56 protein-coding genes and 1 riboswitch (1 of these 57 only partly in view) are annotated in these 54,253 nt (G+C 66.5%); of the genes, 16 read left to right on the forward strand and 40 right to left on the reverse strand.

Annotation, left to right across the window (positions count from 1 at the left end; translation table 11 throughout):
* A protein-coding gene (locus BLW05_RS17120) for an acyltransferase domain-containing protein (RefSeq protein WP_093164422.1) crosses the window boundary here: on the forward strand, window positions 1-55 show its 3' portion. Its footprint begins 848 nt before the window's first position; only the last 55 of its 903 coding nucleotides appear in the window; the start codon falls outside the window, past its left edge; its stop codon occupies window positions 53-55.
* Between the two features lie 359 nt (window positions 56-414).
* Here BLW05_RS17120 and BLW05_RS17125 read toward each other — a convergent pair whose 3' ends face one another.
* From BLW05_RS17125 to BLW05_RS17145, 5 genes are all read right to left on the reverse strand, one after another.
* The gene (locus BLW05_RS17125) at window positions 415-2,109 is read right to left on the reverse strand and encodes an MFS transporter (RefSeq protein WP_093164423.1); all 1,695 of its coding nucleotides are present in this window, start codon (window positions 2,107-2,109) and stop codon (window positions 415-417) included.
* Window positions 2,110-2,253: 144 nt separating this feature from the next.
* Entirely contained in the window at window positions 2,254-2,895 is a 642-nt protein-coding gene (locus BLW05_RS17130) for a 2-hydroxychromene-2-carboxylate isomerase (protein WP_093164425.1), read from the reverse strand.
* Window positions 2,892-3,050, reverse strand: a complete 159-nt coding sequence (locus tag BLW05_RS17135) for a DUF1289 domain-containing protein (protein WP_093164583.1) — start codon at window positions 3,048-3,050, stop codon at window positions 2,892-2,894. Before BLW05_RS17135 ends, BLW05_RS17130 begins: the two co-directional genes overlap by 4 nt.
* Before the next feature lie 74 nt (window positions 3,051-3,124).
* The gene (locus BLW05_RS17140; protein ID WP_093164426.1) at window positions 3,125-3,613 is read right to left on the reverse strand and encodes a YbaK/EbsC family protein; all 489 of its coding nucleotides are present in this window, start codon (window positions 3,611-3,613) and stop codon (window positions 3,125-3,127) included.
* 3 nt (window positions 3,614-3,616) lie between these two features.
* On the reverse strand, window positions 3,617-4,537 hold the full coding sequence (locus BLW05_RS17145) for a hydroxymethylglutaryl-CoA lyase (protein ID WP_093164428.1): 921 nt from the start codon (window positions 4,535-4,537) through the stop codon (window positions 3,617-3,619).
* Window positions 4,538-4,682: 145 nt separating this feature from the next.
* Here BLW05_RS17145 and BLW05_RS17150 point away from each other — a divergent pair, with 145 nt between their 5' ends.
* Both BLW05_RS17150 and BLW05_RS17155 read left to right on the forward strand, forming a co-directional pair.
* Window positions 4,683-5,201 (forward strand): type VI secretion system amidase effector protein Tae4, encoded by a 519-nt coding sequence (locus BLW05_RS17150; protein WP_093164429.1) that lies wholly within the window; start codon window positions 4,683-4,685, stop codon window positions 5,199-5,201.
* On the forward strand, window positions 5,198-5,446 hold the full coding sequence (locus tag BLW05_RS17155; RefSeq protein ID WP_143044845.1) for a hypothetical protein: 249 nt from the start codon (window positions 5,198-5,200) through the stop codon (window positions 5,444-5,446). Before BLW05_RS17150 ends, BLW05_RS17155 begins: the two co-directional genes overlap by 4 nt.
* Here BLW05_RS17155 and BLW05_RS17160 read toward each other — a convergent pair.
* The 8 genes from BLW05_RS17160 to BLW05_RS17195 are packed head-to-tail and all read right to left on the reverse strand — an operon-like array spanning window position 5,443 to window position 14,874.
* Entirely contained in the window at window positions 5,443-6,372 is a 930-nt protein-coding gene (locus BLW05_RS17160) for a 2-hydroxyacid dehydrogenase (RefSeq protein WP_093164432.1), read from the reverse strand. The two genes, BLW05_RS17155 and BLW05_RS17160, sit on opposite strands and share 4 nt — an antisense overlap.
* A gap of 24 nt (window positions 6,373-6,396) precedes the next feature.
* On the reverse strand, window positions 6,397-8,391 hold the full coding sequence (locus BLW05_RS17165; RefSeq protein WP_093164434.1) for an acetyl/propionyl/methylcrotonyl-CoA carboxylase subunit alpha: 1,995 nt from the start codon (window positions 8,389-8,391) through the stop codon (window positions 6,397-6,399).
* Window positions 8,384-9,055 carry a DUF4126 domain-containing protein gene (locus tag BLW05_RS17170; RefSeq protein WP_093164436.1) on the reverse strand — a complete coding sequence of 224 codons (672 nt, stop codon included), beginning with the start codon at window positions 9,053-9,055 and terminating at the stop codon, window positions 8,384-8,386. The genes BLW05_RS17165 and BLW05_RS17170 overlap by 8 nt, the downstream gene beginning before the upstream one ends.
* 14 nt (window positions 9,056-9,069) lie before the next feature.
* Window positions 9,070-9,861, reverse strand: coding sequence for an enoyl-CoA hydratase/isomerase family protein (locus tag BLW05_RS17175; RefSeq protein ID WP_093164438.1), 792 nt, complete (start codon window positions 9,859-9,861; stop codon window positions 9,070-9,072).
* On the reverse strand, window positions 9,858-10,373 hold the full coding sequence (locus BLW05_RS17180) for a DinB family protein (protein WP_093164440.1): 516 nt from the start codon (window positions 10,371-10,373) through the stop codon (window positions 9,858-9,860). Before BLW05_RS17180 ends, BLW05_RS17175 begins: the two co-directional genes overlap by 4 nt.
* 10 nt (window positions 10,374-10,383) lie before the next feature.
* A complete protein-coding gene (locus tag BLW05_RS17185; RefSeq protein WP_093164442.1) occupies window positions 10,384-11,985 on the reverse strand; it encodes a carboxyl transferase domain-containing protein in 1,602 nt (533 codons plus the stop codon).
* Window positions 11,982-13,685 (reverse strand): AMP-binding protein, encoded by a 1,704-nt coding sequence (locus tag BLW05_RS17190; protein ID WP_093164444.1) that lies wholly within the window; start codon window positions 13,683-13,685, stop codon window positions 11,982-11,984. The genes BLW05_RS17185 and BLW05_RS17190 overlap by 4 nt, the downstream gene beginning before the upstream one ends.
* Window positions 13,686-13,701: 16 nt before the next feature.
* Complete coding sequence (locus BLW05_RS17195; RefSeq protein WP_093164446.1) at window positions 13,702-14,874, reverse strand: isovaleryl-CoA dehydrogenase; 1,173 nt, start codon at window positions 14,872-14,874, stop codon at window positions 13,702-13,704.
* Between the two features lie 126 nt (window positions 14,875-15,000).
* Here BLW05_RS17195 and BLW05_RS17200 point away from each other — a divergent pair, with 126 nt between their 5' ends.
* Entirely contained in the window at window positions 15,001-16,044 is a 1,044-nt protein-coding gene (locus BLW05_RS17200; protein WP_093164585.1) for an AraC family transcriptional regulator, read from the forward strand.
* A gap of 141 nt (window positions 16,045-16,185) precedes the next feature.
* Window positions 16,186-16,389 (forward strand): hypothetical protein, encoded by a 204-nt coding sequence (locus BLW05_RS17205; RefSeq protein ID WP_093164448.1) that lies wholly within the window; start codon window positions 16,186-16,188, stop codon window positions 16,387-16,389.
* A 39-nt stretch (window positions 16,390-16,428) separates the two neighbouring features.
* Here BLW05_RS17205 and BLW05_RS17210 read toward each other — a convergent pair whose 3' ends face one another.
* The 6 genes from BLW05_RS17210 to BLW05_RS17235 form a co-directional block, all read right to left on the reverse strand.
* A complete protein-coding gene (locus BLW05_RS17210; RefSeq protein ID WP_177142688.1) occupies window positions 16,429-17,799 on the reverse strand; it encodes a patatin-like phospholipase family protein in 1,371 nt (456 codons plus the stop codon).
* A 7-nt stretch (window positions 17,800-17,806) separates the two neighbouring features.
* On the reverse strand, window positions 17,807-18,499 hold the full coding sequence (locus BLW05_RS17215; protein WP_093164450.1) for an HAD family hydrolase: 693 nt from the start codon (window positions 18,497-18,499) through the stop codon (window positions 17,807-17,809).
* Between the two features lie 38 nt (window positions 18,500-18,537).
* Window positions 18,538-20,421 (reverse strand): phosphomethylpyrimidine synthase ThiC, encoded by a 1,884-nt coding sequence (gene thiC / locus BLW05_RS17220; RefSeq protein ID WP_093164452.1) that lies wholly within the window; start codon window positions 20,419-20,421, stop codon window positions 18,538-18,540.
* An 86-nt stretch (window positions 20,422-20,507) separates the two neighbouring features.
* Window positions 20,508-20,614, reverse strand: a riboswitch (TPP riboswitch).
* A 50-nt stretch (window positions 20,615-20,664) separates the two neighbouring features.
* A complete protein-coding gene (locus tag BLW05_RS17225; protein ID WP_093164454.1) occupies window positions 20,665-21,630 on the reverse strand; it encodes a rhodanese-like domain-containing protein in 966 nt (321 codons plus the stop codon).
* A gap of 38 nt (window positions 21,631-21,668) precedes the next feature.
* A complete protein-coding gene (locus BLW05_RS17230) occupies window positions 21,669-22,481 on the reverse strand; it encodes a DUF3047 domain-containing protein (protein ID WP_093164455.1) in 813 nt (270 codons plus the stop codon).
* 168 nt (window positions 22,482-22,649) lie between these two features.
* The gene (locus BLW05_RS17235) at window positions 22,650-23,084 is read right to left on the reverse strand and encodes a YchJ family protein (RefSeq protein ID WP_093164457.1); all 435 of its coding nucleotides are present in this window, start codon (window positions 23,082-23,084) and stop codon (window positions 22,650-22,652) included.
* A 131-nt stretch (window positions 23,085-23,215) separates the two neighbouring features.
* Here BLW05_RS17235 and BLW05_RS17240 point away from each other — a divergent pair, with 131 nt between their 5' ends.
* Window positions 23,216-23,959, forward strand: a complete 744-nt coding sequence (locus BLW05_RS17240; protein WP_093164459.1) for a helix-turn-helix transcriptional regulator — start codon at window positions 23,216-23,218, stop codon at window positions 23,957-23,959.
* A 15-nt stretch (window positions 23,960-23,974) separates the two neighbouring features.
* Here BLW05_RS17240 and iaaH read toward each other — a convergent pair whose 3' ends face one another.
* From iaaH to BLW05_RS17315, 15 genes are all read right to left on the reverse strand, one after another.
* The gene (gene iaaH / locus BLW05_RS17245; protein WP_093164461.1) at window positions 23,975-25,495 is read right to left on the reverse strand and encodes an indoleacetamide hydrolase; all 1,521 of its coding nucleotides are present in this window, start codon (window positions 25,493-25,495) and stop codon (window positions 23,975-23,977) included.
* A gap of 83 nt (window positions 25,496-25,578) precedes the next feature.
* Window positions 25,579-26,709, reverse strand: coding sequence for an acyl-CoA dehydrogenase family protein (locus tag BLW05_RS17250; protein ID WP_093164463.1), 1,131 nt, complete (start codon window positions 26,707-26,709; stop codon window positions 25,579-25,581).
* 26 nt (window positions 26,710-26,735) lie between these two features.
* Entirely contained in the window at window positions 26,736-27,983 is a 1,248-nt protein-coding gene (locus BLW05_RS17255) for a glutamate carboxypeptidase (protein ID WP_093164465.1), read from the reverse strand.
* Window positions 27,984-28,043: 60 nt separating this feature from the next.
* Window positions 28,044-28,877, reverse strand: a complete 834-nt coding sequence (locus tag BLW05_RS17260; protein ID WP_218135182.1) for an alpha/beta fold hydrolase — start codon at window positions 28,875-28,877, stop codon at window positions 28,044-28,046.
* 23 nt (window positions 28,878-28,900) lie between these two features.
* Window positions 28,901-29,620: an ABC transporter ATP-binding protein gene (locus BLW05_RS17265; RefSeq protein ID WP_177142689.1), complete on the reverse strand. Its 720-nt coding sequence runs from the start codon at window positions 29,618-29,620 to the stop codon at window positions 28,901-28,903.
* Entirely contained in the window at window positions 29,617-30,348 is a 732-nt protein-coding gene (locus tag BLW05_RS17270) for an ABC transporter ATP-binding protein (RefSeq protein ID WP_093164468.1), read from the reverse strand. The genes BLW05_RS17265 and BLW05_RS17270 overlap by 4 nt, the downstream gene beginning before the upstream one ends.
* Window positions 30,345-31,313 carry a branched-chain amino acid ABC transporter permease gene (locus BLW05_RS17275; protein WP_093164470.1) on the reverse strand — a complete coding sequence of 323 codons (969 nt, stop codon included), beginning with the start codon at window positions 31,311-31,313 and terminating at the stop codon, window positions 30,345-30,347. Before BLW05_RS17275 ends, BLW05_RS17270 begins: the two co-directional genes overlap by 4 nt.
* Entirely contained in the window at window positions 31,310-32,200 is an 891-nt protein-coding gene (locus tag BLW05_RS17280; RefSeq protein WP_093164472.1) for a branched-chain amino acid ABC transporter permease, read from the reverse strand. The genes BLW05_RS17275 and BLW05_RS17280 overlap by 4 nt, the downstream gene beginning before the upstream one ends.
* Window positions 32,201-33,367 carry an amino acid ABC transporter substrate-binding protein gene (locus BLW05_RS17285; RefSeq protein WP_177142690.1) on the reverse strand — a complete coding sequence of 389 codons (1,167 nt, stop codon included), beginning with the start codon at window positions 33,365-33,367 and terminating at the stop codon, window positions 32,201-32,203.
* 32 nt (window positions 33,368-33,399) lie between these two features.
* The gene (locus tag BLW05_RS17290) at window positions 33,400-34,269 is read right to left on the reverse strand and encodes an alpha/beta hydrolase (protein ID WP_177142691.1); all 870 of its coding nucleotides are present in this window, start codon (window positions 34,267-34,269) and stop codon (window positions 33,400-33,402) included.
* Window positions 34,266-36,602 (reverse strand): xanthine dehydrogenase family protein molybdopterin-binding subunit, encoded by a 2,337-nt coding sequence (locus BLW05_RS17295; RefSeq protein ID WP_093164478.1) that lies wholly within the window; start codon window positions 36,600-36,602, stop codon window positions 34,266-34,268. Before BLW05_RS17295 ends, BLW05_RS17290 begins: the two co-directional genes overlap by 4 nt.
* Window positions 36,599-37,087, reverse strand: coding sequence for a (2Fe-2S)-binding protein (locus BLW05_RS17300; RefSeq protein WP_093164479.1), 489 nt, complete (start codon window positions 37,085-37,087; stop codon window positions 36,599-36,601). The genes BLW05_RS17295 and BLW05_RS17300 overlap by 4 nt, the downstream gene beginning before the upstream one ends.
* Window positions 37,084-37,935 carry an FAD binding domain-containing protein gene (locus BLW05_RS17305; protein WP_093164481.1) on the reverse strand — a complete coding sequence of 284 codons (852 nt, stop codon included), beginning with the start codon at window positions 37,933-37,935 and terminating at the stop codon, window positions 37,084-37,086. The genes BLW05_RS17300 and BLW05_RS17305 overlap by 4 nt, the downstream gene beginning before the upstream one ends.
* Before the next feature lie 10 nt (window positions 37,936-37,945).
* Window positions 37,946-38,413: an SRPBCC family protein gene (locus BLW05_RS17310; RefSeq protein WP_093164482.1), complete on the reverse strand. Its 468-nt coding sequence runs from the start codon at window positions 38,411-38,413 to the stop codon at window positions 37,946-37,948.
* 16 nt (window positions 38,414-38,429) lie between these two features.
* Entirely contained in the window at window positions 38,430-39,506 is a 1,077-nt protein-coding gene (locus BLW05_RS17315) for a 2,5-dihydroxypyridine 5,6-dioxygenase NicX family protein (protein WP_093164483.1), read from the reverse strand.
* Window positions 39,507-39,640: 134 nt separating this feature from the next.
* On the opposite strand from BLW05_RS17315, the gene BLW05_RS17320 reads away from it, so the two are divergent.
* Entirely contained in the window at window positions 39,641-40,219 is a 579-nt protein-coding gene (locus BLW05_RS17320; protein WP_093164485.1) for a TetR/AcrR family transcriptional regulator, read from the forward strand.
* A gap of 65 nt (window positions 40,220-40,284) precedes the next feature.
* Here BLW05_RS17320 and BLW05_RS17325 read toward each other — a convergent pair whose 3' ends face one another.
* Genes BLW05_RS17325 through BLW05_RS17340 form a run of 4 tightly spaced genes read right to left on the reverse strand, consistent with a single transcriptional unit; the run spans window position 40,285 to window position 44,470 of the window.
* A complete protein-coding gene (locus BLW05_RS17325) occupies window positions 40,285-41,469 on the reverse strand; it encodes an acetyl-CoA C-acyltransferase (RefSeq protein WP_093164486.1) in 1,185 nt (394 codons plus the stop codon).
* Window positions 41,470-41,493: 24 nt separating this feature from the next.
* A complete protein-coding gene (aceK, locus tag BLW05_RS17330; RefSeq protein ID WP_093164488.1) occupies window positions 41,494-43,308 on the reverse strand; it encodes a bifunctional isocitrate dehydrogenase kinase/phosphatase in 1,815 nt (604 codons plus the stop codon).
* Window positions 43,309-43,329: 21 nt separating this feature from the next.
* Window positions 43,330-44,031: a carbonate dehydratase gene (gene can / locus BLW05_RS17335; RefSeq protein ID WP_093164490.1), complete on the reverse strand. Its 702-nt coding sequence runs from the start codon at window positions 44,029-44,031 to the stop codon at window positions 43,330-43,332.
* Between the two features lie 43 nt (window positions 44,032-44,074).
* On the reverse strand, window positions 44,075-44,470 hold the full coding sequence (locus tag BLW05_RS17340) for a MerR family transcriptional regulator (protein WP_093164491.1): 396 nt from the start codon (window positions 44,468-44,470) through the stop codon (window positions 44,075-44,077).
* 96 nt (window positions 44,471-44,566) lie between these two features.
* Here BLW05_RS17340 and BLW05_RS17345 point away from each other — a divergent pair, with 96 nt between their 5' ends.
* The 6 genes from BLW05_RS17345 (at window position 44,567) to BLW05_RS17370 (ending at window position 49,419) form a co-directional block, all read left to right on the forward strand.
* Window positions 44,567-45,628, forward strand: coding sequence for an MBL fold metallo-hydrolase (locus tag BLW05_RS17345; RefSeq protein WP_093164493.1), 1,062 nt, complete (start codon window positions 44,567-44,569; stop codon window positions 45,626-45,628).
* Window positions 45,625-46,947, forward strand: a complete 1,323-nt coding sequence (locus tag BLW05_RS17350) for a leucine-rich repeat-containing protein kinase family protein (protein ID WP_093164495.1) — start codon at window positions 45,625-45,627, stop codon at window positions 46,945-46,947. The genes BLW05_RS17345 and BLW05_RS17350 overlap by 4 nt, the downstream gene beginning before the upstream one ends.
* Entirely contained in the window at window positions 46,944-47,864 is a 921-nt protein-coding gene (locus BLW05_RS17355) for a pseudouridine synthase (protein WP_093164497.1), read from the forward strand. The genes BLW05_RS17350 and BLW05_RS17355 overlap by 4 nt, the downstream gene beginning before the upstream one ends.
* Before the next feature lie 57 nt (window positions 47,865-47,921).
* A complete protein-coding gene (locus BLW05_RS17360; RefSeq protein ID WP_093164498.1) occupies window positions 47,922-48,692 on the forward strand; it encodes an SDR family oxidoreductase in 771 nt (256 codons plus the stop codon).
* A gap of 161 nt (window positions 48,693-48,853) precedes the next feature.
* On the forward strand, window positions 48,854-49,204 hold the full coding sequence (locus BLW05_RS17365) for a hypothetical protein (protein WP_093164500.1): 351 nt from the start codon (window positions 48,854-48,856) through the stop codon (window positions 49,202-49,204).
* Window positions 49,201-49,419 carry a hypothetical protein gene (locus tag BLW05_RS17370; RefSeq protein ID WP_093164501.1) on the forward strand — a complete coding sequence of 73 codons (219 nt, stop codon included), beginning with the start codon at window positions 49,201-49,203 and terminating at the stop codon, window positions 49,417-49,419. The genes BLW05_RS17365 and BLW05_RS17370 overlap by 4 nt, the downstream gene beginning before the upstream one ends.
* A gap of 104 nt (window positions 49,420-49,523) precedes the next feature.
* Here BLW05_RS17370 and BLW05_RS36745 read toward each other — a convergent pair whose 3' ends face one another.
* Both BLW05_RS36745 and BLW05_RS17380 read right to left on the reverse strand, forming a co-directional pair.
* Entirely contained in the window at window positions 49,524-49,910 is a 387-nt protein-coding gene (locus BLW05_RS36745) for an RNA recognition motif domain-containing protein (protein ID WP_093164503.1), read from the reverse strand.
* A 203-nt stretch (window positions 49,911-50,113) separates the two neighbouring features.
* Window positions 50,114-51,199, reverse strand: a complete 1,086-nt coding sequence (locus BLW05_RS17380; RefSeq protein WP_093164504.1) for a zinc-binding metallopeptidase family protein — start codon at window positions 51,197-51,199, stop codon at window positions 50,114-50,116.
* Window positions 51,200-51,679: 480 nt separating this feature from the next.
* On the opposite strand from BLW05_RS17380, the gene BLW05_RS17390 reads away from it, so the two are divergent.
* The 3 genes from BLW05_RS17390 to BLW05_RS17400 all read left to right on the forward strand — a co-directional run bounded on the left by BLW05_RS17390 (window position 51,680) and on the right by BLW05_RS17400 (window position 54,180).
* A complete protein-coding gene (locus tag BLW05_RS17390) occupies window positions 51,680-51,940 on the forward strand; it encodes a hypothetical protein (RefSeq protein WP_093164508.1) in 261 nt (86 codons plus the stop codon).
* Between the two features lie 157 nt (window positions 51,941-52,097).
* Entirely contained in the window at window positions 52,098-53,027 is a 930-nt protein-coding gene (locus BLW05_RS17395; protein ID WP_093164510.1) for a LysR substrate-binding domain-containing protein, read from the forward strand.
* Between the two features lie 172 nt (window positions 53,028-53,199).
* Complete coding sequence (locus BLW05_RS17400) at window positions 53,200-54,180, forward strand: Bug family tripartite tricarboxylate transporter substrate binding protein (RefSeq protein ID WP_093164512.1); 981 nt, start codon at window positions 53,200-53,202, stop codon at window positions 54,178-54,180.
* Window positions 54,181-54,253 lie beyond the last annotated feature (73 nt).

Below are 54,253 nucleotides of genomic sequence, written 5' to 3' on the forward strand. Positions count from 1 at the left end.
TGAGTTCCGCAGCATCGAGGGCGTCATCGGCTGGATCGAGCGACACATCGACTGACCGAGTTGCACCTCGTTTCTGTGGATAACGTTGTGTGTTGTGCGAGGACGAAAGGGCGCGAACGCAGGCCCGGCGCGGCTTGCGACTGCGTTGCCTCGAAAACGGGCACTCATCCTGGTGCCCGGCGAGGACTGATGCGGCAAAAGGCCCCGAGCCGACACAGCGCGAGGCCTTCGATCCAGCCATCCGGGAAATACCGCGGAACCGGCTCCGCCGGGCCGCTGGTATTGCCCCCTGCAAGGGGGCTGAGGGCCGCGGCTCCGGGCCTGCCTGCGCAGGCCTGGACGTGCCCGAAGAGCAGCCGCCTCTGGCGGCCGCCCGTCGGTCGCTACACGAAGTGAGCGAGGCTGGGGGTGTGCCTAATCGTTGGCGTAGATGTCCACATCCTTGGTTTCGCGGATGAAGATCGTGCCGACCACCAGGGTCACTGCCGCGATCACGATCGGATACCACAGCCCGTTGTACATGTTGCCGGTGCTGGCCACGATCGCAAACGCGGTGGTGGGCAGCAGGCCGCCGAACCAGCCGTTGCCGACGTGGTACGGCAGGCTCATCGAGGTGTAGCGGATACGGGTGGGGAACATCTCGACCAGCATGGCGGCGATCGGCCCGTAGACCATCGTCACCAGCAGCACCAGCCAGAAGAGCAGCGCCACGGTCAGGACCTTGTTCATCTGGGCTGGGTCGGCCTTGCTCGGGTAGCCCGCGGTCTTGAGCTGCTCGGTCACGCTCTTCTTGAAGGCGGCGATTTCCTTGCTCGAGGCTTCGTCGAACTTGTGGTTGACCACGTTGCCGACCGGCGAGTTGATCGCGACATCGCCGATCTTCACCACGGCCGGCGAACCGGCGGGGCCGTCGATGCGCTCATAGCTCACCGAGTTCTGCACCAGGAAGCGCTTGGCGATATCGCAGGAGCTGCGGAAGTCGATTTCGCGTGCCACCGGGTTGCCCTGGAACGAGCAGGTGCCCGGGTCGGCGGTGACGGTCACGCCAGCGGTCGCCTGTGCCTTGGCGAGGGCAGGGTTGGCGGCTTCGGTCAGCATCTTGAAGACCGGGAAGTAGGTCACGACCGCCAGCAGGCAGCCGGCCAGGATGATCGACTTGCGGCCGATCTTGTCGGACAGCGTGCCCCACACCACGAAGAACGGCGTGCCGATCAGCAGGGCGGCCGCGATCATCAGGTTGGCGGTCGTCGCATCGACCTTGAGCTGCTGCGTCAGGAAGAACAACGCATAGAACTGGCCGGTGTACCAGACCACGGCTTGGCCGGCGGTGAGGCCGATGAGCGCCAGGATCACGATCTTGAGGTTCTTCCACTGGCCGAAGGATTCGGCGAGCGGCGCCTTCGAGGTCTTGCCCTCGGCCTTCATGCGCTGGAATGCCGGCGATTCGGACAGCGACAGGCGGATCCAAACCGAGACGCCCAGCAGCAGGATCGAGACGAGGAAAGGAATGCGCCATGCCCAATCGGCGAAGGCTGCTTCGCCGACGCCTTCGCGCACGCCGAGGATGACCAAGAGGCTCAGGAACAGGCCGAGCGTGGCGGTGGTCTGGATCCACGAGGTGTACGCGCCGCGCTTGCCGTGCGGCGAGTGCTCGGCCACATAGGTGGCCGCACCGCCGTACTCGCCGCCGAGGGCGAGGCCCTGCAGCAGTCGCAACGCGATGAGGATCACCGGCGCTGCGACGCCGATGGTCGCGTAGCTCGGCAGCAGGCCGACGATGAAGGTCGACAGACCCATGATCAGGATCGTGACCAGGAAGGTGTACTTGCGCCCGATCATGTCGCCGAGGCGGCCGAACACGATGGCGCCGAAGGGACGGACGAGGAAGCCCGCCGCGAAGGCCAGCAGCGCGAAGATGAAGGCCGCGCCGGCATCCAGGCCGCTGAAGAACTGCTTCGCGATGATCGCTGCGAGCGAACCGTAGAGGTAGAAGTCGTACCACTCGAACACCGTTCCGAGGGAGGAAGCGAAGATGACCTTCTTCTCCTCGGCGGTCATGGGACGCGGACCGCTGGTCGGCGCTCCCCGTGAATCTAGTGTGGCTGCCATGTCGTCTCCTTCTAGTGTTTCGCCCACGGCGTGGGACGTCACGCATTCTTGGAGTGCCGACTGACCCGAGGCTGTCGCCAAACTGAATCGTTGCTGACAGCTTAGGGTCTAACCCGCGGATCGCTTTTCAGCCTGTAGAAAATGTCAGCCTTTGTTGCGGCGCAGCGAAGGGCGCTGGTCAGCCGTGGCCCATTCGGCGCCGTCGAACCAGTCGTCACCGGCGAGGTAGGCGCGCAGCATGCCGAGGCCGTCGAAGCCCCAGAACTGGCGGCCGTCGACCTCGAACGTGGGCACGCCGAAGATGCCGCGCGCGATGGCCTCGTCGGTGTTCTTCTTGAGTTGCGCCTTCACCTCGTCGCCGCCCGCATCGCGCACCTGGCGCAACTGCGCAGCGAGCGCGGCAAGGCGGGCTTCGTCGCCCGGCTCGCCGCCGGTGCGCCAGATGTCGCGGAAGAGTGTCTCGGTCACGTGGCGATTGATGTCGCCGTCGGTCGATGTCGCGAGCGCCAACCGCAGGTGCGGCAGCGGATTGAAAGGATGCGTCGCCGGCATCTGGACCGGGATGCCGTTTTCGCGTCCCTGCCACAGGATGTGCCGGTAGGTCCATGTGCGCTTCGAAGGGATCTCCGCCGGCCCGAGCTGGCCGTGGTGCTTGAGCAGCGCACCGAAGAGCAGCGGCCGGTACGCCACGCTGTAGGTCAGCCCTTCGAGCGCCTGCGGCAGATGCTCGAAGGCGAGGTACGCGTAAGGCGAGATGAAGTCGAGATGGAAGGTGATGTGCTTCATGGCTTGTCTCCGGCGCTGGCGAGGAAGCCGGCCTGCGCACGCAGTTCGATGGCGCGCCACACGCCGCGCTTGTCGGCATCGCCCATGCGGCTCCATGCCGCAATCTCGTCGATGGTGCGCAGGCACCCTTCGCAGAAGCCGCTCTCCGGGTCCATCCGGCAGATCGAGATGCAGGGCGACGGCACGCCACTCGCGACCGCGCGTGCGGCAATGGCGCGGTCGACGACGCTCACACCACGTCCGCGACCGGCGCGCCGGTCAGGCCTTCGAGATCCTGCGGACGCAGCCGCACCACCGCGTGCGGATGGCCCGCGGCGGCCCAGATCTCGTCGAAGCGGAAGAGGTCGCGATCGATCAGCATCACCGGCTCGGTCGCGTGGCCGAACGGCGACACACCGCCGATCGAAAAACCGGTGCGCGACTTCACGAACTCCGCATCGGCGCGGCCGAGCTTGCCCACGATGGCCTCGACCTTCTTCTCGTCCACGCGCCTGTCGCCCGAGGTCACCACCAGCACCGCGCTCTCGTCCGACTTGCGGCGGAACACGATGCTCTTGGCGATCTGCCCGAGCTCGATGCCCAGCGCATCGGCGGCCTGCTGCGCGGTGCGCGCGGCGTCGTCGAGCATGCGCGGCGAATGCGGATGGCCCTTGTCCTGCAGCACGCGCGCGACGCGCTGCACGCCTTCGGGCAAGGAGGTCAGTTCAGCGCCACACATGGTTCAACCGGCCCTCTTGGTGCGGATGGCTTTCGACGCGCGCGAATTCGGCTCGCGGCCCAGTGCGTCGCTGATGTAGACGCCCGCATCGATCAGCTTGTCGAGATCGATGCCGGTTTCGATGCCCATGCCCTGCAGCATGTAGACCACGTCCTCGGTCGCGACATTCCCGGTCGCGCCCTTCGCGTAGGGGCAGCCGCCGAGCCCGGCCGACGAGGTGTCGAATTGCCACACGCCCATCTCCAGGCTCGCGAGCGTGTTGCCGAGCGCCTGTCCATAGGTGTCGTGGTAGTGGCCCGAGATGTCGTCGATGCCGTAGTGCTTGAGCGTGGCTTCCAGCGCGCGCTGCACCTTCACCGGCGTGCCCACGCCGATGGTGTCGGCCACGCCGACATGCTGCACGCCGATCTCCTTCATCAGCCCGGCCAGCATCTCGACGCGCTCCGGCGCGATCTCGCCTTCGTACGGACACCCCACGGTGCACGACATCGCACCGCGCACATAGATACCCTTCTCGCGCGCCGCCTCGACCACCGGCCGGAAGCGCTCGATGCTCTCCGCGATCGAGCAGTTGATGTTGCGCTGGCTGAAGGCCTCGCTCGCGGCGCCGAACACCACGATCTCGTCGGGCCACTCTTCGCGCGGCGCGGCGATCGCGGCCTCGAAGCCCTTCATGTTCGGCGTAAGCACCGAGTAGCGCACGCCAGGCTTGCGCCGGATGCCATGCATCACCTCCGCGTTGTCCGCCATCTGCGGAACCCACTTGGGAGAAACGAAGCTGGTGACTTCGATTTCCCTGAGGCCCGCGTCCTGCAGGCGATGGACGAGGCCGATCTTGACTTCGGCGGGGACCGGCTGCTTCTCGTTCTGCAGGCCGTCGCGCGGGCCGACGTCGACGATCTTGACTTTGGTGGGGTATTTCATCGGTATTACCTAGTTCATATGGCTGAAGCGTATGGCGTCCTGTTCCAGACGCTATGCCCTCGATGCTGAATCATTCAACGGACTGGAAGATTTGCTGCCAAGGCAGATAGTGCAAACTCTCTCGAAAATCAAAGGGAGCTCATCGATGACGATAGTGAAATTCTCGGATCTTTGGAAGAACCATCCTCACGTCACGGGGGAAGGGCCGGTATTGGACAAAAAGGTCTACAACGATCAATGCGCAATCAATCTGGCAGTCGCCCTAATCCGTTCCGGTATGAATCTCGACGGGTTCAAAGGCACGCGCTCATGGCAACAGGACCGTCCCAAGTACCCCATTCGCGCACAGGAACTCGCCGACTGGCTCGCACGAACGCCCACCGGCATTCCCTTCGGGCCCAAGAGATTCAAGGGCAACGAAATTGAGAACAAAGAATCCGGGGAATCAGTATTCGACAGAATTCCTCTCTCAGTAAGCACCGGTATCGTGTTCTTTCAGAACTACTGGGGATCGGGTCGACAAGGCGACCACATTGATCTGTGGAATAGCCGACGCTTGACTGACGTTTCCAGTTGGCTGCGACTACGCTACCGCATCTCATGGGAAGGCTACTGGTCCAACTATCTGAAATCGGAGTCCATCTGGTTCTGGCCGATCCCATGAAACGCTTGTTTTGCATAGCTCTGTGCATGATCGGTTCTGCGTTGCTAACCGCCGTCGCTTCGTTCTACATGATTGACGCGTTCTCGCTATGGTACGGACCGCGCTACATCAAAAATGACAAGGACATCACGACCATCTATCTCCTCTCCCTCGGCGTTTGGCTTGCAACAATTGTTGCCGGCGGTGCGGCAGGAAAGATGATTCACACCCGACTCTGTAAAGCACTGGCTCGACGTTCGAACTAGTATCCGCGCTGTGTATCGACCACGCCGGCAATGGGTTCTCCGCGGGACATCGCGCGGATCTTGCCGGCGATCTGCGCGATCGATGCCTCGCGCAGGGTGCGCGCCGAGCCGTGCGGCGTGACGTTGATCTTCGGGTGGTGCCAGAAAGGATGTTCGGCCGGCAGCGGCTCGACCTCGAACACATCGAGCGTCGCACCTGCGAGCTGGCCGCTGTCGAGCAGCGGGATCAGGTCGGCTTCGACCAGATGCGCGCCGCGCGCGACGTTGATGACGTAGCCGCCCGGCTTGCCGCCGTTGAGCTTCGAGAGCGTCTGGCGGTTCATGATGCCGCGCGTGTCGGGCGTGAGCGGCAGCAGGTTGACCAGCACGCGGGTCGCGCCGAGGAAGGCGTCGAAGTCCTTCTCGCCCGCATGACACCGCACGCCGGCCAGATCCTTCGGTGACCGGCTCCAGCCATTGACCGGGAATTCGAAGTGCTGCACCGCCTTCGCGACTCGCTCGCCGAGCACGCCCAGCCCCATGATCCCCACCGCGAAATCCTCACGCTCGCGCGGCTTGCGAAAGCTCCAGCGGCCCGCACGCGACTCGGCTTCGTACGCGTCGAACTCGCGGAAGTGGCGGATCAGGTAGTGGCAGACGTATTCCGCCATCTGCACCGCCATGCCGGCATCGTCGAGCCGCACCACGCGGGTCTGCGGCGGCACCTTGAGCTTGAGCAGCGCATCGACGCCAGCGCCGATGTTGAAGAGCCCCTTCAAGCCGGGTTGCTCATCCAGCATCTGCTGCGGCGGCGCCCAGACGACCGCGTGATCGGCCGGCGCAGCGCCGGGCTGCCAGGGTTCCACTTCGGCCTCGGGGAAGGCCGCCTGAAATCCCGCAACCCAGGCGTCGGGGCGGAGGTCGGTCAGGCTGACGAGGATTCGCATTCGGGAGGAAGTCATTCCCCGAGCTTAAGCGGCAATACGAAGCAGCTCTGCCCCCTCGGTGACCTGGTCGCCCGGCGCGAAGAGCAGTTCCTCGACCGTCCCGTCCGCAGGCGCGGCGATGGTGTGCTCCATCTTCATCGCCTCCATCACCGCCAGCGCCTGGCCGCGGCTGACCTTGTCGCCCGCCTTGACCGCGAAGGACACCACCTTGCCCGGCATCGGCGCGGTGAGGCGGCCGCCTTCGGCGTGCGTGTCGCCGGCATGCGCGAGGCGGTCGATCGCGGTGATCTTCGTCGCGCCGTCGGCGGCGAAGACGTGCGCGGTCGCCTGGTCCTCGTAGACGTTGAGCGTGTGCCGGTGGCCGTTGAACATCAGTTCGAGTTGGCCCGTCGGGAAGCTGCCGATTTCGAGCGGGCCGGAGACCTCACCCACGCTGAGCGCGAGCGCACCGTCGTGCAGGTAGCGCAGCTCGGCGTTCTTGGTCTCGCCGCGGAACTCGAACTCGAAGGGCCGCGTGGCGATGCCGTGCGATTGCCAGCCGTCGCGGCGGCTGAACGGATCGGCGCTTGCGGTCGCGCGTTCGGCCAGCAGGGTGTTCGCGATCGAGGCAGCGGCTGCGAGGGGCAGGCCCAGCGGCTCCTGGTCGAACAGCACCGCACGCTCGCGCTCGATCAGCGCGGTGTCGAGCTTGGCATGGGCGAACGAATCAGTGCGCAGGATGCCGCGCAGGAACTGCACGTTGGTCGCCACGCCCACGATGTGCGTCTGCGCCAGCGCCTGGTCGAGCCGCGCGAGCGCCTCTTCGCGCGTCGCGCCGTGCACGATGAGCTTGGCGATCATCGAGTCGTAGAAGGGCGAGATCACGCCGCCTTCGCGCACGCCGTCGTCGATGCGCACGCGGCTGCGCTGGAAGGCAGTGGCCTGCGGCTTGCGGTACACGTGCAGCGTGCCGGTGGCGGGCAGGAAGTTGTTGTCGGGGTTCTCGGCGCAGATGCGCGCCTCGATCGCATGGCCGTGGATCTGCAACTGCTCCTGCTTCAGCGGCAAGGGCTCGCCCGAGGCCACGCGCAACTGCCATTCGACGAGGTCGAGGCCGGTGATCGCCTCGGTCACCGGGTGCTCCACCTGCAGGCGCGTGTTCATCTCCATGAAGAAGAAATTCATGCTGCCGTCGTCGCGCTGCTCGACGATGAATTCCACCGTGCCCGCGCCGACGTAGTTGACCGCGCGCGCGGCGGCCACAGCCGCCTCGCCCATCTGCTTGCGCATCGCCTCGGTCATGCCGGGCGCGGGCGCTTCTTCCAGCACCTTCTGGTGGCGCCGCTGCACCGAGCAGTCGCGCTCGAAGAGGTAGACGTAGTTGCCGTGCGTGTCGCCGAAGACCTGGATCTCGATGTGGCGCGGGCGCTGCACGTATTTCTCGATCAGCACGGCATCGTCGCCGAAGCTGTTGATCGCCTCGCGCTGGCACGACGCCAGCGCGGCTGCGAAGTCGCCCTTCTTCTCGACGATGCGCATGCCCTTGCCGCCGCCGCCGGCGCTGGCCTTGATGAGCACCGGGTAGCCGATGCGGTCGGCCTCGCTCTGCAGCAGTTCGGGGTTCTGGTCGCTGCCGTGGTAGCCGGGCACCAGCGGCACATCGGCCTTTTCCATCAGCTGCTTGGACTCGGCCTTGAGGCCCATCGCCTTGATCGCCGACGGCGGCGGGCCGATGAAGACCAGGCCGGCATTGGCGCAGGCCTGCGCGAATTCCTCGTTCTCGCTCAGGAAGCCGTAGCCCGGATGCACCGCTTCGGCGCCCTTGGACTTCGCGGCTTCGAGGATCTTCTCCCAGCGCAGGTAGCTTTCCTTCGGCGCACTGCCGCCAAGGTGAACCGATTCGTCGCAGGCGCGCACATGGCTGGCGTGCGCGTCGGCATCGGAGTACACCGCGACGGTGCGGATCGCCATGCGGCGTGCTGTGGCCGCGACACGGCAGGCGATCTCGCCACGGTTGGCGATGAGGATCTTCTTAAACATTCGATGAGTCTCCAGGAGGATTCTTCTTGAGCTGGAAGGCCGGCGTCACGCCGGGATCGGGCCGCCCGCTGAAGATGCGGGCCACGCGGGCGAAGAGGGATCTGAGGAAGCGCCAGCTCTTGCGAATGAGCCATACGCTGAAGACCAGCACGGCGATGAAGAGGATGCCGAACACCAGCGGATGCACGACCGCGAGCCAGAGGCTGACCGGCACCACGCTGTCCTCGACCAGCGACGCGCCGACGTTGCTGAAGGGTTCGGGCGAGGTGTTGATGGCCGCGCGCGTCGTCGCCTTCGCCGCATGCGCGGTGGCAGCGAAGCCGCCGCCCAGCAGCGCGGCGACGAGCGCCATCACCGCATGGTCGGCACCGAACACGCCCGCTGCCAGAGCGGCTCCGGCGGGGATGCGGATCACGGTGTGGACCATGTCCCAGAGCGAATCGAGGCCCGGGATCTTGTCGGCGAAGAACTCGACGAACACCATGAACCCGCTCGCCACCAGCACCACCGGGTGCGCCAGCAGTTGCAGGCCGCCGGGCAACTGCACCCAGCCGAGGTAGCCCGCGAGACCGGTCAGCAGCACGACGAGGTACAGCCGCACGCCGCTGGCCCAGCCGAGTGCGGCAGCCAACGCGAGCAATTGCGGCATGTCCAGGGCGTCCATGGTCGTCCGATGCGTCAGTTCAACCAGGAAGGCTTGCGCTTCTGAAGGAAGGCCTGCACGCCTTCACGGCCCTCTTCGCTTGCGCGGATGTCCGCGATGCCCTCGACCGTCTTCGCGACGAGTGCATCGTCGATCTCGCGGCCGGCAACGTCGGCGATCAGCGTCTTGCAGGCACGCACCGCCGCCGGGCTCGCACCGGTCAGTGCTTTCACGATCTCGGCCACCTTGGCATCGAGCGCATCGGCGGCAACGACCTCGTGCACGAAGCCGATGCGGTGCGCCTCCGCGGCCGCGAAGCGCTCGGCCGTGAGGAACCAGCGCTGCGAAGCTCGCGTGCCCATCGCGCGCAGCACGTAGGGGCTGATGGTCGCCGGGATCAGGCCGATCTTCACTTCGCTCAGGCAGTACCAGGCCGTATCCACGCTCACTGCGATGTCGCACGCGGCCACGAGCCCCATGCCGCCCGCGTAGACATCGCCCTGCACGCGCGCGATGGTGGGCTTGGGACAGTCGGCGATGGTGCGCAGCATGGTCGCCAGCTTGCCCGCATCGGCGACGTTCTCGTCACGCGTGTAGTCGGCCATGCGCTTCATCCAGTTGAGGTTCGCGCCCGCGCAGAAGGCCGGTCCGTTCGCACCGAGAACGATGGCCCGGACCTGCGACGACGCACCGGCTTCGATGAACGCCTGCGTCAGCTCGGCGATCACGATGTCGTCGAAGGCGTTGCGCAGCTCGGGCCGGTTGAGCCAGATGCGCGCGACCGCGCCTTCGATGGAGAGTTCGAGTGTGGTGAACGAGGTGCTCATGATGAGGAACGGGACTCTTGTTGCAGCAGGTAGACCCAGTCGAGCTCCGGTCCCGGATGGACCATCGCCGTCAGTGCAGCGGTCAGCTGCCCGCGATGATGGGTCGCGTGGTTGAAGACATGGCCAAGCGCCGGTGCGAAGGGGATCCGCACCTCTTCGCCGTTGTTGCGCACATAGACCAGCTCGCCATCGAAGCGCTCCGACGTCAGCGTCGCGAGCCACGGGCTCCAGCGCGCCACGGCTTCGCGCAAGGCCTTGCACACTTCGGCGCGATCCCCATGCAGCTCGGTATCGAGCGGCATGCGCGGCGAGCGCCCCTCGGCAAAGCGCGAGAACCAGATGTTGTCGGTCAGCAGCAGGTGGTTGACCGTGCGGTGCACGGAACGGAAGTACAGGCCGCAGTCGCGATGCCAGTCGTCGTCGGACAGTCCGCGCAGGTTCGTGTCGATCAGCTTGTACGTGGCCCAGACGTGATAGCGCGCGAGGCTCGCGAAGTAGTTCGGCAGCGTCATGGCGAACCTCTCACATGCGGAAGATGCCGAACTTCGGCTCGGGGATCGGCGCATTGCGCGTGGCGGCGAGCCCCAGCGCCAACACCCGGCGCGTGTCGGCCGGGTCGATGATGCCGTCGTCCCACAGGCGCGCCGTGGCGTAGTACGGATGGCCCTGCACTTCGTACTGCTGGCGAATCGGCGACTTGAAGGCCTCTTCTTCCTCGGCGCTCCATTGCCCGCCCTTGGCCTCGATGCCGTCGCGCTTGACGGTGGCGAGCACGCTCGCGGCCTGCTCGCCGCCCATCACGCTGATGCGCGCGTTGGGCCACATCCAGAGGAAGCGCGGTGAGTACGCGCGACCGCACATGCCGTAGTTGCCCGCGCCGAAGCTGCCGCCGATGATGATCGTGAACTTGGGCACGTTGGCCGTGGCCACTGCCGTCACCATCTTGGCGCCATGGCGCGCGATGCCTTCGTTCTCGTACTTTCGGCCCACCATGAAGCCGGTGATGTTCTGCAGGAACACCAGCGGGATCTTGCGCTGGCAGCACAGCTCGATGAAGTGCGCGCCCTTCTGCGCCGATTCGGAGAACAGGATGCCGTTGTTGGCGACGATGCCCACCGGCATGCCCTCGATTTCGGCGAAGCCGCAGACCAGCGTGCTGCCGAAGCGGGCCTTGAACTCGTGGAACTCGCTGCCGTCGACGATGCGCGCGATGATCTCGCGCACGTCGAAGGGCTTGCGCGTGTCGACGGGGATCACGCCATAGAGCTCCTCGGCCGCGTACTCCGGTGCACGCGGCGCGGGCGCATCGCTTTTCGGCGCGCGTGCGTTGAGGTTGGCGACCGCCGTGCGCGCCAGCGCGAGCGCGTGCAGGTCGTTCTGCGCCAGGTGATCGGCCACGCCCGAGAGCCGCGTGTGCACGTCGCCGCCACCGAGGTCTTCGGCCGTCACGACTTCACCGGTCGCCGCCTTCACGAGCGGCGGGCCGCCCAGGAAGATGGTGCCCTGGTTCTTGACGATGATGCTTTCGTCGCTCATCGCGGGCACATACGCGCCGCCGGCCGTGCACGAACCCATGACCACCGCGATCTGCGCGATGCCCTGCGCGCTCATGTTCGCCTGGTTGTAGAAGATGCGGCCGAAGTGCTCGCGGTCCGGAAACACCTCGTCCTGGTTCGGCAGGTTGGCGCCGCCCGAATCGACCAGGTAGATGCACGGCAGGCGGTTCTGCTCGGCGATCTCCTGCGCACGCAGGTGCTTCTTGACCGTCATCGGGTAGTAGGTGCCGCCCTTCACCGTCGCGTCGTTGCAGACGATCATGCAGTCGACGCCGCTGACGCGCCCGATGCCCGCGATGAGGCCCGCGCCGGGTGCGGCGCCGTGGTACATCGCATGCGCGGCGAGCGGCGAGATCTCCAGGAACGGTGTGCCGGGGTCGAGCAGCTGCGCGACGCGATCACGCGGCAGCAGCTTGCCGCGCGCCGTGTGCTTGCTGCGTGCGGCCTCGCCGCCGCCGGCCTCGACCTTCGCGAACTGGACGCGCAGGTCGTCGACCAGCGCGCGCATCGCGGTGGCATTGGCCTGGAATTCGGCCGAACGGGCGTTGAGTTGGGTCTCCAGCTTCATGCAGTTCTTTCTTCGTCGAGGCCGAGGCGGCCCTTCATCGCTTCGCGGATCTTGAATTTCTGGATCTTGCCGGTCACGGTCATCGGGAATTCGGTGACGAACTCGATGTAGCGCGGCACCTTGTAGTGCGCGATCTGGCCCTTGCAGAATTCGCGGATCTCGTCGGCCGTGGCAGTCTGGCCGGGCTTGACGATGATCCAGGCGCAGAGCTCCTCGCCGTATTTCTTGTCGGGCAGGCCGACCACCTGCACGTCCTGCACCTTCGGGTGGCGGTAGAGAAATTCCTCGATCTCGCGCGGGTAGATGTTCTCGCCGCCGCGGATCACGAGGTCCTTGATGCGGCCGACGATGTTGACGTAGCCCTCGTCGTCCATCGTGGCGAGGTCGCCGGTGTGCATCCAGCCGTCGGTGTCGATGGCTTCGCGGGTCTTCTCGGGGTCTTCCCAGTAGCCGTGCATCACCGAATAGCCGCGCGTGCAGAACTCGCCCGACTGGCCGCGCGGGACGATGTCGCCGGTGACCGGGTCGACGATCTTGATCTCCAGGTGCGGCTGCACCGTGCCGACGGTCGACACGCGCTTTTCGAGCGGCGTGTCCGTCGAGCTCTGGCAGCTCACGGGGCTGGTCTCGGTCATGCCGTAGGCGATGGTGATCTCGCGCAGGTGCATCTGCTCGACCACTCGCTTCATGACTTCGGTGGGGCACGGCGAGCCGGCCATGATGCCGGTGCGCAAGGTCGAGAGATCGAACTCCTTGAAGCGCGGATGGTCGAGCTCGGCGATGAACATCGTCGGCACGCCATGCAGGCCGGTGCACTTCTCGTCCTGCACCGTCTGCAGGACCGTGATCGGATCGAAGCCGTCATTGGGATAGACGATGGCGCTGCCGTGCGTGATGCACGCGAGGTTGCCCAGCACCATGCCGAAGCAGTGATAGAGCGGCACCGGGATGCACAGCCGGTCGGCCGGCGTGAGCTTCATGCACTCGCCGATGAAGAAGCCGTTGTTGAGGATGTTCCGGTGCGTGAGCGTCGCGCCCTTCGGGAAGCCGGTGGTGCCGCTGGTGAACTGGATGTTGATCGGGTCGGTGGCCTTCAACGTCTTCCCGGCGGCGGCGACCTTCGGGTCGTCGGCCGAGCCGCTTTCGAGCAGCGCGGAAAAGCGCATCAGGCCCGGCTGCTCACCACTGTCGGCCGGCGTGTCGATCCACGCCACCGTGCGCAGGTGCGGCAGGCGTGCGGCCTTCAGCTCGCCGGGCTTCGCAGCAGCGAGCTCGGGCGCCAACTCGCGCAGCATGCCGACGTACTCGCTGGTCTTGAAGCTCTTCATCGTCACCAGCGCCTTGCACGCGACCTTGTTGAGCGCGTATTCGAGCTCCGAGGTGCGGTAGGCCGGGTTGATGTTGACCAGGATGATCCCGACCTTCGCGGTTGCGATCTGCATCAGCACCCACGGTACGTTGTTGTGCGACCAGATGCCGACGCGGTCGCCGGACTGCAGGCCAAGCTTCAGCAGTGCGCTGGCGAGCCGGTTCGATTCGCGCTGCAGTTCGAGGTAGCTCAGGCGCTTCTTCTCATGCGCGCTGACCAGCGCGTCGCGGTCGCCTTGCCGCGCGGCCATGTCGTCGAAGAAATCGCCGATGGTCTGCTCGATCAGCGGCACGTCGGTGGCGCCTTGCGCCAGGCTGGGCTTCGAGGTCATGTGCGCCTCCTGCGGGTCAGGCCGTCTCGGAGAACAGTTCGCGGCCGATCAGCATGCGGCGGATTTCGCTGGTGCCGGCGCCGATCTCGTAGAGCTTGGCGTCGCGCCACAGGCGTTCGACCGGGAAGTCCTTGGTGTAGCCCACGCCGCCCAGCGCCTGGATCGCTTCGCCGGCCATCCAGGTCGCCTTCTCGGCGGAGTAGAGGATCGCGCCGGCCGCGTCCTTGCGGAAAGTGCGCGCATGGTCGTTGCGGTCGCAGGCCTTGCCGACCGCGTACACGTACGCGCGCGTCGCTTGCCAGGTCGAATACATGTCGGCCACCTTGCCCTGCATGAGCTGGAACTCGCCGATGCTCTGGCCGAACTGCTTGCGCTCGTGGATGAAAGGCAGCACCGTGTCCATGCACGCGGCCATGATGCCCAGCGGGCCGCCCGAGAGCACGGCGCGCTCGTAGTCGAGGCCGCTCATCAGCACCTTGGCGCCCATGCCCTCGCCGCCGAGCACGTTCTCTTCCGGCACTTCGCAGTTGTCGAAGAAGAGCGGGAAGGTGTTCGATCCGCGCATGCCCAGCTTATCGAGCTTGGTGCCGGCCGAGAAGCCCTTGAAGCCCTTCTCGACGATGAAGGCGGTCATGCCGCGCGCGCCCATCTCCGGCTCGGTCTTGGCGTAGATGACCAGCGTGTCGGCATCGCCGCCGTTGGTGATCCACATCTTGCCGCCGTTGAGCACGTAGCGGTCGCCCTTCTTCTCGGCGCGCAGCTTCATGCTGACCACGTCGGAGCCGGCATTGGGTTCGCTCATCGCCAGCGCACCGACGTGCTCGCCGCTGACCAGCTTGGGCAGGTATTTCTTCTTCTGCGCCTCGCTGCCGTTGCGGTGGATCTGGTTCACGCACAGGTTGGAGTGCGCGCCGTACGACAGGCCGACCGAGGCCGATGCGCGCGAGACTTCTTCCATCGCCACGATGTGCGCGAGGTAGCCCAGCTGCGTGCCGCCGTATTCCTCGCTCACGGTCATGCCGTGCAGGCCGAGGTCGCCCAGCTTCTTCCAGAGGTCGTGGGGAAACAGGTTGTCGCGGTCGATGTCGGCGGCGCGCGGCGCGATTTCCTCGGCGGCGAAGTGCTGGATGGCGTCGCGCAGGGAATCGATGGTGTCGCCCAGGTCGAAGTTCAGGCCGGGATCGTGCATTGGGTTGTCTCCTGTTGGGTCGGCGGCGCGCGGATGTCACGCGCGGAAAAGTTGCAGCTTACGCCGTGTGCCGTTGCAATTGGCGCCACAATGGTTGCAAATCGCGCCACCATCCGACGCCCGCTCATGTCCTCGTCCCCGCTCCGAAGCAGCCGCCGCGCGGCCACGCCGATGGCCTTTGTCAAAGCCATCGCGCTGGGCTATGAACGCTACGGCATGGACCCGTCGGCCGCCTTGGCGGAGGCACAGATCGCGCCGCATGAGGTGGACAACCCCGACGCCCGGGTGACGGCGGCGCAGTTCGAGGTGCTGTCGGGCTTCGCGATGCAGGAGCTCGACGACGAGGCGCTCGGCTGGTTCTCGCGCCGCCTGCCCTGGGGCACCTACGGGATGCTCTGCCGCGCATCGCTCGGCGCGCCCGACCTCGGCGTCGCGATCAAGCGCTGGTGCCGCCACCATCGCCTGCTCACGGAAGACATCGCACTCGACCTGTCGACGGCCGGCGGCACGGCGACCGTGGCGATCACCGAGCGCCGCGACCTCGGGGCGTTCCGCGAGTTCTGCCTGGTCACCAGCCTCCGGTTCCTGCACGGCTATGCCAGCTGGGCGATCGATTCACGCGTGTCGCTGAGCGCGGCCGCCTTCTCGTACGCGGCGCCGCGCCATCGCGACGCCTATCCGCTGATGTTCGGCGGCGAACTGCGCTTCGGCGCCGACCGCACCAGCTACAGCTTCGACGAGCGCTACCTCGCGATGCCCCTGCTGCGCGACGAACGCGCACTGCGGACGATGCTCCGGCGCGCCCTGCCGCTCACCGTGCTGCAGTACCGGCGCGACCGGCTGCTGGGCCAACGGGTGCGCGAACTGCTGCGCACCCGCGGGCCGGAGGCCGGCAACGCCGAGTCGATCGCGGCGCTGCTGAACCTCTCCAGCCGCACCCTGCACCGCCAGTTGCAGGAAGAAGGCATCTCGCTCCAGGCGCTGAAGGATGAGGTCCGCCACGAATTGGCCGCCGAACAGCTCCGCCGCACCGAACGGCCGATCAAGCAGATCGCCCTGGCGGTGGGTTTTCGCAACGAGAAGAGCTTTTCGCGGGCGTTTCGCGCCTGGAGCGGGCTGACGCCCGGCGCGTTCAGGCAGCGGGGCCTGCTGCAGCGCAGCGGCGTTTGAGCACCCCCTTAACAATTTCAGACTTTTCGTACATACAAAGAACGCGCTCCAGGCCCTAATCCGTGAACAATTCCGCGCCGGATGCACTCCAGGAGTGCCTCCCGGCCCGGCACTACATCTCTGCGGCCCTAGTATTACGAAATGCAACAAATCCCCGACACCGACAGTTCCGATTTCGCCGATCTCATGGATTTCATCGCCACGTCGGGACGCACGCGCAACGGGGCTTTCGTGAACGAGAACGCCGACCAGCTGGTCATGAACATGTGGGCCGACCGGGCGCAGGCCATGACCCAATCGCTCGTCGCCGTGGCCAAGGCCGCGTCGGTGCTCGGCAACCGCTGATATTTCCCCCTCCGGGCGGGCCTTGGCCCCGCCCGCGTCTCAATCGTCCTTCACCCCCAGCGACTGCTTCAGCGCCTGGAAATCGGCGGAACGCCGCAGCGCGCTCCGCCCGGCGGCGATCAACCGGGTGACCTCCTCGTCGCTGATCGAGAACGCGGTCGGCACTTGTAACAGCCGCAGCCGCAATTCGCCGTCCGCGGCGTCTCGCAGATTGGCCTGCACCACGTGGATTTCTGCGTCGGGCGCGAAGGCGTCGGCGCCGGAACTGCGGCGGCGCAGATCCTCGCGCCACTGCCGGGCGGTATCCAGAAGGAATTCCTGCGTCTCGAGCGTGGCGCGCGCGCCGGCGCCGAAAAGCAGTGTGTCGGTCACCTGACGGATGCCGGGCACCCGGTCGCTCTGGTCGATGTTGTTGGCCGGGTCGCGCGCCGAATTCACGCTGATCACCACCAGTTTCCGCACACTTCCGGGGGGGATGCCGACCTCCTCGAAGCTCTCGCGCAGCCCACCGCCGAGCAGCGCCCGGTCGAGCAGCCGCCGCACCGCGAGGTTGTCGGCGACGCCGCCGTCGACCAGATGGATGAACGGCCGCGCGTGGGCGTCGAGGTAGCTGTTCGCCTGCATGCGGAACATGCGCGCCCGGTAGTTCGCGCCGCCCACCGTTGCGAGGCGCGGCGTGATGCCCCGGTCCTGGCACACCTGCGCATGGTTCTGGAGCGTCATCGGGCTGAGAAGGACCGGGACGGCCGACGACGCCGCGACCGCGAACGAGAGCGGCACGGTCTGCAGGTCGGAGCAGATCAGCTCGAACTGGTCCTGCGTGAATTCGAAGGGGGTTCCGAGCGACATGTCCGTCGCCGCGATCACCAGTTGCGGGTGCCGCGGATCGTTCTCGATGTCGGCGTAGGTCTTGCCCTGGTAGATCGCGTCGAGCCGCCGCGCCAGCAGGTGCGAGCGGCCGTACCAGGGCGAGGTCAGGTCGTGCAGGCTGCTCGGCCGGAGCGCCTGCAGGATCAGGCTGTTCTGGAAGTTCTGGCGCAGGAAGATGGTTTCGAAATTCGGCAAGCCCTCGGCGCCGAAAGCCGCGTAGTAGGCCGCCAGGATGCTCCCGCCCGACACACCGCTGATGACATCGGTGGCGTTGAGCAGATCGGTCTCGCGGCCGTTCCACTGGAATCTGGTGTCGCGCAGCTCCTCGAGCACGCCGTAGCCGAAAGCGGCCGCGCGCGCACCGCCGCCGGACAGCGTGACCGCCACCAGGATGGTCGGATCGCGCTGCGCGGTCGCGATGATGGCCGATCGCGGCGGCGGGTTCTCAGGCAGCGGATCGTTGATCCATGGCCGCAGCGACGAGCAGGCCGAAAGGCATGCGGCGATCAGGACTGGCCATAACGCGCGCAGGCCCCGCATAGACGTTTCAGGCGGGGACGAAACGCCAATCGGCGAGCAGCCCGGGAAGCTGCGCCATGTCCGTGAACACATGCGCCGCGCCGACCGCGCGCAGCGCCTCGGGCCCGCTGTGGCCCAGGTCGCTCGGGCTGTAGCCGAAGACGGTGGCGCCGGCCGCAACCCCGGCGCTGGCGCCGGTGACCGTGTCCTCGACCACCGCACAACGCGCCGGATCGACCCCGAGGGCCTCCGCCGCCGCGAGGTAGACGTCGGGCGCCGGCTTGGAGCGCGGCATCTCGTGCCCGCTGAACACCCGGCCCTTGAAGCAGTCGAGGATGCCGATCTTGTCGAGCTGCAGTTCGACCTTGAAGCGATCGGCGCCCGATGCGCAGGCAATGCGGCCCTCGAGCCCCGCATGCAGCGCCCGCACCGCCGTCGCAGCACCCGGAATGGCCACGAGCTCCCGCTCCAGCGCGATGTTGCGCCGCTCGCGGAAGCCGACGAGCCACTCCGGCGTGAGGGTGAAGCCGGTGCGCGCCTGGATCAAAGTCGCCTCGTCCTTCACGGCCTTGCCGGTGAAGATGCGCATGCACTCCTCGACCGTCAACGCCCAGCCCAGCTCGCCGAGCATTTCTGCCAGGACGCGGTTGGTGATGGGCTCGGAATCGACAAGGACGCCGTCGCAGTCGAAAAGGACGGCATCGAAAGGAAAGGCACGCATGGCGCCGATCCTATCAACGAAGCCCTTTCAGCTCCATGTCAGACGACGGGCTTGACCGGGATGTAAATCTCGCCGCCTCCCGCCTTGAACTCCGCGGACTTGCCGGCCATGCCCGCCTCGACCGCAGCGCCTTCGTCGAGGCCCTTCTGTGCCGCGTACTCGCGCACTTCCTGCGTGATCTTCATCGAGCAGAACTTCGGACCGCACATCGAGCAGAAGTGCGCAACCTTGCTGCTGTCCTTGGGCAGCGTCTCGTCATGGAATTCGCGTGCGGTGTCGGGGTCGAGGCCGAGGTTGAACTGGTCCTGCCAGCGGAAGTCGAAACGCGCCTGCGAGAGCGCGTCGTCGCGCGCCCGCGCACCCGGGTGGCCCTTGGCGACGTCCGCCGCGTGCGCAGCGATCTTGTACGCGATGATCCCCTGCTTCACATCGTCCCGGTCCGGCAGGCCCAGGTGCTCCTTGGGCGTGACGTAGCAGAGCATCGCGGTGCCGAACCAGCCGATCATCGCGGCGCCGATCGCGCTGGCGATGTGGTCGTAGCCGGGCGCGATGTCGATGGTCAGCGGGCCCAGTGTGTAGAACGGGGCCTCGTGACAGTGCTTGAGCTGCTCGTCCATGTTGGCCTGGACCAGGTGCATCGGCACATGGCCCGGGCCTTCGATCATGGTCTGCACGTCGTGCTTCCAGGCGATCTGCGTGAGCTCGCCGAGCGTGCGCAGTTCGGCGAACTGGGCCTCGTCATTGGCATCCGATGCACAGCCGGGCCGCAAGCCGTCGCCGAGCGAGAAGCTCACGTCGTACGCCTTCATGATGTCGCAGATGTCCTCGAAGTGCGTGTAGAGGAAGCTCTCCTTGTGATGCGCGATGCACCACTTGGCCATGATCGAGCCGCCGCGCGAGACGATGCCGGTGCGCCGGTTGGCGGTCAGATGGATGAACGGCAGCCGCAGCCCCGCGTGGATGGTGAAGTAGTCGACGCCCTGCTCGGCCTGCTCGATCAGCGTGTCGCGGTAGATCTCCCAGGTGAGGTCCTCGGCGACGCCGCCGACCTTCTCCAGCGCCTGGTAGATGGGCACCGTGCCGATCGGCACCGGGCTGTTGCGCACGATCCAGTCGCGGGTGGTGTGGATGTTGCGGCCGGTGGAGAGGTCCATCACGTTGTCCGCGCCCCAGCGGATCGCCCACACGAGCTTCTCCACTTCCTCCTCGATGCTCGAGGTCACGGCCGAATTGCCGATGTTGGCGTTGATCTTGACCTTGAAGTTGCGCCCGATCGCCATCGGCTCGACTTCCGGGTGGTTGATGTTGGCCGGGATGATCGCGCGGCCGCGCGCCACTTCGTCGCGCACGAACTCGGGCGTGATGATCTTCGGGATGCTTGCGCCCATCGGGTTGCCGGCGAGGCGCTTCTCGCGCGCGGCATCGGCCATGTACTCGGCCATCCATTCGCGGCGGCCGTTCTCGCGCAGTGCAACGTATTCCATCTCGGGCGTGACGATGCCGCGGCGTGCGTAGTGCATCTGCGTGACGTTCGCGCCGGACTTGGCGCGGCGCGGCGTGCGCTGCAGGCTCGCTGCGCCGGCGCGCAGCTCGGCGATGCGCTGCGCATCGCGGTCGGCGTGCGTCGCGCCGTCGTCGATGGCCTTGTGGATGCGGCCTTCGTAGCTCTCGGTGTCGCCGCGCTCGGCGATCCACGCTTCGCGCACACCGGGAAGGCCGCGCCGCACGTCGATCTCGACGGAAGGATCGGTATACGGGCCGGAGGTGTCGTAGAGCGACACGCACTCGCCGTTGGTCAAACGCACGTCGCGCACCGGCACTCGCAGGTCGGGCCGGCTGCCAGTGATGGCGCCCTTGGTGGAAGCGGGGAAAGGCTCACGCGTCAGCGTGAGGAGAGAGGCGAACTTGTCGACGGCATTCATGCGGGGCACTCCTGGTTGGGTTCAACGGGGTGCTCCGCAATCGCTCCACTGATGGATGCCGGGCTTGGATGATGGGCCTTTGGCATCGCGGGAGTTGCAGCTCTTCTTACGCTGGCATGAACCAGATCAAGTTCGCGGGTTCGGCCTTTGGCCATCTCAGCGCGCCTCATTGCGCGCACCCCGGAGCGGGGCCGATTCTAGGCGCAGGCCGCGCGGGGGATCAAGCCGCGGGTCAGGCGGCGATCAGGCTGGACGTGCGACGGCCATTGGCGCGGCGGCCACCGGCGCTTCGAAGACGGTCTCGGCCATCCATGCATCGATGCCACCGGCCAGCACACGGACGCGCGGCACGCCAGCGGCGATGAAGAGACGCGCAGCGGCAATCGCACCGCCGTCTTCGGGGCAGTCGCAGTACACCACCAGCTCGCGGCCATCCGCGAAGCCGTCGATGCGCGACGGAATGTGCTTGAGCGACACGCCGATCGCACCCGGAATCACGCGGCCGTCCAGCAGGCGTGCGTCTTCGGAACGCACGTCGATCACCGTCACGTCCGTGCCCGCCGAGAGTGCTGCGCGCAGGGCGCCCACTTCGATGCGATCGATGTCATCCGCCTGCAACGCAAGCCGGCGTTGCCAGTAGCGCCACGCGACGAATGCGCCGAGCAGCATTGCGAACACCGCGGCGGCGGTCACGCCCACGCTCGAGAGCACCGCCAGCACATCCTGGATGGCCGCGTGGAACACGCGCCCGAGCAGCAGGAAGCCCAGGGTCCAGATCAGCGCGGCCACCGTCTCGTAGGAAAGGAAGCGCGCATTCGACATGCCCAGCGCGCCCGCCATCGGCGGCGCCACCACCGACACGCCCGGCACGAACTTGGCTGCGATCAGCGACAGGCCACCCCAGCGGCCGATGATGTTCTCGCTGCGCTTGACGCACGAATCCGCCGACAGGGAGATGCGGCACAGCAGGCGCATCACACGATAGCCCCAGCGCCGTCCGGCGACGAACCATGCGCCGTCGCCGAGGATGTTTCCCAGCAGCGCCGCCAGCGTGACGGCGACGAACGACACCTCGCCCCCGACCGTCAATCCACCGGCCACCACCAGGAAAGGAACGGCGGGCACCGGCGCACCCAGCCGCGCCGCCAGGGTGGCGACGAACACCAGGGCAGAACCCTGGCTGGCGAGGAGTGCAACGAAGTCGTTCATTTCTTGGAACCTGGAGGTGATGTGGGATGGATGGCTGGCTATTCCTTGGGTTGGGTCGCCGCTTCCTGGGTCGATGGTCCGCCGTGCAACTCGACGTCGGAGAAATAGGCGATGCCATGGCCGTGGGTGTTGTCCGAATCCGCGGAGATCGCGACCGCCACGATGTCCGGCACCGTATCGCCGGCTTCATCGCCGAAGGTGCGCTTGTAGTCCGCGAGCAGATTGCGGCGTTCCGCGACCCATGTGCCGGGCTTGGATGCCGGGCCCGATTCGATGACGAACATCCGCACGCGGCGGGTGAAGGCATTCGCCAGCGCGGTGCCCTTGGTTTCCTTGTTGTCCCACACGTAGCACAGCGCCTCGCTCGGCACGTCCTCGCCGGTGGTCTTGCGCGCCAGCGCGAGGCGTGCGCGCTCGCTCACCGACAGCTTGTCGGTCGGGAAGTCGAAGAACACGCAGATCTTCGCGGCGCCGTCGTCGCCGGCGCGGGTGCGCAGATCGGCACCCTCCACGAACTCGTCGACGCGCCAGCGCCATGCCAGTGTCGCATTGGCATTCAGCGGCAGGTGCGCGGGGTGCACGAGGTTGCCGTACGACTGGTCCGAATCCACCTTGAGCACGCGCTTGCCGTCTTCCTGGACCACTTCGAACCGCGTGGCGGCCTTGTTGGGCAGCGTGGTGAAGCGCCACGGCTGCGGCGCCTGCGCGCCCTGCGCACTGGAAAAGGGCGTCAGCAGCGGCGCCTCACCCGCCGCATGGGCCAGAGGTGCGGCCAGCAGCGCTGCCGCCAGCGGCAACGCGGATGCGATGCCTCGCCACTGCACATTGCGAATCGTCTTGCCGATCGTCATGTCGCGCTCCTGCCTCGTGTTGTTGGTCTTCGGGCAAGCGCGCTTGACGCTTTTACCCACTGCCACGGAGTGTGAGGGTTCGGCGCCGCAAGATAAATAGGCCAAAAGGAATCGGACTGTATCGATCGCGGACACAATCCCGCGCCGCGTCGCGCGAATCCGCGCCAATCAGAGCAAATCGCCGTCGACGTAGTACCAGCGATTCAGCTTTCCGTCAGGTTCGCAGACGAAGCGGCTGCGCTCGTGCAGGCGCACCGCGACGCCGGACCTGCCGCGCTGGCGGGCGACGAACTCCACCTCGGCGTGGTCCGCCGATGTCGACCGCGAACGGACATCGAGCCCCAGCCATTTCACGCCCGGCTCGAAATCGAGCGTTGCAGGCCGCGTGGTGCGATGCCACGTTGCGAGCAGGTAATCGGCACGCTCGCGCACGAAGGCGGTGTAGCGCGAGCGCATGAGCGATTCGGCATCGGGCGCGGGCGTGCGCTCGAAGTCGTCCAGATAGCGGCCGCAGCACTGGGCATAGGGCAACGCAAGTGCCCTGCGATCGCGGCGCCCGCAGGGGCAGTGAACAAGGGCGGGGCCTGAGGAGGATGCGGACATGCAGGATCGAGGATGGAAAGCCGTCGCGTATTGTGACGACCGCGCCCGCCCACTGCGCGCAAACCCTGAATCCAGCCGATGGCGCGGCACTTGCAGCAGGGCTAAGCTTGGACGGCCTCCATGGAGCGACGATGTACCTCAGTGGTTCGGAGCAACACGCGCTGCGCAGCATCTTCGCGCTGCTCGCAGAAGACCAGAGCCAGCGCGAGATCCGCGAGCGCACCGGCTGGGCGCTGCTCGACCTGTTGCGGGCAGACCAGTTCGCCTCCTTCGTGTGGGACGCCGCCAGCGGCACCTTCGACGACCGGGTCGCGCTCAACATGGACCCGGCCAATCTCGATCGCTACAACCGCTGGCACCAGTACCACGACCCCATCACCTTCGTGCTGCAGGCGCGCCGCCATGCCACCCGCGTCACCGAAGTGATGCCGCAGCGCGAGTTGATGCGGACCGCGTTCTTCACCGACTTCCTCTCGCGCGACGGACTGCACTGGGGCATGAATCTCCACGCCTTTCACGGCGACCGCGCACTGGGCGACCTGCGCATCTGGCGCCGTCGGGACCGCGGCGACTTCAGCGACCACGACAAGGCGCTGCTCGACCTCATCGAACCGGCCTTTGCCGGCGCGCTGCGACGCGCACAGCGTGTGGCGCCAGCGGCGGCCGACACCGCACCCGCGTGGTCGCGACTGAGCGAGCGCGAACGCGAGGTCGCGGCAGCCGTGTGCAAGGGACTCACCGACAAGGACATCGCACGGCGCATGGGCGTTGGCGTGCCGACTGTCCGCACCTATCTGCGGCGCATCTTCGACAAGCTCGGCATCGAACGCCGTGCGGCGCTGGCCGGCCTGGCGGGGCCGGATCGCCCGGACTGAGGAGCGGGCCCGCCCCTACTTTGCCGGCGCCGGCAGCCGACCCAGCAACGGCTCGATCGCAAGGCCCAGCGCCAGCAGCTTGCGATCACTGCCGGCCGGTCCATCCAGCTCCAGGCCCACGGGAAGACCGCTCGTGGCGCCCAATGCCACCGGCAGTTGCAACCCCGGAATGCCCGCGTTGCTGCCGGGGTCCGTGTTCTGGATCAGGGCGACGAAGTTCTCCACGCTGCTCGCCTCCGGGGTGGCCGCGATCGCCACGCGAGGCACCGTCGGGAACACCAGCGCGTCCAGCCTGTTTTTCGTGAAAGTGTCGCGATAGAGCTTCTGCAGCGCCGGCCGGGCCACGCGCATCGCGTTGTCGTAGGCGGGCTTCGCATCCACCACGCCGTTGGGGGCCGGCAGCTTGCGCGGGATGATCAGGCCGTCGAAAGTGCCCTTGACGTCCGGACTGGCGATGCCCGCCGCCAATTGCGCCAGATCGACACCGGTGCGGTACCTGGCAAGATAGGTCGCGATGTCGTCATGCGCCTCGTAGAGCGCGACCGGGAACCCGACGGCGCCGTTGAGCTCCGCCAGCTTCGGCATGTCCACATCCACCAGCGTGACGCCGGCCCCGCGCAGCTTGGCAAGCGCCGCGTCGACGGCGCCGCGCGTGTCGGCATCGAGGTTCGCGTGGAAATCCTTCACCACGCCGAGCCGCACGTGCTTCAGGCTCGCGGGCTTGACGGCCGTTCCGCCGGCGATGACGCGATCGAGCAGGGCGACGTCCACCACCGACACCGCCATTGGCCCCGCCGTGTCACGGGTGTGCGAAATCGGCGCGATGCCGTCCTGCGAATAGCGCCCCACCGTCGGCCGCAGCGAAGCGCAGCCGTTGAACGCGCACGGGATGCGTACCGAGCCACCCGTGTCGGTGCCCAGACCGGCCGGCGCCATGCGGGCGCCGAGCGCTGCGCCAGTGCCCGAGGACGACCCGCCCGCGATGCGACTGCTGTCGTAGGCATTGCGCACGCCCACCTCCGGTCCGGTCTGGAACGCGGGGTTGTAGCCCGTGACGCCAAACGCCAGTTCGTGCATGTTCGTCTTGCCCAGGATGATCGCGCCAGCCGCGCGCAGCTTGGCGACCACCGGCGCATCCGCCGCGGGGACGAAATTCTTGAGCGCAGGCGTGCCGGCCGTCGCGGGCAGGCCCTTGACCTGGATGTTGTCCTTCACGACCACCGGGACACCCGCCAGGGGCAGGCAGGCGCCACCCCGCTTGCGCGCCGCATCCGCCGCACGCGCCGCCTTCAGCGCGCCCGCTTCATCGAGCGTGACGAAGGCATTCAGCTGCGGCTTCGCCTTGGCCTGCGCGATGTAGGCCGACACCAGTTGCTCGCTGCTGAGCGAACCCGAGCAGATCTGCCGCGCAGCCTCGCTGGCCGTCAGCGTCGCCAGATCCGGCGCGGCGGATTCAGCCCACGCCGGCAAACCGGCAGCGCTGATGCAAAGTACCGCCGCTGCGCGCAGGGCGGAAGGGGTGAACGAACAGGGCATGGCAGCACCTCCGACAAGGAGCCGCCATGCTGCTACGCCGTGCGTCGCTTGTCTGTCATCGAAATCGATGACAGCGGGCCGCTTCAGGCCAGCGCGCGCTGGATCAGCAGCTTCTGTATGTCCGAAGTGCCTTCGTAGATCTGGCACACCCGCACGTCGCGGTAGATGCGCTCCAGCGGAAAGTCGTTGACGTAGCCGTAGCCGCCCAGCGTCTGGATCGCGGCGCTGCACACGCGCTCGGCCATCTCGCTCGCGAAGAGCTTCGCCATCGCCGCTTCCTTGAGGCACGGCAGGCCCGCATCGCGCAGGCTCGCCGCGTGCCAGATCAACTGGCGAGCCGCTTCGATCTGCGTCGCGCACTCCGCGAGCCGGAAGCCCACTGCCTGCTGCTGCAAGATCGAACCGCCGAAGGCCTGACGCTCCTTCGCGTAGTTGACCGCGAACTCGAACGCGCTGCGCGCCATGCCCACGCTCTGCGCGGCGATGCCGATGCGCCCGCCCTCGAGCGCGCCGAGCGCGATCTTGTAGCCCTCGCCTTCCTGGCCGATCAGGTTCTCGGCCGGGATGCGGCAGCCGTCGAAATTGATCTGCGCGGTGTCGCTCGAATGCTGTCCCAGCTTGTCTTCGAGGCGCGCAACGTCGTAGCCGGGTGCATCGGTCGGCACGATGAAGGCGCTCATGCCACGCTTGCCTGCGCCCTTGTCGGTGACCGCGATCACGATCGCGACCTGCCCGTTCTTGCCGCTGGTGATGAACTGCTTGACGCCATCGATCACCCAGCCGTCCCCGTCCTTGCGCGCCGTGGTGCGCAGCGACGATGCATCGCTGCCCGCCTGCGGCTCGGTCAGGCAGAAGGCGCCGAGCATCTTTCCCTGCGCGAGCGGCTGCAGCCATTGCTTCTTCTGCGCCGCATTGCCGTAGCGCATCAGGATCGCGTTGACCGGGCAGTTGGTCACGCTGATCGCGGTGCTGGTGCCGCCGTCGCCGGCGGCGATTTCCTCGAGCACCAGTGCGAGCGTGAGGTAGTCGAGCCCCGCGCCGCCGTCTTCCTCCGGCACGCAGATGCCATAGGCACCCAGCGCCGCCAAGCCCTCGTGGGCCGCCTTGGGAAAGCTGTGGTCGCGGTCCCATTGCGGCGCGTTGGGCCAGAGCTCGGCCTGCGCAAAGGCGCGCACGGCATCGCGAATGGCTTCCTGGTCGGTGTTGAGCAGCATGGCGGGGCTCCTTCCGTTCGCTGTGTTTACTTGCCTTGGCCGAGGTCCATGATCAGCTTGCTGGCCATGTACAGGCGGCGCGGGATCGCGCTGGTGTCCACGAACTCGGCCTTGTCGCTGTGGTAGCCGAAGCCCGGCAGGCCCAGGCTTTCGATGACCGGCTTGCCCGCAAGCGCCGCGTAGGCCGCATCGGTGCCGCCACCGGTGCGCTCGGTCACCGTGAGCTCGCCGCCGGCTTCCTTGTAGTAGGCCACCGCCTTGTCGACCAGCTTGCGGCCGCCTTCGCCGGCATTGAAGGCCGGGCGGCCGCGCGTGACGAGCACCTTGACGTCGGCATCCGGCAGCTTCTTCTTCTGCGCGCGGGTTTCGAGCGTCTTCATCGCGGCTTCGAAGTCTTCGTTCTTCGCGTAGCGCACGTCGGCGTTGAGCGTGGCGCTCGCCGGGATGATGTTCGACACCGCGCCGGCCTTGGCGATGGTCCAGTTGAAGCGCAGGCCCTTGGCCTTGTCGTCGATGTCCTGCGTGCGCAGCACGAGGTCCGATGCCTCGACCAGCGCGTTCACGCCCAGCTCGGGCGCCGCGCCCGCATGCGACGCCTTGCCGGTGATGTTGGCCTGTACGTAGGCGATGCCGGAGGTTCCGAGTGAAAGATCTTCCTTGCCCGCGCCGGTGGGCTCGAAGGACAGCACGTAGTCGGACTTCGCGGCTTCTTCCTGGATCAGGTCGCGGGAGCCGAAGGAGCCCTTCTCCTCGTCGGTGTTGAACAGCACGGTGATGCTGCCGAAGTCGTCGAAGCCCCGCGCCTTGAGCAACTTGAGCGTGTGGATGATCACCGCGTTGCCGCCCTTGTCGTCGGCAATGCCGGGGCCATAGGCCTTGTCGCCCTCGATGCGGAACGGTGCCTTGGCGAGGATGCCCTTGAGGTAGACCGTGTCCATGTGCGAGATCAAGAGCAGGTTCTTGCCGCCCTTGCCCTTGATCTTGCCGACGATGTTGTCCCCGACCACGATGCCGGCCGACTTGCTGCGCGTGACGGTGAAGCCCAGCGACTTGAGCTGGTCTTCGAGGTACTTTCCAGCGGCTTCGAGACCTTCCGCGTCGCCAGTGCCGGTTTCGATGTTGACCAGGTTTTCAAGGGTCTTGATGACCGCCGGCTTCTCAGCGGTGGCGGCATCGAACAGGGCCTGATCGCGGGTCTGTGCGTGAGCGGCGGAGGCAAGGAAAGCGGAAGCGAGCAGCATTGCGATCGCGCCGCGGGGGAAGGCCGGATGCATGAACAGGTTTCTCCTGCTGAATGGACAAGCCTTCCATTCTAGGGAGCGAAACCCGCGCGATCAGTGCGGCCAATCGCGCGGCACCGAGCCCAGTTCGGCGCGCGGCCGCAGCCACGCCAGCGCCGCATCGTTGAAGGCCGGTGCGTTCTCGATGTTGCTGAGGTGGCCGGCATCCGGCAGCACGCTGACGGGGGCGCCGCCGAGCTTGGCCGCCATCTCGTGATGCATCGCGACCGGCGTGAGGCGGTCGTCGGCGCCGACCACGAAATGTGCCGGCGCGCGGATCAGCGAGATGTCGCCGAGCACCACTTGGTCCACCGTGGCCTGCAACGACTTGATGTACGACTCTTTGTGCAGCGCCGCGATGCTGTCGATGAGCTGCTGGAGCTGCGCCTGCGTGGCCTTCGGGCCGACGAGCGAACGCGCCACCCCCTCCGCGATATCGGCCGGCTCCTTGCCGGCGAGCAGCGGCGCGCGCCGGCTGTCGACGAAGGCCTGGCGCTGCTCGGGGGAGAAGGCCTCGAAGCCCTCGTGCGTGTCGAGCAACGTCAGCGTACCAACGCGATCGGGGTGAAGCAGCGCGGTGCGCATCGCGATGCGCCCCCCCATCGACAGGCCCACGAGATGGGCGCGTTCGACGCCGAAATGATCGAGCACGCGCAGCACGTCATCCACGAAGTCGTCGAAGGCCAATGCGCCTTCGTAGTCGTCGCTGCTGCCGTAGCCACGCGCATCCCACGCCACGCACGAGAAGTGCGGCGCAAAGGCCGGCAACTGTGCGCGCCAGTTGGTGCGGTTGCCGCCAATGCCGTGCATGAAAAGCGCGAGCGGGCCCGCGCCAGCGAGATCGACGGCCAGAGAGGGCGTGCCAGGGATGCGATAGGTCTCGGACATGGTTCGGGAATCTCTCTCTTTGTTCAAAGGCCCAGATAGGCCTGGCGGATGCGCGGATCGCCCGCAATCTCGGCGGCGGGGCCTTCCGCTGCGACACGACCGTTCTCGACCACATACGCATGCGTGGCAACTTCAAGCGTGCGATGCACGTCCTGCTCGGCCAGCAGCAGCGTGAGCCCTTCGGCAGTGAGGCGGCGCACCAACGCGAAGATCTCGAGCGCCATCACCGGCGCGAGGCCCAGCGTGGGCTCGTCGAGCAGCATCAGCTTCGGCTCGGCCATCAGGCCGCGGCCGATCGCGAGCATCTGCTGCTCGCCGCCGGAAAGCGTTGCCGCGGCCTGGGAACTGCGCTCACGCAGGCGCGGGAAGATATCGAACACCCGATCGATGTTCTGCCGCAGGCGCGGGCGCGCGCGCAGGTTGATGCCGCCGAGGCGCAGGTTCTCGTGCACGCTGAGCGTCGGAAACACCATGCGCCCCTCGGGCACCAGCACGAGGCCCGAGAGCACGCGCTTGTCGGCGGTCCGGTGGCCGATCTCTTCGCCCATGAAGCGCAGCGCACCACCCTGCACCGGCAGCAGGCCGCAGAGGGTCTTCATCAGTGTGGTCTTGCCCGCGCCGTTGGCGCCCAGCAGCGCGGTCACGCCGCCTTCGCGCACCTGCAGCGACAGGCCATGCACCACACGCGTCGCGCCGTAGCCGGTGACGAGCCGGTCCACCTCGAGGATCGGATTCGAGCTCATGCGTGCGCTCCGAAGTAGACCGACAGCACCTTCTCGTTCTCGCCGATCTGCGCCGGAGTGCCTTCGGCGATCAGCTCGCCGTGGTGCAACACGACGATGCGGCCACACAGTTCCATCAATGCGCGCATCACATGCTCGATGACCAGCAGCGTGAGGCCCCGCGAGGTCTGCAGCCGCCGCAGGGTTTCGAGCATCTGCGCGACCTCGGTCGGCGTGAGGCCCGCCATCACCTCGTCGAGCAGCACCAGCCGCGCACCGGTCGCGACGCAGCGCGCGATCTCCAGCCGCTTCTGGCCGGACAGCGTCAGCGACGACGCAGGCCGGTGGGCCACATTCGCGAGCCCGACCTCTTCAAGCACCTGCATGCATGCGACATCCGCTTCGGCCTCGCGCCGGAACTGCGCGTGCCCGAACATTGCGCCGGTGCGCAGGTTTTCCAGCACGGTGAGCGACGGAAAGGGTTTGACGATCTGGAAGGTGCGCGCGACGCCGAGCCGGCAGACCTGGTCGGGCCGCAGGCCGACGATCGGCTTGCCCTCGAACGCGATCTCTCCCGCCGTCGGCCGCACATTGCCCGCGATGAGCGCGAACAGCGTGGTCTTGCCGGCGCCGTTGGCACCCATCACGCCGACGATGCGGCCGGCCTCGACATCGAAGGAGACGTTGTTCAGCGCGGTCAGCCCGCCGAAGCGCTTGCCCAGCCCGCGTATGGAAAGCAGCGTGCTCATGCCTTCGCTCCTTCCGCGGTCGATGCCCGCTCGGAGCGCTTGCGCGCACGCGCATCCGCGATGCCGACGAGGCCGTCGGGCAGCACCAGCACGAAGGTGATGAGGATCGCGCCGAGGATGATCATGTAGAGCAGCGGCGCGTTGGCCCACAGCAGTTCCTGGATCGCGAACAGAAACACCACGCCGAGCACCGGTCCCTTCGCGTTGTCGCCGCCGCCGAGGATCGCCATCGCGATCATGGTGATCGAGATCATCGGATCGAATACCCCGCCCACCACGAAGTAGGTCGAGCGCAGCGCCATCACCGCGCCGACCATCCCGGGGATCGCGGCCGACAGCACGAAAGCCAGCAGCTTGAAGCGCACCACCGGTACGCCGAGGGTCTCGGCGGCCTCTTCGTTCTCGCGCAGCGAACGCAGCCCGTGGCCGAAGCGCGAGCGGCTGACCCAGGTGAGCAGCCCGGTCGCGAGCACGGCCAGCGCGAACATCGAGAAGTACACGACGATGAGGTCCGGCGTGCCGAAGAGGATGCGGCTCGCCGTGCCGCTCGCGGATTCGGCCGCGATGATGATGTACTTCACCAGCTCGGCAAGGCCGAAGGTCAGGATCACGAAGTAGGGTCCCCGCACGCGCAGCACCGGCAGGCCGACCAGCCCCGCGAACACCGCCGCAAGCAGGCCCGCACCGATCACGACCAGCGGAAATGGCGCCTGCTGCCAGGTCACCACCATCAGGTAGGCGCCGAGGCCGTAGAACACCACATGGCCAAGCGAGACGTAGCCGGTCATCTTCGAGAGCACGCACCAGCTTTGCGTGAGCGCGAGCCACATCAGCAATGTGAGCCCGGTGCCGACGAGATAGTCGTTAGCGACGAAGGGCAGCACCAGCATCGCGACGGTGCCGGCCGCCATTGCAGCGAGCCAGCCGTTGGCACTTCGGCGGGAATTCGTTTCTGGATGGGTCATCGCTTCGCCAGAAGGCCGTTGGGAAAGAGCAGCAGGGCCGCGACGAAGCAGCCGTAGAGCAGGACCGAGCGCAGGTTGGCCGAGGTCAGTGCAACGCCGTAGGTCTCGATCACGCCCAGCAGCAGCGCGGCCGCGAGCCCGGCCATCACGTTGCCGAGACCGCCGAGGATGATCACGATGAAGCCTGCGATGGTGAGCGGAAAGCCCGAGAACGGCGAGAACTGCTCCAGCATCGAGATCAGCGCGCCCGCGAGGGCCGCACTGCCGAAGCCGAGCGCAAAGCTGCCCCACTGCACACGGTCCACGTCGACGCCGACCACGTACGCTGCCTCGCGCCGCTCGATCACCGCGCGCATCGCCAGCCCCGCCATGCTGCGCCCGAGGAAGAGCGCGATCGCGATGCAGGTCGTGCCCGCCACTGCGAGAGCGGCGATGCGGTTGCCGGTCATCGCGACATTGCCGACGTGCAACACATCATCGAGGTACTGGTAGGCGCGGTTGTTCGGCGTGAAGAGCATCGCCGCCACGTTCTGCAGGATGATCGACAGGCCGAAGAAGAGCAGAAGCGAGTTGCTCTCCATGCGCCCCGCGTTGGGCGAAGGCGCAGCAAGCAGCCGCCGGAACAACCCCTTGTAGAGCAGGTAGCCCAGCAGCGCGCCGAGGCCCCCTACCACCGGCGCCGCGATCAGCGGGGAGATGCCGAGCAGGCTGAACGCCCAATAGGCCGCGTACGCGCCCAGCATCACGAGGTCGCCATGCGCGACATTGAGCATCCGCATGGTCCCGTAGACCAGGTTGAGTCCCAATGCGACCAGCGCATAGAGCGAGCCCGTGACGAGGGCAGCGAACAGCAGCTGCCCCGAGAGCAGCACATCGAGTACGGACATTTACCAGGACTTCTTGGCCTCGTACTGCCCGGTCGCAATGGACTTGGGCCACACGATCTGGAGCTTTCCCTTCTGCGTCTGCACGAAGGCGGTGGGCGTGATCACGTTCTGAACGCCGTCGAATTTCACCTTGCCGTTGATCGTGTCGAAAGTGTCCTTGCTGATGGTTTCGCGGATCTTGGCCTTGTCGAGTCCGTCCTTCGCAACCGCCGTTTCGAGGATCTCCAGCGACATCCATGCGAGCGCGGAGTTCAGGTAGTCGGGGTCCTCGCCGAATTTCTTGACGTAGGCGTCATAGAAGGCCTGCGAGCCCTTCCATTCCGGACGTGGCGACCAGTGCGCGATGGTGATCACGCCTTCCGCGACCGTGGGGCCGACCGCCTTCGCGAAGAAAGCGTCGCTCGGGCCGATCGCGATGAACTGCACCGGGCTCGCCAGGCCGAGTTCCTTCGCCTGCTTCGCGTAGAGCACCGAATCGCCCGGGTACGCGAGCGCGAGCACCGCATCGGGATTCGCCTGCTTCACCTGCGTGAGGATCGATGTCATGTCCTTGATGTCCGGCGGGTACTCGGTCGAGAGCTTGATCTCGATGCCGGCCTTCTTGAGCTCGGGCTCGAGGTAGTTCTTGATCTCCTTGGTGAAAGGCAGCACGTTGGCCAGCACCACCGCCGACTTCACGTTGTTGGCCTTCAGCATCGCGGTGAGCTCCACGCCGATGCGGTCGGGGATCGCCGAGGTCGGGAACCAGATGTAGCCCGGCTTCACCTGCCGCAGCGACACCGACGCGGCGGTGTTGCCGACCATCGGGAACTTGAACTTCTCCAGCACCGGCGCGACCGCGATCTGGAATGGCGTTCCCCACGGCGCGAGCAGCAGGTCGACCTTGTCGTCGGTGATGAGCTTTTCATAGATGCGCACCGCCTGCTCGGGCTTGGACTGGTCGTCGTAGGTCACGAACTCGACCTTGCGCTTCGTGCCGCCGACGTCCATGCCGCCGCGCGCGTTGACCTGCTCCTTCCACAACTCGTAGGTGTTGTTCTGCGAGGGCGTCGCGTTGGCGAGCATGCCGGTGCGCGCCATCGAATAGCCGATGCGTATCGGCTTGTCGGCCTGCGCGAAAGTGGATGGCGCGAAGACCATCGCGGCCAGCGCCGCGATGCTGCTCATGACCAACCTGCGATTCCATGTGGGGCTTTGCATTAGTTTCTCCTGGTGTCGACGGGATGGGGTGATGCAGCGGTCTGCCGCATCCACGCTGCTGCGAGTGCCGGCCATCCCGAAGGATGTTCGCCACAGGCGACGCTGGCCTCGAAGTGGTCACAGCCTTCGAGGATCTGGACTTGCACCGGCACGCCGGCGGCGCGCAGCGCCGCTTCCATCTGCTGCGCCTGCGTGACGAGGTGCGGGAAATCGCGGCCGCCGTAGGCGATGAGGAATGGCGCGCTCACCGCACCGTCGAGGCGATGCAGCGGCGACGCGGCGGCGTCGGTGCGTTCCTCGTCGCCGACGCCGAGGAATCGCGGCCGCACGGAAAGACCGCTGCCCGGCCCGAAGCGATAGACGCCGGACACCGGCAGGCACCCACGCAGCACATCGTCCGGAAGCGCGCGCGGCTTGCGCCATTCGCCATTCACTGCGAGCAATGCGGCGTAGTGCCCGCCTGCGGAGTGGCCGCCGACGAAGATTCGCTTCGGGTCGCCGCCATGCGACGCGATGTTGCGCCACACCCAGGCGACTGCGTCCGCGGCGTCGTCGAGACCGGTCGGAAAAACGCGCGTCGGCGCAAGGCGGTAGCCCGCACTGACCAGCGTGACGCCCCGCGCCGTCAGCGCCGGGGCCATGAAGTACATCCACTCCTTGTAGCCGCTGGTCCAGCCGCCGCCGTGAAAGAAGACCAGCACATCGCCGCTGGGCGACTCGGGGCGGAACACGGTGAGCGTCTGGTACGGGTCGTCGCCATATGCGGCTTCATGGCCGGCAACGCCTTCGCCGAGCTTGAGGATGCGGTCCTGATATGCCGCGCCGAGCGGCGACAGCGGCTCCTGCGGCGGGTAGTGATCGAGCTTCACGATGCAGCCCCCTCGCCATCCTGCGCAAGCAGCGCGTTGAGCACGCGCTCGGAGCTGAGCGGCAACTGGTGCAACCGCGCGCCGGTCGCATGCGCGATGCCGTTGGCGATCGCGGCCGCCACGCCGTTGATGCCGATCTCGCCCACGCTCTTGGCACCGAACGGACCGCTGGGCTCGTTCGATTCGACGAGATACGCCTTCAGGCTTTCGGGCAGCTCGGCGAAGGTCGGGATCTTGTAGTCCATCAGGCTCGGGTTCGCGAGGCGCGCGCCGTCCCAGACCATTTCCTCGGTCAGCGCATAGCCCATGCCCTGCACGAAGGCACCCTCGATCTGCCCGGTCGCCATGGTCGGATTGATCGCCCGGCCGATGTCGCAGGCCGACCATGCGCGCACCACGCGCACCTTGCCGGTGAGCTCGTCGACCTCCACCTCGACCACCAGCGCGCCGAAGCTGTAGATGCCGATCTGCGGGAACGGCAGGCCCTGCACCACCGCACGCTTGGGATCGACCGTCTTCTGGTTGAACACCCAGCTGTGCGTGCCGATGATCGGCCCGCCCGCCGCCCAGTGGGCGCGGCCGGAAATCTCGGCGAAGCTGACCGCGCGTTGCTCGACGCCCTTGATCGCAACCTTGCCGCCCGGAAGCAGTTCGAGGTCTTCCACGGCGCATTCGAGCATCTCGCTGGCCTGCTGCTTGAGCTTGTCCGCGACCTCCTCGGAGGCGCCGACGACCGAACGACCTGCCACGTAGGTCACGCGGCTGGCGGTGGTGCCCCAGTTGTAGGGCGAGCCATCGGTGTCCGGGCTCGCGATTGCGACACGATCGACCGGCAGCTTCAGCGCTTCGGCGCACATCTGGGTGAGCACGGTGTTCGAGCCTTGGCCGATATCGACCGCGCCGGTGTTGAGCAGAACCGATCCGTCTTCCAGTACGCGGACGATCGCGCCGGACGCCAGGAGCCCGCTGATGTGTGCGGTGAGCGCTACACCGAATCCGCGATGGCGGCCCGGCGGGCTTTCGGAAGGCGACGGCCAGCCCGATTCCTTCTGCACGATGTCGAGGCACTCTGCGAGGCCGTTGGAGAGGATCGGCTGTCCGCCGAACCACGGGTCGCCGTCGACCAGCATGTTCTTGCGCCGCAGCGCGATCGGATCCATGCCGAGCTTGTGCGCGACTTCGTCGAGTTGCGTTTCGGACGCGAAGGTCACCTGCGGCACGCCGAAGCCACGGAATGCACCGAAGCGCAGCTTGTTGGTGTAGGCCACGCGGCCGTGTGCATGCACGTTCGGGATGCGATAGGGCCCGCAGTTCATGAGCAGCGCGTAGCCGAGCACGCCCGGGCTGTCGTCGCCGAACGCGCCGCCGTCGAGCAGCAGTTCGGTTTCGCGCGCGACGATGGTGCCGTCGCGCTTCACGCCGGTCTTCATGCGGATGGTGACCGGATGGCGCGCGCGGACCGCCTCGAAGTCTTCCTCGCGGCTCATGATGAGCTTGACCGGCTTGCGCGTCTTGAGCGCCAGCAGCACGACCGCGGGCTGCACATGCGCTTCCATCTTGTTGCCGAATCCCGCACCGATGCGCGGCGTCAGGCAGCGCAGCCGCGTCATCGGCAGGCCCAGCGATTCGCACACGCTGGCCTGCACGCGGAACACCGACTGGTTGGCCGACCACAGCGTGACGCGACCCGCGGCATCGGCCTCCGCCAGCGCGCCGCAAGGCTCGAGCGAAAGATGCGCCTGCGCCTGCGTCTGGTAGTGGCCTTCGACCACGACGTCGCACTGCGCCCAGGCGCTGTCGATGTCGCCGGACCGGAAGGAGGTGCGCGAGCACAGGTTGCCGTCGGTGCCCGAGTCGAACACCTTGACATAGGAACCCGTGTCTTCGTGCACGAGTGCAGCGCCGGGTGCAAGCGCTTCCTCGGGGCCCAGCACCGCGGGCAATTCTTCGTAGTCGACACGGATGAGCCGTGTCGCCTGCCGAGCGATGGCTTCGGTGTCCGCGGCGACGGCCGCGACGATCTCGCCGACGTAGCGCACCTTGCCCTTGGCAAAGGCCGGCTCGTCCTTGATGAACGCGCCCATCTTGTGCGCGTCATCCAGGTCGTCGCCGGTCACGATCGCGCGCACACCGGGCAGCGCCAGCGCTTCACGCAGGTCATACCCTCGAATGCGCGCATGCGCGTACGGGCTCTGCAGGATCGCGCCGTGCAGCATGCCGGGGCGGTACAGGTCGGCAATGTATTGCGCACGGCCGGTGAGTTTCTCGTCCGATTCGAGCTGCGGGATCGCCTGCCCGACGCCACCGGGGATGTCGACGACGGCCGCGCTCACGATGCGACTCCTTCGCCCTGGAGCGCGCGGGCGGCGGTGCGGACTGCGTCGATGATCTTCACGTAGCCGGTACAGCGGCACAGGTTGCCCGAGAGCGCGGAGCGAATCGCCGCATCGTCCGGGTCGGGATTGCGTTGCAGCAGCGCTCGAGCGCTGACCAGCATGCCCGGCGTGCAGAAGCCGCACTGGAATGCGCCCGATGCTGCGAAGGCCGCTTGCAGCGCGCGCATCTCGGCGCTGTCCTGCAGACCTTCGAGCGTCTTGACATCGGCGCTTTCGCAGTTGTGCGCAAGGCTCAGGCAGGCGCGCATCGGCACGCCGTCGACGCTGATGGTGCACGCGCCACAGACGCCCTGGTTGCAGCCGCGCTTGGCGGCGGTGAGTTGCAGGCGGTCGCGCAGCACGGTGAGCAGGGTGTCGTGCAGGCCGGCCTCCGCCTGCGTGCTTTCGCCGTTGACGTGGAGAGTGATCGGGGGGGAATTCATGCGGCGCTCCGGGGGGCGGCTTCGAGCGTGCGCACGGCACGCAGCAACAAACGGGGGATCAACTGGCGGCGGTAGTCCGCGCTGCCTCGTACGTCGTCGAGCGGATCGGCGTGCTCCACGAGGATCTGCGCGGCGCGCGCCACGCTGGCATCGCTGCGGCCTTCCGACAGCACGGCATCGGCTTCGGGATCGGACAGCGGGGTCGGACCGCAAGCGCCAACCGCGACGCTCAGGCGCCCGTCGCCACGCATGCAGGCCGCGATCGATGCAGTTGCATAGTCACCCGCCACGCGTGCGTGCTTGACGTAGGTACCCACGCCGCCATCGTTGGGCGGGAGGTAGACGGCGGTGACCATCTCGCCGGGCTCCAGCGCGGTGAGATACCAGTCCACGAAGAATCCGGAGGCCGGCAGAACGCGTCGCCCTTCAGCGGACGCGATCTCGATCTCAGCCTTCGCGGCAACCAGCGCGGGCGGATAGTCCAGCCCCGGATCTGCGAAGGAGATCGAGCCGCCGATGGTCCCCATGTTGCGCACCGTCGCGTTGGCGATCTGCGATGCCGCATGCGGGACCACCGCGCAACTACCCAGCCGTAGCGTGCAAGCGGCGGTGTCGCGATGCCGCGTGAAGGCACCGATGCGCACACGACCATCGGGCATCGTGCTGATGCCCTTGATCTCGTCGATGTCCGCGAGGCTGACCAGCGCAGCCGGTTCGAGCACGTGGGCATTGAGCATCGCGACCAGCGTCGCGCCACCCGCGAGCGGCTTCGCGTCCGGGTCCTGCGCGAGCAAGGCCGTGGCCTCGGCGACGGTCTTCGGGCGATAGAGCCCCTGCAGCGTCGTCATGGTCGGCCTTTCAGTGCTGCGCGGCCGGGGCGGCGCCGATCTGTTCGAGCTTGCGCTGCAGATTGACGGCGAACTCGTCGCCCATGCTCTGCGCCTTCTTCTTCATCATGCCGAGCGCGAAGCGGCCGAGCCGGCCGGTCACCGAGACTTCGGAGCGGTAGCTCACCAGCGTGCCCTCGGGCGTGGGTTGCAGGGTGACCTGGCTGTCCGCCTGCAGGTTGCTGGCGTGACCGCCTTCGTCGCCGCGCGTGACCGCCCACACGTTGCTGTCGTCGCGCTTCGTGATTTCGACCAGCAGGTCGAAGCGCGCCTTGATGCCCGCCATCGAGATGGCGACCACTGCGCGATAGCGGTCGGCGTCGAGCGCCTCGAGCTTTTCGCAACCGGGCAGGCAGGAGGCCATCAGGCCGGCGTCGAACAGATGGACCAGCAGCGTCTCGGGCGGCGCCGCGATGGGGAATTGACCTTCGATCAGCATGAAGCGCGTCTCCGGTTCAGCGTGCGACGCGCTCGACGATCATCTTCGGGTCGACGATGCGCCCGTCCTTCACCACGACGTTGCCGTCGAGCGAGATGGTGCAGTTGCGCATCGGCACGTCGTAGTGGCCGCGTGTGGTGCGCTTGCCGCCGCCCTGCGTGTTCGGGCCGGTCGAGAAGAGGAAGTTGCCCGGAAAGCTGCGCGACGCCGCACGGCTGCGCTCGGGCGAATCGCCGTACAGAGCGAGCGAATCCCAGCGGCATTGCGGGTTCAGGCCCCAGCCGAGATGGGAGAGTGCGTACGGGTCCTTGTCGTTCTCGCTGGTCTTGCCCTCGGCGAGCCATTCGCGCATCAGCGAGGCATCGAGTCCGCCTTCGATGCTCACGATGTGGCCGTCGCGGATCTCCAGCTCGATCGCGTCCTGCACGTAGCGGCAATAAGGAAGGATCACCACGTCCCCCGGCGCGATCACCACACGACCCTGCGCGCTGCCTTCGTTCGGGAAGGTGTGGAGCAGGCCCACGCCCCAGTGGTCGAAGCGACCGGGTTCGTCGGCCATGCCGTACTGGCTCATGACCGGGTATTCGCCGCACTTGTAGCTGAGGTCGGTGCCGGCCTTGCTCGTCACGCGCACGTCGCGCGTCTTCTCATAGAGCCTGTGCGCGTGCACCACGGCTTCCTTCAGCCCCGGTGGCGACTGCAGCTGATACAGGTCGTCCGGCGCGTCGATGATCATCTGCACGCGCACGCCCTTGGCCTGCACGTCGCGCAGCCACTTCGAGAAGAGCGGGACGTGGAAGATGAGCACCATGTCCACCGCCATCAGGGCTTCCAGCGTGCCCTTGCACTTGCCGATGGTCGGAACGCCGACGCTGTTCCATCCGGGGATGGCGTTGACGCACATCTCGTAGATGTCGAAGCCGATGTCCTGCGCCGCGGCAAAGGCGGACTGGATGTACTCGCGGCGGGTGCCGAGATCGCTCACGATCGCGACCGTCTGGCCGGGACCGACGCGACACAGCTCGAACTGCTTGCGAAAGAGAGACGTGAGCTTCGCCGGGTTCAGCTCTTGGGTGCGGATCGCTGATTGCATCGTTGGGTTTCCTGATCTGGGTCAAAACCTGGGACTGAAAACTACTTTAGGAGTCAAGCTAATCCGTGTCAATAGCGAATACCATTCATTTTTGAGAGAATGGATCCGTCTCCGAACAGGACCCAGGCCCAACCATGTCCCAGCGAAAGAAAGAAGGCGTTCGCGAAGCGATCCTCGCGGCAGCGTTCCGGCTGTTCTCGGCGCAGAGCTATATCGAGACCTCCATTCCCGCCATTGCGCGGGAGGCCGGCATCTCGACGGCGAACGTGTACGTCTACTTCGCCTCGAAGCTCGACATCCTCTACACGCTGTACGAGCCGTGGCTCAACGAGCGGCTCGAAAAGCTGGACCGCTCGCTGAAGCGCGTCGCTTCGCCCGAAGCGCGGCTGGAGCGCCTGCTGGTGGCGCTGTGGCGCGATCTGCCGCACGAGACCAACGGCTTCGCCAAGAACATCATGCAGGCGCTCTCCACCACCGGCGGCGGCGACGCCTACAGCCCGCATCTGCGCGAGCTGTTCCAGTCGCGCGTGGCAAAGTGGATCGAGAGTTGCCTTTCCGTTTCAGCCGCGGAAAGCGACGTCATCGCCGGGGTGGTGCTGATGGCCTTCGACGGCTTTGCGATGAACGTGCACCTCGACCACGGCATGGCGTGCGACGCCAAGACGGCGCGCCTCTTCAGCCGGCTGCTGGCTGGCGCGCGCACGGAAGCCTGAAAGAAAAAAGCCCGCACCGTCACACGACGATGCGGGCGGCGGCCGTCACGGGGCCGCGTAAAAAATCAGACCAGCTCGATCGCGACGGCGGTGCCTTCGCCGCCGCCGATGCACAGCGTCGCGACACCGCGCTTCTTGCCGCGCTGCTGCAGCGCATGGATCAGCGTCACCATGATGCGCGCGCCGCTCGCGCCGATCGGGTGACCGAGCGCACAGGCGCCGCCGTTCACGTTGACGATGTCATGCGCCACCGACAGTTCGTGCATCAGCGCCATGGGCACCACGGCGAAGGCCTCGTTGACTTCCCACAGGTCCACGTCCTTCACGGCCCAGCCGGTCTTCTTGAACAGCTTGGCGACCGCACCGACCGGCGCGGTGGAGAACCATTCGGGCTGCTGCGCGTGCGTGGCGTGGGCGACGAGGCGCGCGATCGGCTTGGCGCCGTACTTCCTCGCGGTGCTCTCGGTCATCATCACCAGCGCAGCGGCGCCGTCATTGATGGACGAGCTCGATGCGGCGGTGATGGTGCCGCCGTCCTTCTTGAACGCGGGCTTGAGCGTCGGGATCTTGTCGACCTTGACCTTGCCCGGACCTTCGTCGATGTCGATCACGGTCTCGCCGCCGCGGCCCTTGACGGTCACCGCCGCGATCTCGGCCTTGAACGCGCCCGAAGTCGTTGCCGCCTTCGCGCGCTCCACGCTGGCGATGGCGAACGCATCCTGCTGCTCGCGCGTGAACTTGTACTTGGCCGCGCAGTCCTCGCCGAAGGTACCCATCGAGCGGCCCGGCTGGTAGGCGTCTTCCAGGCCGTCGAGCATCATGTGATCGAAGATGCGGTCATGGCCCATGCGGTAGCCGCCGCGGCCCTTGAGCATGAGGTAGGGCGCGTTGGTCATGCTTTCCATGCCGCCGGCCACCATCACCTCGTGCGTGCCCGCGAGCAGCATGTCGTGCGCCATCATGGCCGCCTTCATCGCCGAGCCGCACATCTTGCTGAGCGTGACCGCGCCCGCGCTGTCGGGCAGGCCGCCCTTGTAGGCCGCCTGACGCGCCGGTGCCTGCCCCTGGCCGGCCATCAGGCAGTTGCCGAAGAGCACTTCGCCCACGCTGTCGGCACTGATGCCCGCGCGTTCGACGGCGGCCTTGATGGCCACGCCACCCAGGTCATGCGCCGAGAGGGAAGAAAAGTCGCCCTGGAAGCCGCCCATCGGGGTGCGGGCTGCGCCGACGATCACGATCGATTCGCTCATGGAAGTTGCTCCTTCAGAAAGTTGTCAAAAATAGGGGGCGTGGCCTTCGTGCTTGAAACGCTGGGCCTCGTCGTAGGGGAAAACATCGAGCATCTGCCCCGCCTGGATCCGCTCCTTGTGGCTCTGCCAGAAGGCCGCATCGAGCAGGTCCGCGTGATGCGCCATGAAGGCCTCGCGCACCGCGGCGTTGCCGAGGAGAAAAGGGCCGAAGGTCTCCGGGAACACATCCTTGGGCCCGACTGCATACCAGACCTCGCCGCTCATCTCTTCTTCCTCGGTGCGCGGCGTGGGCACCTTGCGGAAGTTGCAGTCGGTCAGGTATTCGATCTCGTCGTAGTCGTAGAACACGACCTTGCCGCCGCGCGTGACGCCGAAGTTCTTAAACAGCATGTCGCCCGGAAAGATGTTCGCGGCCACCATGTCCTTGATCGCATTGCCGTACTCGACCACCGCATGCTCCAGCTGCTTGCTCGCGCGGTGGGCATGCTCGGGCTGGTCGAGCAGGTCGAACGCCTCCTGCAGGTAGATATTGAGCGGGATCATGCGCCGCTCGATGTAGCAGTGCTTGAGCACCACTTCCATCTCCCCGTTGCCGTCGCGGTCGCCGATCTCGAGCTGGCTCGGCGCGAACCGCTTGATCTCCTCGATCAGCTCGGGCTCGAAGCGGTCGAGCGGAAAACCGACGTTGCTGTACTCCAGGGTGTCGGCCATGCGGCCCACGCGGTCGTGCTGCTTCACCAGCATGTACTTGCTCTTGACCTGCTCGCGCGTGGTGTCCTTCTGCGGCGGGTAGTAGTCGCGAATCAGCTTGAACACGTATGGAAACGACGGCAGGTCGAACACCAGCATCACCATGCCCTTGATGCCCGGCGCGCTGCGAAACTTGTCGCTCGAATAGTTCAGGTGGGCGAGAAAGTCGCGATAGAACAGGGTCTTGCCCTGCTTGGCGAGCCCGAGCGCGTTGTAGATCTCCGCGCGCGGCTTGCGCGGCATCAGCGAGCGCAGGAACTGCACATAGGCCGAAGGCACTTCCATCTCGACCATGAAGTACGCGCGCGCAAAGCTGAAGAGCATCTGCAGGTCTTCCTCGCCGAAGAGCACCGCGTCGATGTAGAACCTGTTGTCCGCGTCGTGCAGGATCGGCAGCGCGAACGGCAACTCGGTGAAGCCGTTGATGATCTTGCCGACCACATACGCGCCCTTGTTGCGATAGAAGAGCCCCGAGAGCACCTGCAGCTGGAAGTTGGCACGCAGCTTTACCTGGTGGAAGCGGCCGAGGATCGCAGTCGCCACCCGGCCCGCATCGCGCTCCAGGTTGGCATAGCCGCGGCCCAGCAGGCGATAGTCCAGCAGCAGCGACTGGACGACGCTTGGCAGCGACTCCGGCGTCGGGTAATAGGCACGGTAGGTCGGCGCGCCTTGCTGCTCGATGTATTCCGTGCTGATCGCGGGCCGAACGAAGATGAAGTCGTTCTGGAAATACGAGCGATGCAGGATCTTGGTCGTGACCGAGTTGAAGAAGGTCTCCGCCAGCTCAGGCTGGTGATGGTCGACCAGGAGGCCGATGAAGTGCAGCTTGACCTGGTGCCACACATCCATCGGCTGGTCGCCGGCCTTGAACTCCTTCTCGAGCCGCGCCACCGCCTCGCCCACTCGCAGGTCGTAGAACTCGATTCGCTCGCGCTGCGCCCGCTGCTGGCCATGCCAGTCGGCGGTCTCGAAGCGATGCTTGGCGCGCGCCGATTCGGCCCGGAACAACCGGTAGTGCCGGTCGAACCCGTCCCGCATCGCCTTGGCGATGTCGTAGGCCAGCGGTGAATCGAGGCGCTGCGGGAACATGGGCCGTGCGAAAGGCGCCGGTTACTTGATGTATTCGGACGTCGGCGTCTCCGCAGGCTTGCTCCACTTGTAGCGGATGCGCTGCACCGCTGCGCGGTAGAGGTTTTCCATCGGCTTGGTGCCGTCGACGGTGAGCTCCAGGTCCTGGATGAGACCGTCGTGCACGCCGAAGGCCCAGCCGTGGATCGTGACCGACTGGTTGCGGGTCCACGCGTCCTGCATCACCGTGCTGACCGCCACGTTGACCACCTGCTCCGCCACGTTCAGCTCGCACAGCGCGTTGGCGCGGTTTTCCTCCGGAATGGTGTCGAGCATCACATGGTGCCGGTCGCGCACATCCTGGATGTGGCGCAGCCAGTTGTCCGCGATGCCGATGCGCGCGCCTTCGAGCGCGGCCTGCACGCCCGAGCAGCCGTAGTGGCCGACCACCATGATGTGTTGCACCTTCAGCCGCTCCACGGCGAACTGGATCGCCGAGAGCGCATTCAGATCGGAATGCACCACGATGTTCGCCACGTTGCGATGCACGAAGACCTCGCCCGGCTCCAGTCCGGTGATCTGGTTCGCCGGCACGCGGCTGTCGGAGCAGCCGATCCACATGTACTTGGGCGTCTGCTGCTTCACCAGGCTGGTGAAGAAGCCGGGACGGTCGCGCTCCATGCGCGCCGACCAGGAGCGGTTGTGGGCGAACAGGTCTTCGAGGTTGTCTGTGGAGTTGTCCATGTGTGTCTTCTGATGATGGGGAAGTGGTGATGCGGCAGCGCGATCAGCGCGCCTTCGGTTTCTCGGCCCGTGCCAGTGCGGCGCGTGCCTTCTTCTCCTGCGCGCGGATCTCGTCGATGTTGGCCTGCAGGTCCGTCAACTGCGCTTCGAGCTGCTGCCGGTGATTGCCGAGCACGCCCAGGAAGCGCTGCAATTGGGCCGCGGTGTCGCGCGGGCTGTCGTACATGTCGAGGATGTCCTTCGCCTCGGTGAGCGTCAGCCCCAGCCGCTTGGCGCGCAGCGTCAGCGTGAGCCGGGCGCGGTCGCGCGAGCTGTAGATGCGCTGCAGCCCCGCTCGCTCGGGCGACAGCAGGCCCATGTCCTCATAGAAACGGATCGCCCGCGTGGTGAGGTCGAACTCCTTCGCGAGCTCGCCGATGGTGAAGGTTTGTGACGGCATGTAATCCGGATCGAAACGAGTGCGACAGCATGTTTGGGACGCACTGCCTACAATGATGGCTCCTTGCCATGACGTTTACGTTAACGTCAATCGTACATGAACCTTCTCGAACGCGAACTCAAATACCCCCTCGGTGACACCCTGCCAGCCCCCGGCGAGGCGATCGAAGTGGCGCCCGGCGTGCGCTGGATCCGCATGGCGCTGCCCTTTGCGCTCGATCACATCAACCTCTGGCTGCTGCGCGACAACATCGACGGCGTGGACGGCTGGTCGGTGGTCGACACCTGCATTTCGCACGACGCGTCGCGCGCACAGTGGGAACAGATCTTCGAGACGCAGCTGCAGGGCCTGCCCGTCCTGCGCGTCATCGTGACCCACATGCACCCCGACCACATCGGTCTCGCCGACTGGCTGTGCAAGCGCTGGAATGCGCCGCTGTGGATCAGCTCGACCGACTACCACGTCGCGCGTGTGCTGACCACCGCGGGCGACACGCTCGCCGGCGGCGATGCGGCGGCCGACTTCTTCGCATCACACGGCCTCGTCGATCCGGAAGCCGTCGCCCAGATCCGCGCGCGAACGAGCTACTACGCGAACATGGTGCCCGCCGTGCCCGCGTCCTTCGTCCGCATGCTGGACGGCGACATCGTCACGATCGGCGGCCGCGCATGGCGCTGCATCAGCGGCTACGGCCATGCGCCCGAGCACATCGCGCTCTACTGCGAAGAACTCAATGCGCTGCTCGGCGGCGACATGATGCTGCCGCGCATCTCGACCAACGTCAGCGTGCACGCGGGCGAGCCTGAAGCCAATTCGCTCAGGCTCTTCCTCGACAGCATCGAGCGCTTCAAGCAACTGCCGGAGGACGTGCTGGGCCTCCCCTCGCACGGCAAGCCCTTCACTGGCGTGCACCGGCGCGTGGAGCAACTGAAGGAACACCACCGCGACCGCCTCGCCGAGCTGCTCGAAGCCTGCGTCGCCAGGCCCCACAGCGCGGCGGAGGGATTGCCGATCCTCTTCAAGCGCGCCCTCGACCTGCACCAGATGACTTTCGCGATGGGCGAAACCGTCGCGCACCTGCACCTGCTCTGGTTCTCGGGCCAGGTGCAGCGTCGACGCGGCGAAGACGGCGTCTATCGCTTCGGCGCCTTCAAATGAGCGTGCTGGACCCGCTCCGCGCCGGCCAACTGGCCGGAGCGCGGCGGCTGGATCTCCGCGGTTGCGGGCTGACAGCCTTTCCGCGCGAAATCTTCGAGCTCGCCCAGACGCTGGAGGTGCTCGACCTCTCCGGCAATGCGCTGAGCACGCTGCCCGACGACCTGCACCGGCTCGGGCAACTGCGCGTGCTGTTCTGCTCCGACAACCCTTTCACCGAAGTGCCGGCGGCGCTGGGGCGATGCGCCAGGCTCGAAATGCTCGCCTTCAAGGCCAACCGCATCCGCAGCGTGCCGGCCGAGTCGCTGCCGCCGCAGTTGCGCTGGCTGATCCTGACCAACAACCAGATCGAATCGCTGCCCGCGGAACTCGGCCGCCGGCCGCGACTGCAAAAGCTGATGCTCGCCGGGAACCGTCTGCGCGCACTGCCGCCCGAAATGGCCTCTTGCCAGGCGCTGGAGCTGGTCCGCATCTCCGCCAACGAGTTCGATGCACTGCCCGGGTGGCTGCTTTCGCTGCCGCGCCTTTCCTGGCTGGCCTTCTCGGGCAATCCGTTCGACGAAGGGCCGGAAGTTGCCGCGATGAATGCGGTGCCGACCGAAGCAGTGCCATGGCGGCAACTCTCGCTGCAACACAAGCTGGGCGAAGGCGCCTCCGGCGTGATTCATCAAGCAGATTGGCAGCGCGCCGACGGCAGCACGCAGGCCGTCGCGGTCAAGCTCTTCAAGGGCGAAGTCACCAGCGACGGCTGGCCGCACAGCGAAATGGCCGCGTGCATCGCGGTCGACAGGCATCCGAACCTCATCGAGGTGCTGGGCCGCATCCACGACCATCCGCAGGGCACGCCCGGCCTCGTGCTGAAGCTGGTCGATCCGTCGTTCCGCAATCTGGCGGGGCCGCCGAGTTTCCAGTCGTGCACACGCGATGTGTACGCCGACGACGCGCGCTGGTCCTTCGCGACCGCATGGCGCATGGCGGGCGGCATCGCCTCGGCGGTCGCACAACTGCACGAACACGGCGTCGTCCACGGCGACCTGTACGCGCACAACATGCTCTGGAACGGCCAAGGCGATGTGATGCTCGGCGACTTCGGCGCCGCGTGCTTCCTGCCGCGCGACGACGAAGCCACCAGCCGGACGCTCGAACGCATCGAGGCGCGGGCCTTCGGATGTTTGCTCGAAGAACTGCTGGCGCATTGCGAACCCACCGAAGACGAGCAGGCGCGGCACACCCTTCTCGCGCAGCTCCAGTCGCGCTGCATGGCGACCGACATCGCAGCCCGCCCGGTTTTCGCAGAAATCGCCTCGCTCCTTTCCGCATGAGCCGCTCGACCCAGCGCGCATCGCCGCTCCCCGTGCGCCACGGCGTGGGCCCGAGCTGCGTGGTGCTGCCCGCGGGCGACTGGCCGACGGTGCTCGACTACTTCGTGCACCGCTTCACCGCCGTGACGCGTCCGCAATGGCAGGCCCGCATGAGCGCGGGCGAGGTGGTCGACGTGCAAGGCGTGCCGATCACCGAAACGCGGCGCTTCGAGCAACACCTGCGCATCTACTACTACCGCCAGCTCGATTCCGAACCCCGCGTGCCGTTCGAGGAGCAGGTGCTCTTCCGCGACGAGCACCTGCTCGCGGTGGACAAGCCGCACTTCCTCTCGATCTCGCCGGTCGGCAAGTACGTGCAGGAAACGCTGCTGGTGCGCCTCAAACGCAAGCTGGGCATCGACGAGCTCGTGCCGCTGCACCGCATCGACCGCGAGACGGCCGGCGTCATTCTCTTCTCGGTGCAGCGCGCCAGCCGGGGCGCGTATGTCCAGCTCTTCGCCGAACGCACCATTGAGAAGCGCTACGAGGCGATCGTGCATCGCCCCGCCGACTTCGCGCCGCCCGCCGTGCGCGCAAGCCGCCTCGTAGACGACGACACTCATTTCATGCGCATGCGCGAAGTGCCCGGCGAGCCCAATTCCGAGACGCACATCGAAGTGCTCGCCACCGGCGCGGACTGGGCGCATCTGTCGCTCTCGCCCGTCACCGGCCGCCGGCACCAGCTGCGAGTGCATTGCCACGCACTCGGCATGCCGATCCTCAACGACGCCATCTACCCGGTGCTGCGCCCCGAAGGCACCGACGACTACGAGCGTCCGCTGCAACTGCTGGCGCGCGAGGTGCGTTTTCGCGACCCGCTCAGCGGCGCGGAGCGCTTCTTCGCCAGCAACCGGTCGCTCGCGCTGCCGCCTAGGTGACGCGGCTCTCCGGCAGGCAGCACTAAGCTTGCGGCAGCTTCATCAGGAGACAACCGCATGGACACCACCCGACTCTTCTCGCTCAAGGGCCGCACCGCCCTCATCACCGGCGGCTCGCGCGGCATCGGCCGCATGATCGCCGAAGGCTTTCTGGCGCAGGGCGCGCGCGTCTATATCTCGGCCCGCAAGGCCGACGCCTGCGACCAGACCGCGAAGGAGCTTTCCGCCTTCGGCCACTGCGTTTCGCTGCCGGCGGATGTCTCCACGCTCGAAGGCGCGCAGGCGCTCGTCGATGCCTACGCCAAGCATGAAGACAAGCTCGACATCCTCGTCAACAACGCCGGCGCAGCCTGGGGCGCGCCCTACGAAGAGTTCCCGGAAAGCGGCTGGGACAAGGTCGTCGATCTCAACCTGAAGACACCGTTCTTCCTGACCAAGGCGCTCACGCCGATGCTCAAGAAGGCCGCGACCGACCATCTCGCGAAGGTCATCAACATCGCGTCGATCGACGGCATCTCGGTCAATCCGCAGGAAACCTATTCGTACGCCGCCAGCAAGGCCGGCCTGATCCAGCTCACCCGCCGCATGGCGCTGCGCCTGGCGCAGGACCGCATCGTGGTCAGCGCGATCGCACCGGGCGCCTTCGCGTCGAACATGAACAAGGAAGCGCGCGACCACGCCGACGAAGTCAAGGGCCACATCCCCGCCGGCCGCATCGGCGAGCCGGAAGACATGGCCGGCGCGGCGATCTACCTCGCCTCGCGCGCGGGCGACTATGTGATGGGCTCGACGCTCATCGTCGATGGCGGCGTGACGCACGCGCGCTGACGACGACTTCGACGAAGGCATGGGGCTGTTCGAGTTGCTCGGGGCGCTTCGGATTCATGGCACTACCGCGGGTAGTGCCGAAAAGACTCTTAGGTGAATCGAGCAACCACGCGCAAGATGCGAGATCGAGGCATCCCGATTCCTCGCAACAGGAAGACCCCATGTTCCCCACCCGCGATCGTCGGGCATCGAAAGGCTCGGCCGATCTGGTGAGTTTGATGCCTCCGCCTGCTCTCCACCTGGTTCCCGCTCCTGACGAGAACCTGATCACCAGATACAGCCTTGTTTGTCACGAGACCAGGACGAAGGTCGTGGTGGGCGCCAATGGCTGCTACAGGACCGAGATGCTGTCTGCACTCGGAACAGACGACGCCCGGGAGGCGCTGTGCGCCTTCTTCATGCACAACCGCTCATATCCACTGGAGCTGCTCGCAGAGAACTGGGCGGAGGAGAGAAGCTTTCCTCTGTACCACGAGTTCTCGGATGGACTGGGCGAGGTAGTCGCCGAATGACCTATTTCGCCATCGAAGTCGTCGGTGGATTCGCGATCGCCCTCAGCCTCGGCGTGCTGTGCTGGTTGCTCGCACGCGCGCTCAAGGTCCAGCATCGCGCCAACAAGCAGTTGCGGCTGACCCGCGAAATGCGGCGCGCATTCGAGGACGAGTTCCAACCATTCCCGGCGCTGTTCCCCGGTGGCCCGGTTCCCGCACCGCCGCGGCATCCATGACCGATTGATCAAGTTCACGCTCAGCCGCCAGGCGCATCCAGGGCCCCGAAGCCCTCAATGAAAAAAGCTCCCGAAGGAGCTTCTTTGATGACGCTGCAAGGCGCTCAGTATCCGCCGCGACCACCGCCATTGCGATTGCCGCCGCCATATCCGCCACCGCCGCCACCATAACCACCGCTGCGACCACCGCCGCCGCCACCGCCATAGCCGCCACCGCCATAGCCGCCGCCTCCGGAACGCGGCTCCATCGGGCGAGCCTCATTGACGGTCAGGTTGCGGCCGCCCAGCGAACGGCCATTCAGACCTTCGATGGCCGCCAGCGCTTCCGCGTCGGTGCCCATTTCGACAAAGCCGAAGCCTTTGGAGCGGTCGGTATCACGCTCGATCATGACCTTGGCACTGGCGACCGACCCGTATTGGCCGAAAGCCTGTTCAAGGTCGTTGTCGCGCACGGAGTAGGCGAGATTGCCCACGTAAAGTTTCTTGCCCATTGAGGACTCCTAATTCAAACCACCAAACATGAAGCGGTGGAGTTAAGAGTCACAACAGCAATGCGCTGTGGCGCGAAGACGATCACCGGATCACGAACCTGACAGTGGAACGGCCAGGAACGCCCCAGTATTGTCCTCCAATGGGGCGGATTTGGGAAATCGGACCCGGCGAACCGCCGCTCGGCAGGTCGTCCATGACGGAATCAGGAGCGCGGCAGGAAGTTCATGGGCACGCGGCCGGCGCTTCCGGCCTGCACCACGCGGTGGATGAAGTCGAGCTTCTCGATCACCGGCGGGACCACGATGAACGGATAGCTGTCATGCGCGCCGAGACTGCGGTCCATCGCGTTGATGAACTGCGAGACCGGCAGCCATTGCAGGACGATGGGCTCGCGGATGGATTCGGCGTTCAGGTCGAGCGGGCGCACCTTCAGGGCGGGACCGGACGGCGACGCCAGCTCCAGGTGCGTGCCCCAGGAGGCGGCGGTTTCCAGACCGTCCACCATGTGCAGGTAGTGCGCCCAGGTCTCGGCCCAGTCCTCCCACGGATGCGAGCTCGCGTACGCGCTGATGAAGCGCTGGGGCCAATCCGCGATCGGCCACGCATAGTGTGTCTTCAACGCCGATTCGTAGTCCGCGCGCTCGTCGCCGAAAAGCGAGCGGAACTCTTCGATCCAAGGCGTGCCGCGCACCAGCCGGTCCCAGTAGTAGTGGCCGATCTCGTGGCGGAAGTGACCCAGCAGCGTGCGGCTGGGCTCGTGCATCGACTGGCGGATGTACTCGCGGCGCGCATCGTCCGCCTCGGCGATGTTGAGCGTGATGACGCCTTCGTCGTGCCCGGTGAGCACATGCTCCTGCGGGTTCACCTGCTCGAGAAACTCGAACGACAGGCCGTTGACGGGGTCCTCGAGCTTGTTCGGCGTCGGCAGCACGAGTTCGATCAGCGTGTAGAAAAGACGGCGCTTGGCCTGTTCGAGCGCGGCCCAATACCCGTGGTTCTCCGGCTTGGCCAGCGCGGGAATCGTGTGCGTCGTCCGGCACGACAGGCAAAACCGATGGCGGGTGGACGAAGGCACCATCCAGTTGCACACATTCGCCTGGCGGTTGGCGCACGGCCTGTATGCGGGACCTTCCGGGCCCAGCCGGCGCCATGAATCGTCGCTCGACTCCTCGAAGGCGAGCATGCGCTGCTCATCCGGTACGTAGCCGAGGCTCGAACCGCAGGCCTCGCAGCGCAGGTTCTCGAAGAAGACGCGATTGCCGCATTTCGAGCAGGTCATCTGCTTCATGGCGACCTTTCAGTCTCAATGCGCGGCATCAACGACGCCTCTTGCTGCGCGTGGTGCGCGTCGATTTGGGCGGTGCGGTCCATAGCTTGATCCATTCCGAGCTTGCTGAGGACGCGGCCGAGGTGGCCGCGCGTCTTGCTTCCGCCGTCATTCGCCCTCGCGCGGAACCGGCGGCCGAGTTGGCCGCACTGAGCCACATGCTCATGAAGGGGTTCTTCTTCAACCAGGGATTGGACATGTCGCTCTCCGGTGATTGCAACCGGTCATCTTGCGGTCTCCACCCCGACGGCGCCAGAGAGATTGGCCCGTGGCGGTGTGGGAGCAGACGCCATGTGCGTTTGAATCACCCCATCAACTCACATTCGTCCCCCTTACGCAATCACAATCGAGTTCAATAGAACTCGTGCTCGGGTGGCCGATGCGCCAGATCACTGAGATGCCGGCTCGCGGCATGCCAAATTGCAGTGAACGGAGCTGAGAATGGAACAGATCGAAAACCTTGTGCAGGTGGAAACCGGACCGCGCCATGTCATTCAGGGCACCTATCAAGGCGTCCGGATCGAAGTGATCGCCGGGTACAGCATCGATGCCGACGAATGGCTGTTTCATGTGTACCTTCATGACAACCAGGGACGCGCGGATCGCTTGACGGACCGCCCGACGAGTCATCGGGCGCATAGCTTGCAGGACGCCTTTGATCAGGGGTTGGAGCTCGGTGTGGCGCACCTGAAAGCCAAGTGAAGCGGCCCGGGTTTTCAAAACACGGCTGAGCCTCATAGGCGTACTCAAGCTTTTGTGCGTACCGCAAATCCCCGCTAGGCCACCGCACCCGCCCGCGCGTTGCGCACCTGAAGCCCAGCGGTGGAGAATCCGGCCCACCCGGCCGCGTTCTCCCACCGTGAACCTTCACCGCCTCGATCTGGTTTCGCTGCAACTGTTCAGCCTCGTCGCGCGCAGCGGCAGCATCAGCAAGGGCGCGGAACTGGCGCTGCTGGCCGTGGGTGCGGCCAGTAAACGCATCACCGATCTCGAAGCCGCCGTCGGCACGCCGCTCCTGGAGCGCCACTCGCGCGGCGTCACCCTTACCGTGGCGGGGCAGGCGCTGCACCGGCATGCGCAGCGCATCCTCGGCGATGTCGACCAGCTCACGGCCGATCTGTCGGACTACGCATCGGGCCTCGTCGGCGTGGTGCGCCTGTGGTGCAACACCTCGGCGGTCACGCAGTTCCTGCCGAAGGACATCGCGAGCTTCGTGCAGGCCAATCCCGGCATCCGCATCGAGCTCGAAGAAGAAGACAGTAACGAAGTCGTGCTCGCCGTGATGGACGGCCGCGCCGACATCGGCATCTTCGCGGACCGCACGCCCGCGCCCGGCCTGCAGGTGATGAACTACCGCTCCGACCGCCTGGGCCTCGTCGTGCCGCGCGGCCATGCGCTGGCGCGCCGCCGCTCGGTGCGCTTCGAGGAAGCGATCGAGCAGGACTTCGTCTGCCTCTCCAAAGGCACCTCGCTCGCCAAGCGCCTGCAGGCCGAGACCGAAGCGCTCGGGCGGCGGCTGAAGATCCGCATCCAGGTGCGCAGCTTCGACGCCATGTGCCAGATGGTCGCGGCAGGCATGGGCGTGGCCGTGCTGCCGCGCGAATCGATCCTGCCGCATGTGAAGTCGATGGACCTGCGCCAGATCGAGCTCGAAGACGAATGGGCCAGCCGGCACCTGCTCATCGGCCTGCGCGACGCCGCCGCCGTGCCGCGCCATGTGCGCATGCTCATCGACCACCTCTGCCAGCCGCAGTCGCCGGCGAACGCATCGCGCCCGGCCAAGGGTTAACCCGGCCGAGCTTTCGCGAACCGCGAAAGCTGGAAACGCCGCTTTGCCATTCCGCCGCCGGCCGGCGGATTCCAGAATCGCGCCATACGCCAGCAAGAGCGGCCCGGCGCCGGGGCAACGGAATGAACCAAGAACACACGGCGCACCGACCCACCCTACGGAGACACAGACCATGCGATTCACCCGCCGCACCGCCGCCATCCTGATCGCCGCCACCCTCGCCGTCAGCGCGGCCGGCCATGCTGCAGCAGAAGACAAGTACCCGAGCCACCCGGTCACCCTCATCGTGCCGCAGGCCGCCGGCGGCGCGAACGACACCATCGCGCGCATCGTCGCGCAGAAGCTCGGCGAGCAGATGGGCCAGACCTTCGTCGTCGACAACCGCCCCGGCGCAGGCGGCAACGTCGGCACCGCTCAAGCGGCCCGCGCCAAGCCCGACGGCTACACCTTGCTGCTGACCGTGAACAGCGCCCAGGTCATCAACCCCGCGCTCTACAAGAGCACGGGCTTCGACCCGGTGAAGGACTTCGAGCCCATCACCCCCGTCGCGACCGCCGGCTACGTGCTCGTCGCCAACAAGAACTTCGCGCCCAACAACGTCGCCGAACTCATCAAGGCCGCGAAGGCCCAGCCCGGCAAGATCGCCATCTCGTCCGCCGGCAACGGCACGCTGAATCACCTGATCGGCGAAATGCTCCAGAAGGAGGCCGGCATCCAGCAGATGCATGTGCCGTACAAGGGCTCGGCGGCCTCCATGAACGACCTCATCGCCGGACAGGTGCAGGTGTCGGTGCAGAGCCTGCCCTCCTCCCTCCAGTTCATCAAGGCCGGCACGGTGAAGGTGCTCGGCGTGGTGAACGAGAAGCGCGTCTCCGCGCTGCCCGATGCGCCCACCATCGGCGAGACGATCAAGGGCTTCGGCTCCACGCCGTGGTACGGCGTGCTCGCGCCCCGCGGCACGCCGAAGGAGATCGTCGCCCGCCTGCAGACCGAGATCGGCAAGGCGCTGGATGACGCGGACGTCAAGAGTCGGCTGGACGGCGTGGGGTGCGAGCCGTTCAAGAGTTCGCCGGATCAGTTTGCGGCGTTGATCAAGAGTGATCTGCCTAAGTGGGCGAAGATTGTTAAGGAGTCGGGGGCGACGGTGGATTGAGGGCAATGCGCTGGAGGTCGGATCTCAAAGCGTCGCCGGCGTGCGGCCGAGAGTAGGCTGATCGCCGATTCCT

Origin of the sequence: Variovorax sp. YR216, assembly GCF_900107745.1 — a bacterium.
In the GTDB taxonomy this organism is placed as follows: domain Bacteria; phylum Pseudomonadota; class Gammaproteobacteria; order Burkholderiales; family Burkholderiaceae_C; genus Variovorax.

Coding starts and splice junctions, on each gene's coding strand:
- BLW05_RS17370 (WP_093164501.1), top strand. CDS start 49,201: ATGACCTATTTCGCCATCGAAGTCGTCGGTGGATTCGCGATCGCCCTC.
- BLW05_RS17345 (WP_093164493.1), top strand. CDS start 44,567: ATGAACCTTCTCGAACGCGAACTCAAATACCCCCTCGGTGACACCCTG.
- iaaH (WP_093164461.1), bottom strand. CDS start 25,495: ATGCCCTGTTCGTTCACCCCTTCCGCCCTGCGCGCAGCGGCGGTACTT.
- BLW05_RS17210 (WP_177142688.1), bottom strand. CDS start 17,799: ATGCGGGGCCTGCGCGCGTTATGGCCAGTCCTGATCGCCGCATGCCTT.
- BLW05_RS17360 (WP_093164498.1), top strand. CDS start 47,922: ATGGACACCACCCGACTCTTCTCGCTCAAGGGCCGCACCGCCCTCATC.
- BLW05_RS17230 (WP_093164455.1), bottom strand. CDS start 22,481: ATGACGATCGGCAAGACGATTCGCAATGTGCAGTGGCGAGGCATCGCA.
- BLW05_RS17145 (WP_093164428.1), bottom strand. CDS start 4,537: ATGAAATACCCCACCAAAGTCAAGATCGTCGACGTCGGCCCGCGCGAC.
- BLW05_RS17270 (WP_093164468.1), bottom strand. CDS start 30,348: ATGAGCACGCTGCTTTCCATACGCGGGCTGGGCAAGCGCTTCGGCGGG.
- BLW05_RS17165 (WP_093164434.1), bottom strand. CDS start 8,391: ATGTTTAAGAAGATCCTCATCGCCAACCGTGGCGAGATCGCCTGCCGT.
- BLW05_RS17355 (WP_093164497.1), top strand. CDS start 46,944: ATGAGCCGCTCGACCCAGCGCGCATCGCCGCTCCCCGTGCGCCACGGC.
- BLW05_RS17310 (WP_093164482.1), bottom strand. CDS start 38,413: ATGCTGATCGAAGGTCAATTCCCCATCGCGGCGCCGCCCGAGACGCTG.
- BLW05_RS17225 (WP_093164454.1), bottom strand. CDS start 21,630: ATGAACGACTTCGTTGCACTCCTCGCCAGCCAGGGTTCTGCCCTGGTG.
- BLW05_RS17150 (WP_093164429.1), top strand. CDS start 4,683: ATGACGATAGTGAAATTCTCGGATCTTTGGAAGAACCATCCTCACGTC.
- thiC (WP_093164452.1), bottom strand. CDS start 20,421: ATGAATGCCGTCGACAAGTTCGCCTCTCTCCTCACGCTGACGCGTGAG.
- BLW05_RS17235 (WP_093164457.1), bottom strand. CDS start 23,084: ATGTCCGCATCCTCCTCAGGCCCCGCCCTTGTTCACTGCCCCTGCGGG.
- BLW05_RS17200 (WP_093164585.1), top strand. CDS start 15,001: ATGTCCTCGTCCCCGCTCCGAAGCAGCCGCCGCGCGGCCACGCCGATG.
- BLW05_RS17195 (WP_093164446.1), bottom strand. CDS start 14,874: ATGCACGATCCCGGCCTGAACTTCGACCTGGGCGACACCATCGATTCC.
- BLW05_RS17285 (WP_177142690.1), bottom strand. CDS start 33,367: ATGAGCAGCATCGCGGCGCTGGCCGCGATGGTCTTCGCGCCATCCACT.
- BLW05_RS17260 (WP_218135182.1), bottom strand. CDS start 28,877: ATGTCCGAGACCTATCGCATCCCTGGCACGCCCTCTCTGGCCGTCGAT.
- BLW05_RS17135 (WP_093164583.1), bottom strand. CDS start 3,050: ATGGACCCGGAGAGCGGCTTCTGCGAAGGGTGCCTGCGCACCATCGAC.
- BLW05_RS17205 (WP_093164448.1), top strand. CDS start 16,186: ATGCAACAAATCCCCGACACCGACAGTTCCGATTTCGCCGATCTCATG.
- BLW05_RS36745 (WP_093164503.1), bottom strand. CDS start 49,910: ATGGGCAAGAAACTTTACGTGGGCAATCTCGCCTACTCCGTGCGCGAC.
- BLW05_RS17125 (WP_093164423.1), bottom strand. CDS start 2,109: ATGGCAGCCACACTAGATTCACGGGGAGCGCCGACCAGCGGTCCGCGT.
- BLW05_RS17315 (WP_093164483.1), bottom strand. CDS start 39,506: ATGCAATCAGCGATCCGCACCCAAGAGCTGAACCCGGCGAAGCTCACG.
- BLW05_RS17300 (WP_093164479.1), bottom strand. CDS start 37,087: ATGAATTCCCCCCCGATCACTCTCCACGTCAACGGCGAAAGCACGCAG.
- BLW05_RS17130 (WP_093164425.1), bottom strand. CDS start 2,895: ATGAAGCACATCACCTTCCATCTCGACTTCATCTCGCCTTACGCGTAC.
- BLW05_RS17140 (WP_093164426.1), bottom strand. CDS start 3,613: ATGTGTGGCGCTGAACTGACCTCCTTGCCCGAAGGCGTGCAGCGCGTC.
- BLW05_RS17155 (WP_143044845.1), top strand. CDS start 5,198: ATGAAACGCTTGTTTTGCATAGCTCTGTGCATGATCGGTTCTGCGTTG.
- BLW05_RS17250 (WP_093164463.1), bottom strand. CDS start 26,709: ATGCTGCTCAACACCGACCAGGAAGCCATTCGCGATGCCGTGCGCGCC.
- BLW05_RS17365 (WP_093164500.1), top strand. CDS start 48,854: ATGTTCCCCACCCGCGATCGTCGGGCATCGAAAGGCTCGGCCGATCTG.
- BLW05_RS17175 (WP_093164438.1), bottom strand. CDS start 9,861: ATGAGCACCTCGTTCACCACACTCGAACTCTCCATCGAAGGCGCGGTC.
- BLW05_RS17280 (WP_093164472.1), bottom strand. CDS start 32,200: ATGTCCGTACTCGATGTGCTGCTCTCGGGGCAGCTGCTGTTCGCTGCC.
- BLW05_RS17185 (WP_093164442.1), bottom strand. CDS start 11,985: ATGAAGCTGGAGACCCAACTCAACGCCCGTTCGGCCGAATTCCAGGCC.
- BLW05_RS17340 (WP_093164491.1), bottom strand. CDS start 44,470: ATGCCGTCACAAACCTTCACCATCGGCGAGCTCGCGAAGGAGTTCGAC.
- BLW05_RS17390 (WP_093164508.1), top strand. CDS start 51,680: ATGGAACAGATCGAAAACCTTGTGCAGGTGGAAACCGGACCGCGCCAT.
- BLW05_RS17160 (WP_093164432.1), bottom strand. CDS start 6,372: ATGCGAATCCTCGTCAGCCTGACCGACCTCCGCCCCGACGCCTGGGTT.
- BLW05_RS17255 (WP_093164465.1), bottom strand. CDS start 27,983: ATGCATCCGGCCTTCCCCCGCGGCGCGATCGCAATGCTGCTCGCTTCC.
- BLW05_RS17190 (WP_093164444.1), bottom strand. CDS start 13,685: ATGACCTCGAAGCCCAGCCTGGCGCAAGGCGCCACCGACGTGCCGCTG.
- BLW05_RS17170 (WP_093164436.1), bottom strand. CDS start 9,055: ATGGACGCCCTGGACATGCCGCAATTGCTCGCGTTGGCTGCCGCACTC.
- BLW05_RS17265 (WP_177142689.1), bottom strand. CDS start 29,620: ATGAGCTCGAATCCGATCCTCGAGGTGGACCGGCTCGTCACCGGCTAC.
- BLW05_RS17215 (WP_093164450.1), bottom strand. CDS start 18,499: ATGCGTGCCTTTCCTTTCGATGCCGTCCTTTTCGACTGCGACGGCGTC.
- BLW05_RS17325 (WP_093164486.1), bottom strand. CDS start 41,469: ATGAGCGAATCGATCGTGATCGTCGGCGCAGCCCGCACCCCGATGGGC.
- aceK (WP_093164488.1), bottom strand. CDS start 43,308: ATGTTCCCGCAGCGCCTCGATTCACCGCTGGCCTACGACATCGCCAAG.
- BLW05_RS17380 (WP_093164504.1), bottom strand. CDS start 51,199: ATGAAGCAGATGACCTGCTCGAAATGCGGCAATCGCGTCTTCTTCGAG.
- BLW05_RS17305 (WP_093164481.1), bottom strand. CDS start 37,935: ATGACGACGCTGCAGGGGCTCTATCGCCCGAAGACCGTCGCCGAGGCC.
- BLW05_RS17240 (WP_093164459.1), top strand. CDS start 23,216: ATGTACCTCAGTGGTTCGGAGCAACACGCGCTGCGCAGCATCTTCGCG.
- BLW05_RS17180 (WP_093164440.1), bottom strand. CDS start 10,373: ATGACGCTGCCGAACTACTTCGCGAGCCTCGCGCGCTATCACGTCTGG.
- BLW05_RS17350 (WP_093164495.1), top strand. CDS start 45,625: ATGAGCGTGCTGGACCCGCTCCGCGCCGGCCAACTGGCCGGAGCGCGG.
- can (WP_093164490.1), bottom strand. CDS start 44,031: ATGGACAACTCCACAGACAACCTCGAAGACCTGTTCGCCCACAACCGC.
- BLW05_RS17275 (WP_093164470.1), bottom strand. CDS start 31,313: ATGACCCATCCAGAAACGAATTCCCGCCGAAGTGCCAACGGCTGGCTC.
- BLW05_RS17400 (WP_093164512.1), top strand. CDS start 53,200: ATGCGATTCACCCGCCGCACCGCCGCCATCCTGATCGCCGCCACCCTC.
- BLW05_RS17320 (WP_093164485.1), top strand. CDS start 39,641: ATGTCCCAGCGAAAGAAAGAAGGCGTTCGCGAAGCGATCCTCGCGGCA.